The organism is Psychrobacter sp. PAMC 21119 (assembly GCF_000247495.1).
Lineage (GTDB): Bacteria > Pseudomonadota > Gammaproteobacteria > Pseudomonadales > Moraxellaceae > Psychrobacter > Psychrobacter glaciei.
Genome location: NZ_AHVZ01000005.1, coordinates 1 through 57671 on the forward strand (window position 1 = coordinate 1; position 57671 = coordinate 57671).

48 protein-coding genes (1 of these 48 running past the window's edge) are annotated in these 57671 nt (G+C 43.2%); 19 read left to right on the top strand and 29 right to left on the bottom strand.

Translation table 11 applies throughout. The features are described 5' to 3' along the window. Window positions 1–191: 191 nt before the first annotated feature. Complete coding sequence (locus RH96_RS00890) at window positions 192–497, bottom strand: hypothetical protein (protein WP_010196130.1); 306 nt, start codon at window positions 495–497, stop codon at window positions 192–194. A gap of 98 nt (window positions 498–595) precedes the next feature. Beyond that, window positions 596–1150 carry a hypothetical protein gene (locus tag RH96_RS00895; RefSeq protein ID WP_010196135.1) on the bottom strand — a complete coding sequence of 185 codons (555 nt, stop codon included), beginning with the start codon at window positions 1148–1150 and terminating at the stop codon, window positions 596–598. A gap of 394 nt (window positions 1151–1544) precedes the next feature. On the opposite strand from RH96_RS00895, the gene dnaQ reads away from it, so the two are divergent. The 8 genes from dnaQ to RH96_RS00935 all read left to right on the top strand — a co-directional run bounded on the left by dnaQ (window position 1545) and on the right by RH96_RS00935 (window position 10284). Beyond that, window positions 1545–3146, top strand: coding sequence for a DNA polymerase III subunit epsilon (gene dnaQ, locus RH96_RS00900; protein WP_010196136.1), 1602 nt, complete (start codon window positions 1545–1547; stop codon window positions 3144–3146). 148 nt (window positions 3147–3294) lie between these two features. Beyond that, window positions 3295–4977 carry a hypothetical protein gene (locus tag RH96_RS00905; RefSeq protein WP_010196139.1) on the top strand — a complete coding sequence of 561 codons (1683 nt, stop codon included), beginning with the start codon at window positions 3295–3297 and terminating at the stop codon, window positions 4975–4977. Window positions 4978–5083: 106 nt separating this feature from the next. Continuing rightward, a complete protein-coding gene (gene nudC / locus RH96_RS00910) occupies window positions 5084–6079 on the top strand; it encodes an NAD(+) diphosphatase (protein ID WP_010196142.1) in 996 nt (331 codons plus the stop codon). Between the two features lie 99 nt (window positions 6080–6178). Next, on the top strand, window positions 6179–7012 hold the full coding sequence (locus RH96_RS00915; RefSeq protein ID WP_010196144.1) for an RnfABCDGE type electron transport complex subunit B: 834 nt from the start codon (window positions 6179–6181) through the stop codon (window positions 7010–7012). A gap of 84 nt (window positions 7013–7096) precedes the next feature. Next, complete coding sequence (gene nth, locus RH96_RS00920; protein ID WP_010196146.1) at window positions 7097–7792, top strand: endonuclease III; 696 nt, start codon at window positions 7097–7099, stop codon at window positions 7790–7792. Between the two features lie 90 nt (window positions 7793–7882). Continuing rightward, window positions 7883–8479: a DJ-1/PfpI family protein gene (locus RH96_RS00925; protein ID WP_010196150.1), complete on the top strand. Its 597-nt coding sequence runs from the start codon at window positions 7883–7885 to the stop codon at window positions 8477–8479. Window positions 8480–8646: 167 nt separating this feature from the next. Then, window positions 8647–9813: a methionine adenosyltransferase gene (gene metK / locus RH96_RS00930; protein WP_010196152.1), complete on the top strand. Its 1167-nt coding sequence runs from the start codon at window positions 8647–8649 to the stop codon at window positions 9811–9813. A gap of 84 nt (window positions 9814–9897) precedes the next feature. Continuing rightward, complete coding sequence (locus RH96_RS00935; protein ID WP_010196153.1) at window positions 9898–10284, top strand: DUF3144 domain-containing protein; 387 nt, start codon at window positions 9898–9900, stop codon at window positions 10282–10284. A 496-nt stretch (window positions 10285–10780) separates the two neighbouring features. On the opposite strand, the gene RH96_RS00940 is transcribed toward RH96_RS00935, so the two are convergent. Then, a complete protein-coding gene (locus RH96_RS00940; RefSeq protein WP_026037053.1) occupies window positions 10781–11119 on the bottom strand; it encodes a RidA family protein in 339 nt (112 codons plus the stop codon). Between the two features lie 59 nt (window positions 11120–11178). Continuing rightward, entirely contained in the window at window positions 11179–12426 is a 1248-nt protein-coding gene (locus RH96_RS00945; protein ID WP_010196161.1) for an NAD(P)/FAD-dependent oxidoreductase, read from the bottom strand. Window positions 12427–12912: 486 nt separating this feature from the next. Between RH96_RS00945 and RH96_RS00950 the strand changes: the two genes are divergently transcribed. Next, window positions 12913–17610 carry an AAA domain-containing protein gene (locus RH96_RS00950; RefSeq protein WP_010196164.1) on the top strand — a complete coding sequence of 1566 codons (4698 nt, stop codon included), beginning with the start codon at window positions 12913–12915 and terminating at the stop codon, window positions 17608–17610. Between the two features lie 113 nt (window positions 17611–17723). On the opposite strand, the gene thrH is transcribed toward RH96_RS00950, so the two are convergent. Both thrH and RH96_RS00960 read right to left on the bottom strand, forming a co-directional pair. Continuing rightward, the gene (thrH, locus tag RH96_RS00955; RefSeq protein ID WP_010196166.1) at window positions 17724–18395 is read right to left on the bottom strand and encodes a bifunctional phosphoserine phosphatase/homoserine phosphotransferase ThrH; all 672 of its coding nucleotides are present in this window, start codon (window positions 18393–18395) and stop codon (window positions 17724–17726) included. An 11-nt stretch (window positions 18396–18406) separates the two neighbouring features. Continuing rightward, window positions 18407–19015 carry a LysE family translocator gene (locus RH96_RS00960; RefSeq protein WP_010196169.1) on the bottom strand — a complete coding sequence of 203 codons (609 nt, stop codon included), beginning with the start codon at window positions 19013–19015 and terminating at the stop codon, window positions 18407–18409. 144 nt (window positions 19016–19159) lie between these two features. Here RH96_RS00960 and RH96_RS00965 point away from each other — a divergent pair, with 144 nt between their 5' ends. Beyond that, complete coding sequence (locus RH96_RS00965; RefSeq protein WP_010196172.1) at window positions 19160–20044, top strand: LysR family transcriptional regulator; 885 nt, start codon at window positions 19160–19162, stop codon at window positions 20042–20044. Between the two features lie 366 nt (window positions 20045–20410). Here RH96_RS00965 and RH96_RS00970 read toward each other — a convergent pair whose 3' ends face one another. Further along, window positions 20411–22597: an ATP-dependent helicase gene (locus RH96_RS00970; RefSeq protein ID WP_010196174.1), complete on the bottom strand. Its 2187-nt coding sequence runs from the start codon at window positions 22595–22597 to the stop codon at window positions 20411–20413. Between the two features lie 445 nt (window positions 22598–23042). Between RH96_RS00970 and ychF the strand changes: the two genes are divergently transcribed. From ychF to RH96_RS00985, 3 genes are all read left to right on the top strand, one after another. Continuing rightward, window positions 23043–24134: a redox-regulated ATPase YchF gene (gene ychF, locus RH96_RS00975; RefSeq protein WP_010196176.1), complete on the top strand. Its 1092-nt coding sequence runs from the start codon at window positions 23043–23045 to the stop codon at window positions 24132–24134. Window positions 24135–24307: 173 nt separating this feature from the next. After that, a complete protein-coding gene (locus tag RH96_RS00980) occupies window positions 24308–25729 on the top strand; it encodes a deoxyguanosinetriphosphate triphosphohydrolase (protein ID WP_010196179.1) in 1422 nt (473 codons plus the stop codon). A 191-nt stretch (window positions 25730–25920) separates the two neighbouring features. After that, window positions 25921–26604: a TetR family transcriptional regulator gene (locus RH96_RS00985; protein ID WP_026037055.1), complete on the top strand. Its 684-nt coding sequence runs from the start codon at window positions 25921–25923 to the stop codon at window positions 26602–26604. A gap of 27 nt (window positions 26605–26631) precedes the next feature. Here RH96_RS00985 and gspK read toward each other — a convergent pair whose 3' ends face one another. The 6 genes from gspK to RH96_RS01015 all read right to left on the bottom strand — a co-directional run bounded on the left by gspK (window position 26632) and on the right by RH96_RS01015 (window position 31826). Next, window positions 26632–27729, bottom strand: a complete 1098-nt coding sequence (gene gspK, locus RH96_RS00990) for a type II secretion system minor pseudopilin GspK (RefSeq protein ID WP_141629672.1) — start codon at window positions 27727–27729, stop codon at window positions 26632–26634. A 42-nt stretch (window positions 27730–27771) separates the two neighbouring features. Then, window positions 27772–28623, bottom strand: coding sequence for a type II secretion system minor pseudopilin GspJ (gspJ, locus tag RH96_RS00995; RefSeq protein ID WP_010196187.1), 852 nt, complete (start codon window positions 28621–28623; stop codon window positions 27772–27774). Then, complete coding sequence (gene gspI, locus RH96_RS01000; protein ID WP_010196190.1) at window positions 28620–29111, bottom strand: type II secretion system minor pseudopilin GspI; 492 nt, start codon at window positions 29109–29111, stop codon at window positions 28620–28622. The genes gspJ and gspI overlap by 4 nt, the downstream gene beginning before the upstream one ends. Window positions 29112–29114: 3 nt before the next feature. After that, on the bottom strand, window positions 29115–29927 hold the full coding sequence (locus RH96_RS01005; RefSeq protein WP_010196192.1) for a prepilin-type N-terminal cleavage/methylation domain-containing protein: 813 nt from the start codon (window positions 29925–29927) through the stop codon (window positions 29115–29117). Window positions 29928–30120: 193 nt separating this feature from the next. Further along, window positions 30121–30804 carry a TetR/AcrR family transcriptional regulator gene (locus RH96_RS01010; protein ID WP_010196194.1) on the bottom strand — a complete coding sequence of 228 codons (684 nt, stop codon included), beginning with the start codon at window positions 30802–30804 and terminating at the stop codon, window positions 30121–30123. A 233-nt stretch (window positions 30805–31037) separates the two neighbouring features. Continuing rightward, window positions 31038–31826, bottom strand: coding sequence for a TatD family hydrolase (locus tag RH96_RS01015; protein ID WP_010196197.1), 789 nt, complete (start codon window positions 31824–31826; stop codon window positions 31038–31040). A gap of 311 nt (window positions 31827–32137) precedes the next feature. Between RH96_RS01015 and RH96_RS01020 the strand changes: the two genes are divergently transcribed. After that, on the top strand, window positions 32138–32803 hold the full coding sequence (locus RH96_RS01020) for an acyltransferase (RefSeq protein WP_010196198.1): 666 nt from the start codon (window positions 32138–32140) through the stop codon (window positions 32801–32803). A 53-nt stretch (window positions 32804–32856) separates the two neighbouring features. Here the strand turns inward: RH96_RS01020 and RH96_RS01025 are convergent, their stop codons facing one another. The 3 genes from RH96_RS01025 to RH96_RS01040 form a co-directional block, all read right to left on the bottom strand. After that, window positions 32857–34644: a GspE/PulE family protein gene (locus RH96_RS01025; protein WP_010196200.1), complete on the bottom strand. Its 1788-nt coding sequence runs from the start codon at window positions 34642–34644 to the stop codon at window positions 32857–32859. Window positions 34645–34746: 102 nt separating this feature from the next. Further along, complete coding sequence (tsaA, locus tag RH96_RS01030) at window positions 34747–35598, bottom strand: tRNA (N6-threonylcarbamoyladenosine(37)-N6)-methyltransferase TrmO (protein WP_010196202.1); 852 nt, start codon at window positions 35596–35598, stop codon at window positions 34747–34749. Between the two features lie 441 nt (window positions 35599–36039). Continuing rightward, on the bottom strand, window positions 36040–36453 hold the full coding sequence (locus tag RH96_RS01040) for an organic hydroperoxide resistance protein (RefSeq protein ID WP_010196208.1): 414 nt from the start codon (window positions 36451–36453) through the stop codon (window positions 36040–36042). A gap of 233 nt (window positions 36454–36686) precedes the next feature. Here RH96_RS01040 and RH96_RS01045 point away from each other — a divergent pair, with 233 nt between their 5' ends. Together RH96_RS01045 and RH96_RS01050 are read left to right on the top strand one after the other, a co-directional pair. After that, window positions 36687–37544: an AraC family transcriptional regulator gene (locus RH96_RS01045; protein WP_264623033.1), complete on the top strand. Its 858-nt coding sequence runs from the start codon at window positions 36687–36689 to the stop codon at window positions 37542–37544. A 289-nt stretch (window positions 37545–37833) separates the two neighbouring features. Next, complete coding sequence (locus RH96_RS01050) at window positions 37834–38169, top strand: hypothetical protein (RefSeq protein WP_010196212.1); 336 nt, start codon at window positions 37834–37836, stop codon at window positions 38167–38169. A gap of 399 nt (window positions 38170–38568) precedes the next feature. Here the strand turns inward: RH96_RS01050 and hrpA are convergent, their stop codons facing one another. Continuing rightward, the gene (gene hrpA, locus RH96_RS01055) at window positions 38569–42720 is read right to left on the bottom strand and encodes an ATP-dependent RNA helicase HrpA (protein WP_026037058.1); all 4152 of its coding nucleotides are present in this window, start codon (window positions 42718–42720) and stop codon (window positions 38569–38571) included. A gap of 310 nt (window positions 42721–43030) precedes the next feature. Here hrpA and RH96_RS01060 point away from each other — a divergent pair, with 310 nt between their 5' ends. After that, on the top strand, window positions 43031–43633 hold the full coding sequence (locus RH96_RS01060) for a hypothetical protein (RefSeq protein ID WP_010196216.1): 603 nt from the start codon (window positions 43031–43033) through the stop codon (window positions 43631–43633). 39 nt (window positions 43634–43672) lie between these two features. Here RH96_RS01060 and RH96_RS01065 read toward each other — a convergent pair whose 3' ends face one another. The 5 genes from RH96_RS01065 to RH96_RS01085 form a co-directional block, all read right to left on the bottom strand. Further along, complete coding sequence (locus RH96_RS01065; protein ID WP_010196219.1) at window positions 43673–43993, bottom strand: hypothetical protein; 321 nt, start codon at window positions 43991–43993, stop codon at window positions 43673–43675. 1 nt (window position 43994) lies between these two features. Further along, entirely contained in the window at window positions 43995–44585 is a 591-nt protein-coding gene (locus tag RH96_RS01070; protein WP_010196221.1) for a DUF1543 domain-containing protein, read from the bottom strand. A gap of 91 nt (window positions 44586–44676) precedes the next feature. After that, entirely contained in the window at window positions 44677–45501 is an 825-nt protein-coding gene (locus RH96_RS01075; RefSeq protein WP_010196222.1) for a metallophosphoesterase family protein, read from the bottom strand. Beyond that, a complete protein-coding gene (locus RH96_RS01080) occupies window positions 45494–46531 on the bottom strand; it encodes an alpha/beta fold hydrolase (protein WP_010196223.1) in 1038 nt (345 codons plus the stop codon). The genes RH96_RS01075 and RH96_RS01080 overlap by 8 nt, the downstream gene beginning before the upstream one ends. A gap of 229 nt (window positions 46532–46760) precedes the next feature. Beyond that, the gene (locus RH96_RS01085) at window positions 46761–48182 is read right to left on the bottom strand and encodes an SLC13 family permease (RefSeq protein ID WP_010196224.1); all 1422 of its coding nucleotides are present in this window, start codon (window positions 48180–48182) and stop codon (window positions 46761–46763) included. Window positions 48183–48486: 304 nt separating this feature from the next. Between RH96_RS01085 and RH96_RS15090 the strand changes: the two genes are divergently transcribed. Beyond that, complete coding sequence (locus RH96_RS15090; protein ID WP_010196225.1) at window positions 48487–48651, top strand: hypothetical protein; 165 nt, start codon at window positions 48487–48489, stop codon at window positions 48649–48651. Between the two features lie 28 nt (window positions 48652–48679). Here RH96_RS15090 and RH96_RS01090 read toward each other — a convergent pair whose 3' ends face one another. Together RH96_RS01090 and RH96_RS01095 are read right to left on the bottom strand one after the other, a co-directional pair. Then, entirely contained in the window at window positions 48680–49390 is a 711-nt protein-coding gene (locus RH96_RS01090; protein ID WP_010196226.1) for a YoaK family protein, read from the bottom strand. Between the two features lie 187 nt (window positions 49391–49577). Beyond that, entirely contained in the window at window positions 49578–50387 is an 810-nt protein-coding gene (locus RH96_RS01095; protein ID WP_010196229.1) for an enoyl-ACP reductase, read from the bottom strand. 492 nt (window positions 50388–50879) lie between these two features. Here RH96_RS01095 and folE point away from each other — a divergent pair, with 492 nt between their 5' ends. After that, on the top strand, window positions 50880–51476 hold the full coding sequence (gene folE, locus RH96_RS01100) for a GTP cyclohydrolase I FolE (RefSeq protein WP_010196233.1): 597 nt from the start codon (window positions 50880–50882) through the stop codon (window positions 51474–51476). Window positions 51477–51590: 114 nt separating this feature from the next. On the opposite strand, the gene msrB is transcribed toward folE, so the two are convergent. The 5 genes from msrB to yejB form a co-directional block, all read right to left on the bottom strand. Beyond that, window positions 51591–52805, bottom strand: a complete 1215-nt coding sequence (msrB, locus tag RH96_RS01105; protein WP_010196234.1) for a peptide-methionine (R)-S-oxide reductase MsrB — start codon at window positions 52803–52805, stop codon at window positions 51591–51593. 182 nt (window positions 52806–52987) lie between these two features. Beyond that, window positions 52988–54304 (bottom strand): iron-containing alcohol dehydrogenase, encoded by a 1317-nt coding sequence (locus tag RH96_RS01110; protein ID WP_010196236.1) that lies wholly within the window; start codon window positions 54302–54304, stop codon window positions 52988–52990. Window positions 54305–54516: 212 nt separating this feature from the next. Further along, the gene (locus tag RH96_RS01115) at window positions 54517–56181 is read right to left on the bottom strand and encodes an ABC transporter ATP-binding protein (RefSeq protein ID WP_051000699.1); all 1665 of its coding nucleotides are present in this window, start codon (window positions 56179–56181) and stop codon (window positions 54517–54519) included. Between the two features lie 7 nt (window positions 56182–56188). Continuing rightward, entirely contained in the window at window positions 56189–57220 is a 1032-nt protein-coding gene (locus RH96_RS01120) for an ABC transporter permease (RefSeq protein ID WP_413540218.1), read from the bottom strand. A 50-nt stretch (window positions 57221–57270) separates the two neighbouring features. Further along, on the bottom strand, window positions 57271–57671 hold the 3' portion of the coding sequence (yejB, locus tag RH96_RS01125; protein WP_010196243.1) for a microcin C ABC transporter permease YejB. The gene runs 670 nt beyond the window's last position; the window shows 401 of its 1071 coding nt (coding positions 671–1071); its start codon lies beyond the right edge, outside the window — the gene reads right to left on this strand; it ends in the stop codon at window positions 57271–57273.

Here is a 57671-nt window from a genome sequence, read left to right on the forward strand (position 1 = left end):
ATTGTATCTAAATGGGCTAAAAATGGCTAAATTTTGTCAAACATCGTCAAATAGCTGATTAATATCACGATATTATTTGCGCTATTTTCCTCGTTTGACTGCAATTTATCTCATTTTTATGACCATTTTTAAAATGAGAACACGCCCTAGATTAACGACATTTTTATCTATTTTACTTTTTCAAAATTTTATCAATCCGGCACATCATAACGGGCTTTTTCGGGATTAAGACCGAATGAATACACAAAGGTCGCAACGAGGCTGTTTATAATGATGAACGGGAAATCGATAGCGGTATGTCCAAGCACGTAGCGACCGATGAGCCATGAGACAATCAGCATAACAATAAAGAACCCGCCCAAATACGCCAAGATAGCTGGATGCTTAAGATTGTAAGGCTGCTCAGGTTCAGGTTTTTTGTTTAATACATAGGTTCTTATCGCCCAACCAGCCGCATAAGAAAATCCACCCAACACCACATAACTAAAAAAATTCATATTACCTGACTCTAATGACTTAACTACTTATGAGAAAAGACTACTTATAAGAATAGACTGCTTATAACAAAAGATTGTTTATAATCGATGACCTATGCTTAGCTGCCTGTACCGACATTATCAATAATAATATTGGCATGCGGATTGGCTAAAATATCAGTATTAACGTCATCACACTCTACGCGATAGATAGTATTGGCACCGCGATAAATATACGACAAATACTCACTGTCCAGTAGCGGATCGATATTGGCATAGACAGGCTTCACATGAGCCAGTACCAGCACTCTATCGGGACGGCCAATGACAGCGTCAACATTATCAGGATCTATAGAGAAAAACGTGGGTATCTCGCTACTTTCGAGCACTTCTAACGGCTCGGCGTCATCCCAGACGCGCCCGCTACTTGCCGGCTCTTTCATTTGCATCATCCATGTGCCACCCTGCTGACTGACTTTTATTTGCGCAGGCTCATCATGACTGACCGTATAGCAGCCTTCAAAGACAGACAGATCTGCTGCCGCTTCAACTACGTCGGTATCGGCTTGGGTGCTAGTATCATTGCAAGCGCTCAACAGTAACGCGCTACTCGCAGTGATACTGACCATCAACAGCGTCAATCTTTTATAAAAAACGTTTGAGCGTAAGGACATAATAGGGTTATCCTGCATTCGTGCATTAAAACTTTTAGGAAGATAAGAAGAAAGCTGTCGTTAATCAGTGCCGTTCGTGAGTTATGAGGAAAAAGTAGCCACTGAAACTGCCCTTTAAATGACTATTCACGCTACTTTAGGATGTTAGTAGTCTGATACTCATGCCGTCAGGGGCTCGTTTCCTTATAACAATTCTGCCTATTTTAACAGAAAACGGAAGGCGTACTATTATGATATGTGGTTTTGCGATTTTGTGCATTACGATTGCCCATATCAACGATAGATTTGTTATACTCAAACGCATTTGAATGATGCGCCACCACTGTTTTGATGGCGCTCGAAAAACCGCTTAATTCTATTCTACGTTAATCACTTATTAGGTCATACATTTTTTATGTCAGACAATCGCACTTCTACGCCACATAGCCATAAAGACCACGCGATTGATCCGTTGGCCGCCAAAACAAATACCACGGTGGCCTACACTGATGGCGCCTGTAAAGGCAATCCGGGTGCTGGTGGTTGGGGCGCACACTTGATATTTAGTGATGGGCACACGCAGGATTTATATGGCGGCACGAAAGAAACCACCAATAATCGCATGGAGTTAATGGGTGCGATACAAGCATTGACCCATAGCCCGCATGAGCACAATCTCGAGATTTGGACAGACTCCAGCTATGTCAAAAAAGGCATTACTGAATGGATTGAAGGCTGGAAAAAACGAGGCTGGAAAACAGCCAGTAAAAAACCCGTTGCCAATCAAGACCTTTGGCAACAATTAGACGCGTTATGCCAACAGCGCGACGTTGACTGGCATTGGGTGAAGGGTCACGCTGGACATGCAGGTAATGAAAAAGCGGACGAGCTGGCAAACTTAGGCGTGACGTCCAGCAGTGAAGGTTTATCGACAAGAGATGCGCAAGAAATGGCTAAAAAAAAAGAGCCAATAATGCCTAATGAATCGCAAAACACCTCTAATCAAAGCGCCTCTAATAATGATGACTGGCTAAAATATGATCCGTTAGGTCTTGATATGGATGACGAGCTTGACGAAGAAGTGCTCGATTATGAGGCCCTCGATGATGAAGCATTCGACAACCCTCTATTAGACGAACAAAGCCATGACAATGCTAGCAAACCAATGAGTACCACAGACATGCCAGAAGCCCAGACGATGACGACTGACACCATAATGAATAATGACAATCCAGATACGCCGACTGATGAGCCAAAATTTGACGGTGACACCAGCCGTGCCAATCCATATTTTAAGCCATTGCTACCCAAGCCAGTAAACCGTCACCAATCTGATCGTCAGCTGATTATGGATACCGAGACCACAGGACTTGATGCCCTAAAAGGCGATCGTATCGTCGAAGTCGGTATCGTTGAGATGGTTGGGCGTAAATTTACCGGTGAAAAGCTACACGTCTATATCAATCCGCAGCGCGGTATGGATGAGGAAGTTATTCGTATTCATGGTATCTCAGAAGCGTTTTTGGCTGATAAACCGACCTTTGATCAAGTTGCTCAGTCCTTGTACGACTTTATGGATGGTGCCGAAATCATCGCTCATAATGCCACCTTTGATATGAACTTCTTAAATATGGAGTTTGCTAAAGTTGGGATGAATGACTTTGCACAACGGGTAAAAGTCACTGACTCGCTAGTCATGGCCAAGCAACAATATCCAGGGCAAAAAAACACCCTAGATGCCCTCGTGCGCCGCTTAGATGTCGGTAAACAAGACCGTACATTCCATGGAGCATTATTGGACTCCGAGATTTTAGCCGAAGTCTATCTGGCGATGACTGGTGGACAAGTCACCCTCGCTATCGAAGAAGACTCTCAAGCAGACGGTGGACAGACAGCGCATGCTCACTTTGCCAATTTGGCCTCTTTATTACTAGCATCACCCACTGATGAGACGGCCAATCAGAGTTGGTATAGCGAGTTAGCCGAAGAATATTCTGAATTAAAAGCCAACATATAGCATGTGATTAAAATAACCTTTTATACTGACATTTGGATACTGTATAGTTTTGATTATCATCATGAGCGTTATCGGTTACTCATAAACGCCTGTTAAATCATCGTCTAAATGATCGCTATTTTCATCAGTACGTTATGGAAAAATAACTATGAACCAGTCTACACAAATGAAATTAACTGCCCCAACGCTTAGTGTTACTGACTTTAACCTGCCATCGCTACATCTGTTGCATGATGAAATTATCGTCACCCTTAAAGACACTGAGATTCATCTGAGCGAATTTAACGATGACAATAGTCAATCTCCTTTATTATTAGACTCTATTACTGTGCTAAAGCAGCTGTCTTGTATTTTTGAATTGATTTCTTTGGTTGGTGCAGAAGTGTTAAATACCGCCATCGTCAATGGCTTACAGCGCCTTTATAACAGTGGTGATAATAACGATACTGCGTTGATTATGGATCTGTCAGAAGCCATCATGACTCTGGATCGTTATGTGGAATTTGTGCTATTGACTGAGTCAGTAGAGCCAACTTTGCTATTACCTATCATTAATAAGCTTAATGCTCATGGACAGCTCGCGCCTATCGAAGCAGACTATTTTGCGACATTTGGTAGTAGCAGTGTCATTATTGCCAACCCTGAAAAAAACTTTCAGCCCTTGCACGAGCTTAACCTCGACAGTGAGCTGCTGACCTATGCCTATCGTAGTGGTCTTGGGATTGCACTGCTCAATCAAGATGGCGTAGTGAGCCAAGATGCTCAACAAAATCTAGATGCCATGAGTGCTGCATGTGCGTTGATAGCCGCTCATAGCAACAGTCTATTCTGGCAAGCCGCTACTGCTGCGGTCACTGATCTTGCGACCATTTTGCCACTTAACCTCAGCCAGAAGCATACGCTCATTTATCTAGAGCAGCAGTTCCAAAGCTATCTACCCATCATGGACACGCGTTTTGCTGATTTAGTCAGTTTTGCTTGTCAGCGCGATAACGAAGCAGCAAAACTGCTGCGTGAACAATATGCGTCCAATCAATTAGAAGGCCCACAGCGCGAGCAAATGAAGCGCTTTTTATTCGGTCCTAATCGTGCGCTAACGGATACGTTGAACGCTATTATTCAAACGCAAATCAATACGATTAAAGAAGATGTCGATAGCTATGCACGCGGTGATTCACTCAATCCTGCTGATATGCAAACAGCACAAATTATCGAGCAGTTGACGGTACTGGGTTCAGCATTACGCTTGTTGGGACTGTCAAATGCGGCGACCAGCCTGAATGCAGCAGCAGATGCAGTAAGCAAATGGCGCACACCCTCACCTGAAGATTTTGATTATCTACTATTGGCATTAATGCATGCTGAAAACGCTACTATCGCCATGGCTGAGATGCATACCCCAGGGGCGATCTACTTGCCACTCAATAACCCCCATATCTCGTTGCATCAGCTCAATACAGCTTATGATACTTTAATACAAGAAAGTCGTACTGCCATTGCTAGTGCCGAGCAAGCGATTAACGATTACTTATCTGAGCCTGAGCGCGATATGCTCAACATTCAAAACATACCTGAAATGCTACGTCAAGTAGCAGGCGCGGTACGCTTTTTACAACTGCTAACACCGGCCAGTATGCTGAGTCAATTGGCCAACTATATACAGCAACGTATCGAAAGTGGCAATCGCATCGATGACAGCACCTTAGCTTATATCGCTGACGTTATTATGGCTGTTGATCATCATTTAGATGGTTTTGAGCACAACCGTCCAGTGAGTAAACAAGCGCTTAATGTCGGTCAAAGAAGCTTAAGCCAATTACTTGCCGCTTAATGATTTTAGCGGTATCTGTGCTGACGAGTGATTTAAAACTTTTATTTTAAACAAGTTCGTATCTCATTTGCTACGTACTTGATTTAGACCGTTTGGAAACCTGCTTATGACTCGCGCTTTTGTATTTAGTGATGATACCTTACTCTGCCATCAAACGATCAATGGCTGGTGGCCATTGCACATCCAACTACCACCGTTCAATATCAGTAAAAATAACAGTGACAGTAACAGTGACAAAGAGCTACAGCCTACCTATCAGATAGGCAACGTAGCACTACTCGAAAGCCTAGCACCAAGTCACTGGCAGTCTGAGGCTAATGATAGTATCAATGATGGTACAGAGAGTTTGGTTGCGACTGAGTCTAATTCTAGAACTACCGAGGACGCTGCCACTTTCACTGCGCAAGCAGCCAATGCCATCACGTATGATTATGCAGTAGCGCATGATATCGCATTGCCTATTATTGCAGAGGGCAGCGGGAACGCTTTTGTGCCGTATCGACAGCTTATCACGCAGTTACCTGCCGCCTTATCAGCTCAGATTAGCCAAGCCATACAGCTGTTACGCTGGCAGACAGATACGCAGTTTTGTAGTCGCTGCGCATCCCCAGTCGTTCATGCCACAGCAGATGAGCGCGCCATGGTCTGTCCAGTATGCCGATTACGCCAATACCCCCGTGTCCAGCCTTGCGTCATCACGGCTATCACTCGACCGAACCCTCAAACCGGTGAAATGCAAATTCTGCTCGCCCATCATCACCGCTATGGAGAACAAAAGCGCCCCCTAATGTACGGCTTGATTGCAGGTTTTGTAGAAGTGGGTGAAAGTCTAGAGCATGCGGTAGTGCGAGAAGTAGCAGAAGAGGTGAATATTAGCCTATCAGATATTCGCTATGTCAGCAGTCAGCCATGGCCATTTCCTTCTAATTTAATGCTTGGCTTTCGCGCTTCTTATGCGGCTGGCGATATTGTAATACAAGAAGATGAGCTGTCACACGCCGATTTTTTTGACCTCTCTAATCTGCCCAAAATACCGTTTAAGGGCAGCATTGCCTACGAGCTGATCGCCCAGATTGCCCATGAACAAGGCATCGCACTATAGTAGATTGGTTATCTACTATAATACAAGCGCCTCACTTTAATGTCTCTATCCATGTTAATAACGCCAGTCTTGATGACCGATGTTAAGGTTTTTAATTAAATGCAAAGCAGTAGTAATATTCGTCTAATCAATCTACCCATACTGTTCGATACCTTGAATATCGAAACATTGCCTGCTGATATGCAAGCAAAAATTGCCCTTATTGATGCCTGTCTGCCGCAGACGCAGTGCGGTCTGTGTGAACATCCAGACGGTTGCCTGCCTTATGCTACCGCTATTGTAGTAGATAACGAGCCGTATAATAAATGTGTGCCGGGCGGTCAACCTGTTACCGATGCTATTGCGCAAATCGTGACTCTTGACAGTGATGAAACAACCTTCAAAGCCGCGCCATCTCAGTGGCCGATAGACGCCACATCGACGCGACCGACCGAGGTACGCGCCGTCATCCGTGAAGATGACTGTATCGGCTGTACTAAATGTATACCCGCCTGCCCCGTCGATGCTATCGTTGGTACTGGCAAGCACATGCACACTATCTTTACGGACTTGTGCACGGGCTGTGAGCTTTGTATCGCACCTTGCCCAGTTGATTGCATTGATTTGGTCACGATTGAGCGCGAGCTGTCTATCTCTGAGCGCGAGGCAGAACAAGAAGACTTAAGGCAGCGCTATCATACTCATCTTAGACGCGTCACCGAGCAGCTTGCTGATAGCAGCAATAGTAGACCGGTGGTCAGCATGGTAGAAGCAAAGCTGAATAATGCCGCCAGTCAATCGCTGAATATCAGCGAAGCACAAGCAAAAAACACCATTGCAGCAGCCAAGCTACGCAGTAAAATCAAAAAGCTAGAAAAACAATTAAGTGCTCGTCCAAATGAGAGCAAACAAACGGATCTTGACGCATTGCAAGCCGAACTTGCGCAGCTATGACCATTTTATAAATACGTGCGTTATATAGTGGCTTCACGTTAAAAATGTTCAACAGACCCTAGACTAATTAATGGTAAAAATACCATGAGTAAAACCGTCAAGCACAAAACTGCCGATACCCCACCATCGCGGCGCATGCCCAATCGTGACGTCCGTCCATTCTTTGAAAAGTTGGCAGCGACGATTGATGAGCCAGTGACGGAATTACATTATAAAAGTAATTTTGAGCTATTGATTGCAGTCATCTTATCTGCGCAAGCGACGGATGTGAGTGTCAATATTGCCACCCAGAAATTATATCCAGTGGCGAATACCCCTGAAGCAATCTTGGCATTGGGTGAAGAGGGTTTAAAGTCCTATATAAAAAATATTGGCTTATATAATGCCAAAGCTAAAAACGTCATTAAAACCTGCCAAGATTTGATTGAGAAGTTTGATAGTACCGTCCCTGATAATCGTAAGGACTTAGAATCGCTCGCTGGCGTTGGACGCAAAACCGCCAATGTGGTCTTAAATACTGCTTTTGGGCAGCCAACTATGGCAGTCGATACGCATATCTTTCGCGTGGGCAATCGTACTGGCCTTGCCACGGGCAAAAACGTGTTAATCGTTGAAAAAAAGCTGGTCGAACGTATCCCAGACGACTTTATCGTAGATGCGCATCATTATCTGATTTTGCATGGCCGCTATACCTGCCAAGCTCGTACACCCAAATGCGGTGCTTGTCCTGTCTATGACGAATGTATGTTTAAGGACAAAGCCAAGTTTTTGGAATTGTAGTTTTAAGGATTATAGTTTTAAGGACTGTAGCTTTCAGAATTACAGCTTTCAGAATTACAAGCACTCTTTATTTAGAATTGAGGAAGCCCAATGCATACGCTAACCGCCCTACTATTTGACGATTTTGAGACCTTGGATCTGTTTGGACCTATCGAGATGTTTGGCTGCTTGCCTGAGCATTATCGTCTGCAATTTGCCTCGCTGAGTGGTGGTATCATTCACAGTAAACATGGCGTTGCGATGCAAACGGTCGCTGTCACAGAATTGGCGTATCAGACTGATATTGTATTGATGGTTGGCGGAATGGGTACTCGCCAGCAGATCAATCATAGACCGTTTTTGCAGGCGCTTACCACACTGGTTGAACACGCTGATTGGGCGCTTAGCGTTTGTACGGGTAGTGCATTATTGGCTAAAGCTGGTGTTTTGGATGGTAAGCGTGCAACGTCTAATAAGCTCTCATGGCAATGGGTAATAACGCAGTCTGATAAAGTTGATTGGGTAGAGCAAGCGCGCTGGGTCATCGATGGCAAGTTTTATACTTCTTCAGGGGTTAGTGCTGGCATGGATATGGCGCTTGGCTTTATCGCTGACAGACATGACATAGAGACGGCTCGTCAGATCGCTAACTATACTGAATATCGCTGGCAAGAAAATAGCGATATTGATGACTTTTACCATGGTTAATCCAATCCATGCCCAGTTACTTCATAATACTATCCATCGCTAGAGTTTTAACTCGATTCACGGTAAAATGTCATAATTTTTTGATTCAATTTTGCCTTATTTTTCCGTTAACATTTAATCCTGACTGAGTTTATAGATTACAGTCCTTGCCATTAAGCGATCCAACTATGCGTGAATACAACTTATTTACCTCAGAATCTGTGAGCGAAGGCCATCCTGATAAAATGGCTGACCAAATCTCAGATGCTATTCTTGATGCCATCTTACGTGAAGATCTCCATGCCCGCGTTGCCTGCGAAACCTTGGTTAAAACAGGTGCCGTGATATTGGCTGGTGAAGTGACCACAACGGCAAATATCGACGTCGAACGTATCGTGCGTGATACTGTCAACGGTATCGGTTATCATCATTCTGACTTGGGTTTTGATGGCGAGACGTGTGCGGTTATTAACATGCTGGGTAAGCAATCTCCAGAAATTGCCCAAGGTGTCGATCGTAGCGATCCTGAAGAGCAAGGTGCAGGCGATCAAGGCTTGATGTTTGGCTACGCCAGCAACGAGACTGAAGTATTGATGCCAGCCGCTATTGAATATGCTCATCGCTTGATGGAGCGTCAGTCTGAGCTACGCCGCGCTGGCGATCTGCCATGGTTGCGTCCCGATGCCAAGGCGCAAGTTACCCTAAAATATGATGGCACTCGTCCCGTTGCTATCGATGCTGTCGTCCTATCGACCCAGCATGATCCCAGTATCTCGCAAGCAGATTTGCAAGAAGCGATTATGGAATCTATCATCAAGCAAGTATTGCCAGCAGACCTACTGCATGCTGGCACACGCTACCACATCAATCCCACGGGCAAATTTGTCATTGGTGGGCCGGTTGGTGACGCTGGATTGACGGGTCGTAAAATCATCGTTGATACTTATGGCGGCATGGCACGTCATGGCGGCGGTGCCTTTAGTGGCAAAGACCCTTCAAAAGTAGATCGCAGCGCTGCTTATGCTGTGCGTTATGTTGCCAAAAACATCGTCGCTGCTGGGCTGGCTGACCGCTGTGAAGTGCAAGTGAGCTATGCCATTGGGGTCGCTGAACCGACATCTATCTCGGTCAACACCTTTGGTACCAGCAACATCAGCCATGACGAGATCATTCGCCTGATTCGTACCCATTTTGATCTGCGCCCTTATGGCATTACCCGTATGCTGAACTTATTGCAACCTATGTATCAGCAGACTGCGACGTTTGGGCATTTTGGTCGTCCTGGCTCTGAAACTGCCTTTACGTGGGAAAAAACGGACAAAGCTGAAATCTTAAAAGCAGACGCAGGCTTGTAAAAATACCACGTTATGTCCCTTAGTCTCTTACAAACAGACCGTCTCTATAAATCCAAAATTACCGATACTTATTAGGAATCGCTTATGTCTCAAGACAATATTCAAGACAGCAACACTCAAGACAGCAACATTCAAGACAACAATGTTGATGCTAGCGTTGAAATCACCCCTGAAATGCAGGCGTTTTATCAACGTGCCGATGCCATCATTGGTATCGCCAACAGTCAGTTGGGTTCTGATGCTCATTCAGGTCAAGTAGGCGCGTCTTTGTTGTATGCTGCCGCACGTTATAGCGCGTCAGTTGCTTCTATTGGCTTTGTAAAGGGTGATGATTTTGCCAAAGAAAAAGACGATATCGTTGAGTTCTACGTCAAACAGTATCGCCAAATGCTAAGCGACAACTTAACCGATTATGCACAAAACTTTGATAAATACGTACAATTGAACCAAGATGATAAAGTCGCTAAATAAGTCTTTTTAAACACTTAAAGCATAGCAATTATGCTTTATGGCAGGCTTAAAGATCATTAGACATTAAACCCAAGCCTAATTGTAGGCTTGGGTTTTTTATTAACCCTGAATAGTTAAGCATGCAGTCCATTCAATTTAAAAGAAATACAAGGCGACCGAGTGTAGATGTAATTACTTCAAGCGAGGTTAATACTATCACTCTTTTATATAGTCAAAATACCCCAAAAACGCTGCGATACTGCTGATATTAATTTTTTGTAGCTTCTGCCTGCACAGGCACAGCAAGCAAGCAAGCAAGCAAGCAAAAAAATTGATATCAGCATTGCGTGATGTATCGATATTACTTTTCACTGACTATAGTGGATTGACTATAGTCTTGGATGCTGGTTATCGACCATAGCATTAAAGCCTGTGCATATATTGAGCACAACATAAAAAAGGACATGATATCGCTATCATGTCCTTTTCGTTTAATACAAATATTACGTTCAGTCTACTACTCAGCAGCGATAGCGATCATCTCAACTAATAGCTCAGGACGTGCTAGTGCTGACTCGCCACAAGCACGGGCTGGAGGCTGAATGCCTTCAAACCATTTATCATAGACTTCATTCATAGCAGCAAAATCTGCCATGTCTTTGATCCAAACCGTCACTGATAGTAATTTTGATTTATCGCTACCGACTTCTTCTAGCAGCGTTTGGATCTTTTCTAAACACGTCAAAGTTTGTGCTTTGATATCGTCTTCTGTATTGCCCACTTGACCACATAAATATACGGTCTGGTTGTGGACGACAATTCTGCTCATGCGTTGAGTGCTGTGTAGTTTTTTGATCATTTTATATCCCTTCAAATTATTGATTTAAGTCTGTGCTAAATCTATCAAATGCACTTTTATTTCGAAAAACGCTGGGCGCTAAATGGCGCAACATCTACCAATAATGGCTTGTCATGAATCATCTCTTCAACGAGACGCCCTGTCATAGGCCCTAAAGTAAAACCTTGATGACTGTGACCAAACGCAAACCATAATTTGTCATGCTTATCCGCAGGACCAATAACTGGCTTCATATCTGGCATACAAGGACGTGATCCTGCCCAAGCTTCAGATTCTACCGCGTCTTCTAATGGTAAGATTTTGCGAGCTAGCTTCAATACGGTTTTTAATTGGCCAAAATTCTTTGGCGCATCCATAGTGGTCATCTCAGCACCAGTCGTGATACGGATACCTTGCTGCATTGGACCCATCACAAAGCCTTTGTCCATATCGAACATGCTGTGATTGATGGTGTTTTTTTCCGTCACTTTGAAATGCTGATGATAACCACGCATTGGGAACAATGGCAGATTATAACCAAGCGGTTTAATCAAGTCGTTCGACCAAGGACCCGCGGCGATGACCAATTTATCACTATAATACGTATCGTTATCAGTGATAACTTTCCAACCTTCGCCGTCTTGTACGATTTCTTTGACATCGCTTTCTTTGATCGTGCCGCCCATCTCTTGGAAATTTTTCGCATACGCTTTGACCAGCGAGCTTGGGTTCGATACTTGCCAAGAGTTTTTCCAATGAATCGCCCCAACGAAACCTTCAAAATTGGCGCTAGGTTCCATTGCTTTTAGCTCTTCAAGGTTTAGGACATTATGTTCAACACCTTGGTTGCGAGCATCAATGGCTGACGCTTGTGCTTCTTTAAACGTCTCTTCAGAACGATGCAACTGTAACCAGCCATCACGCGTGATAAGCTCGTCAGCACCAGATGCTGAAATCATTGTCTGATGCTCACTGGTACAATGCGCGATCAGCGTCTGCCACTCTGATTCGATTTGTTTGACAGTCGCAGGTACAGAATATTTCCAGTACTGTAATAGCGCTTGATGGTAACGCAGAATCGCTGGTATGCGATAGCGAATGTCAGTACCTTGGTTCGGTAATACTCTGATCATTTCAGTCAATTGACGAGGAAAAGGATGGGTATGAATGGCTTCACGCTGAATCAATCCAGCATTACCATACGAGGTCTCTGAACCTGGTAATTTCTTATCTAACATCAGTACTTGTGAACTATTTTTTTGTAGATGCCACGCAACTGAGGTGCCAACCATACCTGCACCGATAACGATCACTTCATAGCGCATAACCTATCCTTTTCTTAGGGTGTTAATACAGAGTATCAAATATGAGGGTCTAACAGAATTAGGTGGTAATAGTAACGCATTAGAACAAATTTTAAACCCTTATCTGACGGACTTTTTTGTTATCTAATACTTTTAGTTATATATTCGCTAGATAAGTATTTTTAAATGGAATAATGTGGCAATTAAGTGGTCATTGACGGGTTATACGAAAATATATCTAATGAATTAAGGCATCTTTAAAGTCATGAGTAGCAAGTTGCTTAGAAAGTTTAGTCAGTGGAAATTGCATCTATTATTAATCTATCATTACCACACCGGCTCGTCACTTTCCTTAATCAACTTTAATCAACTTTTTAACTATCTTTTTGGACAACTTTTCTATGAATACCTTCTAAGTAGTGACATTAATTTCTGTGCTATAGTTTGGTCTTTGTGTTTTCAGTGAAGTAATCGCTAATATTTTTGATGATTTGGAAGATTTAATAAATGAGTATTTACGCACAAAGATTGGCCTCTCAAATTGAATTCATTAAACAGTGTGCTTTGATGAAAAAAGCGCCTACTCAAGACTTTACGAAGCACAGTGACTTCACTTGTACAGAAGAGCAAGTATTAAATCTGCCTGGTATCAGCCTAAATATCATAGATGGTAGCTCTGAAGAGGTTTGGCTACGTCTAGAACGTTTACGTGAAAACTCAGCACCTAAACCTAGCAGCTCACTGTTAGCAAATTGGTTAATATTTCCAATAAAATGCGGCGATCAGCCTTTATTGCAAGAAAAAATCAATGTACAAAATTTAATAGACGATGGTGCTATCGCTCATGAAGAAGCATTCACACCATTTGAAGTCGAGGATAACCATCAGGATGAGACATTAGAGTTAGATGAACCATTACAGGCAAATATTTATTTAAGAGATTTTCCTGCAAGGGACGCTGTACGAGATGAATTCAATACGTACCTCAAAGATATTTGGCAACCTTGGCTAGCAAAAGAGAAACTCGTTCGCCAAAGTATTGCTCTGTATTCCAGCCTATTCATGCTGAATCAACAGCTTCAGGGCAATCTCGCTGATGCACAGCTAGAGCTAGTATGGGGTGTTGGTATTGCCCTACGAAAAAGCACTGACAATGAGCAAAGTAGCAAACAAATAAAGTATCCCCTATTGACACAATCTGTTGAAATCACCTTAGATCAGAAAACGATGGCGTTACTCATCAAGCCTACCCTATCTGTGCCTACGCTTGAAACTGAGCCTTTCTCCATGGATGAGAATCAAGGTTTAGCCAAGTTATTGAAAAACAGCAAAGCGTTTTATGATTCAGAGGATGTGTCATTAAGTCCTTTTTTACCAAGTAGCTATGAGCCTATCTTAAAATCAGCCGTTACTTTGCTTGACTCGTCTGGCGTTTATCAGCCAGACCATACTGGTGCAGATGATCGAAAAATACCTAAAGCGAAGAACAACCTAATCGTCACTGATACTTGGGTCATTATGGCGCGTCCTAGAAGCAATAATATATTTTTGCAAGATTTAGACAAGTTCGCTATTCAGCTTGAAAATAGCGATGACCTTCATTTACCAAGTGCGCTTATAGCAATGCTGACCGAGCCTGCTACAGAAAATAAAGAAATCATACTACCCGCTTATCGTGGTTTATCTATGGTCAGCGGCAGTGAAAATTATACAGACATGCCAGCTGAGCTATATTTCCCTAAAGCATTCAATGATGAACAAGTACAAATCATACAGCAGTTGGATGTTCACGATGGTGTGGTCGTTCAAGGCCCACCTGGTACAGGCAAAACCCATACTATTACCAATGTCATTTGTCATTACTTAGCACTTGGCAAGCGGGTACTGGTCACGTCGATGAAAGACCCAGCGCTAAAGGTACTACAAGGACAACTGCCTGAATCTATTCGCCCGCTCGCCGTTAGCCTGCTGACCAGTGAAAACGAAGGTCTAAAGCAGTTTGAACATACCATCAAAAAAATATCGAGCGAAGTATCTAGTATCAATCGCGAGGCCTACAAAAAAGACATCCTCATGTTTGATAATCAAATCGATACCATCCATGCACAGTTGGCCAGCACTGATCATAAAATTACGGCTTGGGCACGGTTAAACCTTGATGATATCACCATCGATAATGAAACTATTAAGCCCATAGATGCCGCGACTGAGGTTGCTCAAAACCGGCAGATTATCGAAAGTTTTCCCGATAAGTTGGGTATAGAAGAGAACTTTAAGCCTCGATTTACTCATGCTGATATCACAGCGCTAAAAGACGCAAGAGTAAACCTCGGCAATGACTTGAGTTATTTTAATAAAAAGATTCCTGCTATTGCAGACATACCGCCTACCAATGTTATAAAGCAACTTCATAAGGATTTAAGTTACCTCAATGAATCGCAAACAGCTGAGCAACAAGGAGAATTGCCAAGCTTAATCAATGACAGTGCTAGCACGCTAGATATTGCTCAGGAAACCACTGCTAATACATCTCGTTTAATTGATTTACTGCAAAAAATTGGAGCGGCTAGTCAGAATTGGACCACAGATATTCAGCAGCATTTAGCTAATGAGACTAAGCAAGATATTATCGGCCATCTCACTATACTAAACGATGAAATCAAAGCGCTTTTTGACGAGAGAACTATTTATTTAACCAAACCTATTACGATGACTGATGATTTTGATAAAAATCCAGAGCTCGTTGACGCGGTGAAAAATTTATCTGAAGGCAAAAAACCATTTGGTCTCGCTGGTATTTTTGGTAAGTCTGCTGAAAAGAAAAGCCTTGAGTCTATTACGATAGTCTCGTCAGCACCATCAAGTACAGAAGACTGGCAATATATATCCAGCTTTATAGCGTTTAGAAAAAAAGCTCAAGCGCTTATCCTTCGCTGGAATGCCTTATCAAATGAGCTGTCCTTACCAATATTTGAAGTGTCGTCTAATAATCTGGCTGCGTTACATTCAGCCGTTCATCTATATGATGAGATCATTGCTAGTAAAAACTTGCAGCACAGTATCAAGCAAGCGTTAAGCACTATATTCATAGATTGGGATGTTATTTCTGCAGCATCGTATGACACGGATATTTTGGCTGAGATTGAAAGTGTTCTTAAACAACATTTAAAGAGACATAATCTGGCTGAAAGTCTCACACTAAAAGAGACATTACTTAATAACCTCGCTGACGGTGAAGGCAATATTAGTGAAAAAATAATCGCCTTTTTCACTCAAAATATTGGTGACCCGCATTTATCTGATGAACAATTACAAACAGACTATCAAGAGCTGTTAAATGAGCTGCAACGCGTGAATAACCTTGCAACAGACTTACAGACAGTCGCTGACGTTACCCAACTCATTGAAGATAACGGTGCACCACTTTGGGCAAAAAAATTACGTTTTGAACTTCATAATAATTCTCAAGACACCTTGGCATCAGATAACTTGCAACCTGACGACTTACTGCCTGATAACTGGCAGCAGATTTGGCGAATTGGTAGACTGACAAGCTTTATCGACAGTATCGATGGTCGCAAGGAGTTAGTTCAACTGGCAAAAACTCGTGGCAATTTAGAAGTAAATCTGGCACGACTCTATCAAGAAGCCATCACCAAAAGAGCATGGCTAAAAGTTGCAGAAAATGCGACACCAAACGTTAGAGCGTCTTTAGAAAAATACCGCTCTGCCATTATGCGTATCGGTAAAGGAACAGGTAAAGGCGCGCATTATTATCGCCGAGAAGCGCGCGAAGCCTCTGCGGGAGCAAGTGCTGCTATCCCGTGTTGGATTATGCCGCATTATCGTATTTCTGAATCCTTGCCAGCAGAGTTTGGCAGTTTTGACTTGGTTATCATCGATGAAGCATCTCAATCTGATTTAACGGCGTTGCCAGCAATCATGAGAGCAAAGAAGGTTTTAATCGTTGGTGACGATAAGCAAGTGTCACCAGAAGGCGTTGGTCTCGATATCGAAAAAATTCGCAATTTGATGGCTCAATACTTGAGTAATCAAGTCCCTGTCTATCGCTCACAGATGTCACCTGATCGTTCAATATATGACTTATTCAAAGTCGTTTTTGCCGATAGCAGCGTCATGCTAAAAGAACATTTCCGTAGTGTGGCACCTATCATTGAATTCTCAAAACGTGAGTTTTACAACCATGAGCTGATACCTTTGCGTAAAGCCAAGCCTTCAGAGCGCTTAGACCCTCCATTGATTGATATTTATATCACCGATGGCTATCGGTTAAAAGGCTCTGATATTAACCCGTCAGAAGTCAGATTTATTGTCGATGAAATCAAGTTCATCGTTTCTGACCCAGTCTACAAAGGTAAAACCATCGGTGTTGTCTCATTGCTAGGTAATAAGCAAGCGCATAGCATTATGGAGATACTCAACAAAGAACTAGATGAGGCGGTAATGACTGCTTTCGATATTGCTTGCGGTGATGCCCGAACCTTTCAAGGTAAAGAGCGCGATATCATGTTTTTGTCATTGGTAGTAGTACCCGGAGCGGCTCATGCACAAACGAGAGACACTTTCGCCCAGCGTATGAATGTCGCTGCTTCAAGAGCGCGCGATAGAATGTATTTAGTACGTAGTATTGAGCTAGACGAGCTTAGCCAAGCTGACCATTATCGAGCAGAACTCATCAAACACTTTCAAGGACCATTCATGCAAGACGAAGAAGAAGTCTCTGATTTGCGTCAAAAATGTGAGTCTCCCTTTGAAACGGAAGTCTTTGATCTTCTGGTGGAGAGAGGCTATCGAGTGGTTCCACAGGTTAAAGCAGGTGCCTACCGAATCGATATGGTAGTCGAAGGTGAAAACGACAACAGCCTAGCCATTGAATGTGACGGTGATAGATATCATGGGCCTGACAAATGGGACAGCGATATGCAACGTCAGCGTATTTTGGAGCGTGCTGGCTGGAAATTCTGGCGCTGCTTTGCGTCCACATTTGTCACTCGTAAAAAAGAAGTTATCCAAGGTTTATTAGCAGAATTGGAACGTTTAGAGATTTATCCAATCACTATCGACACAGCATATAGCAGCCCGTATGTTGAATCTAGAGTCGTCACGACTGTTGATGCACCACAGATCGATATTGAAGCTAACATTGATGCCAATATAGATAGTGAAACGGAGACTGACGCTTAAATATATAAGAGTCGGTCAATACTATGGCGTGTCACCATTTAAACTGTAAGGCTTAAAATTAGATAAATTGCAGCCAAACAAGGAAAGTAGCTCAGATGATATCGAGATCTTGACTAGCTGTCTGACGCAGTTTGGCAAGATCTAGCCATTTTTAGGCTCTTTCGTTCAGATTGAGGACACACCTTAATAGAATCAATAATCTCCTGATAGCTATTTACGATATTAAACATAGGTAAGGCTTTCTCTACAACTTCTTTTGAAGGTGAGAATAAGTATCCATGAGTGGCTGCGCTTAGCATCGTAAAATCATTAAACGCGTCGCCAATCGCTATACTATTTCCCAATGATAAAGGATATTTTTCTATAATCTCATGTTTACCATGTTGGCGACTGTATAGTGCTTTATTAACATAGCCTGCACTATCAATCTGCAAACGATGACAATATACGGTATCCATTGGAACTTCGAGCTGCTGCAAGAATCCTTCAAGTAATTCATGAAAGCAGTCTGACACGATTTTAATCTCAAAACCTTTCATCTTTAATGCTTGTAGAAACTCTTTTGCTCCTTCAATTGGATTAAGTTGCCCGATAATACTTTGTATTTTTGGTAGCGTGATCTGATATTTTTCTAGAACAGCTATGCGATATAGCATCAGTTTTTCATAATCCTCTACTTCCCTTGTTGTGATGCTAAGCTCAGATATATCTAGGCGTATAGCCAAAAATTTCCATATTTCTGGGACTAAGACACCTTCCATATCGATAAAGGCTATTTTATTCATTTTGACTATCCTTAGTTTAAGTTTGTAAAGAGCAAGAACATACCTAATAAGGCTAATATGAAACCAATCACTCGATTGATTGCTACTTGTCTATTCAACATTTTTTCTCTTAAAGTACGCTGAGAGAACAATAAAGCCACTAGAGCAAACCATATGAAATGAGCTACCGACATGAACAGTCCGTAACCGATTAAAATGGATTTTGGGGTGATAGCGCTAACAATTTGTGTATAAGTGCTAATAACAAACAATGTAGTCTTAGGATTCAGGGCGTTCGTAAAGAAACCATATCGTAACGCTTGTGCAGAACTGATGCAGGTAGAAGAACCCACGTCCTTTACAGGTTTTTGTATAAATGTTTTATACCCAATATAAATGAGATAAAACGCACCAAGATATTTTATGATAGTCAAAAAATTGGGCGCAAACTCCATTACAATGGCAACGGCCAATAAGGTATAGGCGACATGTACTAATACTCCTAACGCTATACCAATAGAAGTTAATACACCAATAGAGCGCCCATATAAGTAGCTATTTTTGGTCACAATAGCAAAATCAGCGCCTGGACTGATGACAGCAAGAATAGTAATCATAATAACGGCTAAAAATTCTGTCATTTGTCTATCTCTATGCTTCTATTAGCTATATTTCCTGTATTTTTCACACTTACCTCGTGTAGTTATTCAATTCAGTTGTATCTTCCTATATTTATTAGTAAACTAAAATTGATTTATTTACATGAGTATTTATGAGTTTTTGGCATGATAGAAAAGATATCATTAAATTCGCTGAAGTTTTTTTATTACGTTGCACAGCATGGTAGCGTGACGTTAGCATCTCAAAAATTGTTTGTGACACAGAGCGCAGTGAGCAAACAGATTAAAAATCTAGAAGATGCTTTAGGTCTTATTTTATTTGATAGAGTGAACAAGAAGCTTGTACTTACCCCAAATGGCAGCTTACTTTTCGCCTGCTGCCAGCAAGTTTTTGCAAAATTAGACGATTGCCTTGTCGATTTAAAAAATCAGCAATATGAAAAGAAACAATTGGTACTATCCTGCGAACCTACAATTTCTATGAAATGGTTGATACCGCGTTTAGCTGAATTTAACTCACTAAACTATGGCTTTGAAATTGTGTTACTGACGGGCGGTGGAATCGTAGACTTTCAAGGGAAATCTATCGATATTGCTTTGCGCAGAAACGATTTTGAATGGGACAAGAATATATTTCATGAGAAAATTATTGAAGAATACATAGTTGCTGTTCGCAACACTAGAACCGAACAGACAAATACGCTTTTACTTACTTCTTCTCGACCAAATTTATGGCAACACATAAACAAGTCTAAGTTAGTGAGTAGTGACATTTTATCGTACGAACACATGGTGTTAGAACATTTCTATTTGTGTATTGAGGGATGTTTAGCTGGTTTAGGAACAGCTATTGTTTCAATATTTATGGTGGAAAAAGAAATCTCACATGAATTTTTAGCATTGGTACATCCTCCCGTAGCGGACAGTTCTTCATATAATTTATTATCCTATTACCCTTTTTACGAAGATGAAAGAAAGGTGATATTCAAAAACTGGCTGAAAACAGAGATGCTGATTAGCAAGGTACAGTTTATGGGAAATTTGAAGTAGATCTGGAGCTTACTTAAATTCTATGTATTTGCTTATACTTCAATAACAAGCAATGGATAACCAATATTATATCAATGAACTGCTGAGAAAATTTCCAGTAATATGAATCGCTTTGAGGACATCAACTGCTCCCAAAAGCAGCTCATGCTGTCATTTATTAAAACCACCTTTTAGGCTGAGACAAAAGCTCATCTATACGATAAGTATCAAAAGAGCATGACTAAAAGTCGCCGAAAATGTAACGCCAAACGTTAGAGCATATTTAGAGAAATATCGCTCTGCCATTATGCGTATCAGTAAGGGAACAGGCAATGTATCAATGTGCTAATTGATGGCACGCCCTGTAGCGTTAATACACTTCAAACATCACCACCACACTGGATCATCACTCGCCAGCGTCTCTAACAGTTTTTTAGAGCTTTTAACCTCAACTTCATCGGCAGAGAGCTCCGCGATAAAGCGTGAGGGCTTATCGAAATACCCTGAATAACTGGCGAAGTAATCAGGTGCGGTTAGATACAATCTGGTCTTGGCTCGACTACAGGCGACATAAAATAATTTTCGCTCCTCTTCCAACTCTTCAAAGTCATCCAACGAGCGATGATGTGGCGTGATGCCATCGACCAATGAATTGACAAACACCACTGGCCACTCCAACCCTTTGGCACTATGAATAGTCGAGATAGTGACTTTGTCACTGCCATTTTCATCCGGCTGACTGGTTGTCGCTACCGAATCATTGGGCGGATCGAGTGCCAAATTTTCTAAGAAATCATCAAGGCTACTGTGCTCTGTTGCCAAATTTTTGAGCACCCGAAAATCCTCACTACGCTCACGCCAATTCTCTTCAATCATCTTTAGGATAGGAATGTAAAAATCAAGTACCAGCTCAATGATAGCCTCAACCGACTCCGCTTGTTGCGCTTTGGTCAAAGTCGTATGAAGCGATTCTAACTGCGGACTTTTTTTGCTAAATTTCGGTAGTAATAATGGCTCAAAGGAATTGTTATCAGCATTAATCGCTTGAGTCAAACGCGTCGCGGTAACTGTCCCAACGCCTTGGAACAAGGTCAAAATTCGATGCCAAGCGATGGTGTCATTAGGATTATAAAGAATTTTTATAAAGGCTAAGACATCCTTGATATGGCGGCGCTCAACGAACTTAATACCCCCTACCACGATAAATGGAATATGGCGCTCCATAAATTCTAACTGTACATAATTAGACTGAAAAGACGTGCGGCACAGTACTGCAAAATCGTTGTAATCGTAGTCTGTCTTGTGCTCGATAATCTTATCGGCTATATATTTGGCCTCTTTTGTTTCATCGCTTAAACGGCTAAAGGTTGGTTTGTTGCCCGTTATGCTCGCGTTTGAATAGAGCTGCTTTTGATACCCTAGCGTGATTTGCGCGGACAAAGCATTGATATAATTTAAAACAGCAGGCGTACTACGATAGTTTTGCTCAAGCTTAATGAGACTCGCCTCAGGATAGGTCTCACCGAAGAGCAAGATATTCTCGTAATTAGCACCGCGAAACGCATAAATACTTTGATTGTCATCACCGACCACCATCAGCGAGACCGAGACTGGTGCACAGATAAGATCAATCAGCTGCTTTTGCGGAATATTCGTATCTTGATATTCATCAACCATAATATAGCGGTAGTTTTCTTGTAGCAGCTGACGGAATTTGTCGTTAGACTTTAGATGACGCACCACTTGGCTGATAATATCGTCAAAATCATACAAATGATTGGCGCGTTTATACTCATGAAAGTCGACAGCCAATTGCTCAATGATAGGAATATGAATAGCAATATCAGGATAATTATCTTCGATCAAGTTACGAATAGGAATGCGCCGATTTCTAGAGGTTGAGAAAATATTCTGTAAGGTTTTCTTGCGTGGAAATGCTTGTTTCTTAGTTTGCGCTGGGTACTTCTTTTCTTTATAAATCAAGTCAATCGCGTCCTCAGCATCCCCCGTATCTAGAATCGTGAAGCGCGGATTGATACCCAGTAGCCCTGAATATTGACGCAGCAGCCTATTGCAAAACGAGTGAAAGGTGCCACTGGTGATATCATTTAGCGCTTTACTGGTCGGCAAAATATCCTCGGATAACTGCTCGTCAGATAGGGTGTTAGTGAGCAAGGTTTTCGCGCGACTCTTAATCTCATTGGCGGCTTTTCGAGTAAAGGTCAGTAGCAATATTTGCTTAGGAGGCACACCATTCTCTAATAGATAACTGGTGCGATACGTCAAGGTTTTGGTCTTACCAGAGCCAGCACCAGCGATGACCAATACCTTGCCATCGATAGTAGTGGCTGCTAACAATTGATCCGGATTGAGCTCACTAGCGTAGTCTACTTTTAAGCCTAAATCACTATTCAACCTTTGCTTCAGCAGCGCAACATTGGCAGCATCATCGGCGTCGATTAGATTTGCCTCTAGCTTTTTAATTGCTTTTTCAAGACGCGCAAGCTTGGGTTTAATCTCCATAAAGTTCTGCGGATAGTGATAGCGGTGCGTGTCAAAAATAGTGGATGTCATTATAGGATATTGCCTTTCATTTTATTTTAGCCGCCTTTATCTGTATAAAGCACCTAATACGTAGCAGTTCAGAGATTTAGCTAAGAGGTTTTGATGTTAATGATTTTTGCTGTTAATGATTAAGATTGTTAGTAAAGTTTAGCGAGTTATAGGTACTCACCTTTAATGCGCTTGTCAGCCAAATTATTATTTTATAGTACAGCTTACCATAATTGATAAAACAGCAAAATTGCCAGCGATGACTAGGACAGACTCGGACAAAATCTTAGTATACCGCACAACAACCTCACCCCTATTCCGGTAAATTTGCTACAATATGCCCAATTTTGATTTACCATTTAACTAAGTTTTATAATGACTAATTACTGAGTTCTATGGGGACTAAGTAGCAAGTCTTATATTGACTAAGTACCAACTGATTTTATTCATATATTGAGAGCATGTTATGGGTTTTAATTGCGGCATCGTCGGCCTACCAAACGTGGGTAAATCTACCTTGTTTAACGCCTTGACCAAAGCGGGTATCGCCGCTGAAAACTTTCCGTTTTGTACCAAAGATCCCAACACGGGTATTGTACCAGTACCAGACCTACGCCTAAAGAAACTGGCTGATATCGTCAATCCTGAACGTGTACTACCGACGACGATGGAGTTTGTGGATATCGCAGGTCTAGTCGCAGGCGCGTCAAAAGGCGAAGGTATGGGCAACCAGTTCCTAGCCAACATCCGTGAGACTGATGCGATTGCCCACGTGGTACGCTGCTTCGATGATGACAACGTCGTCCACGTCGATGGTCGCGTTAGCCCTATTGATGACATCGAAACCATCAATACTGAATTGGCATTGGCCGATTTAGAAGCGGTTGAGCGCGCTGTGTTTAACTTAACCAAAAAAGCCAAAGGCGGCGATAAAGACGCTAGTGCCATGCTTGATGTGTTCAAAAAAATCGAACCATTGTTAGCAGACGGTCAAGCAGCTCGCGCGGCAAACCTTGATAGCGATGAGAAAAAACTCATCAGAAGCTATGGTTTGATTACCCTAAAGCCAACCATGTATATCGCTAACGTCTCTGAGGACGGCTTTGAAAACAACCCTTATCTAGATGCGGTACGCAATTATGCGACTGGTGAAGATTCTATCGTCATCGCGCTATGCAACCAAATCGAATCTGAAATCGCTCAGCTTGATGAAGACGACAAAAAAGACTTCCTAGCTGAGATGGACATGGAAGAAGCCGGTCTTGATCAAGTAATCCGTGGTGGTTATGACTTACTGGATATGCAGACTTACTTCACTGCTGGTGTCAAAGAAGTTCGTGCTTGGACTGTCGCTATTGGCGCAACCGCACCGCAAGCTGCTGGTGTAATTCATACCGATTTTGAGCGCGGTTTCATTCGTGCCGAAGTCATTGCTTATGATGACTTCATCGAGCACAACGGTGAAAAAGGCGCAGCGGCCGCTGGTAAATCACGTTTGGAAGGCAAAACTTACATCGTGCAAGATGGCGATGTGATGCATTTCCGCTTTAACGTTTAACGTTCAAAGTTTAATAAAGCGAATTGCGTGTTTACACAGTCTTAGTAGAGAACAACCAAAAGTCAGCCTTTGTGCTGGCTTTTTTTATTATAATAACGTCTGTTATTTTCAAAAACAGCAAATCCGCTGAAAATAATTATTAAAATAATGATAAAAATAACGGGTTATAAACTATGACGGCTCATATTTATCAATCGCTTAACAGCAGTGCACATTGGGCACAACTATTTAGTGCGCAGCGCTTGGGCAGCCACAAAAAAGCTCCAGCGCAAGACAGCGCGCGCTCATCCTTTCATAAAGATTACGACAGACTGGTGTTTTCGCACTCTTTTCGGCAGCTCAATCAAAAAACCCAAGTCCATCCATTGACCAACCAATTGGGCATTCATACGCGCTTGACGCATTCGCTTGAGGTCTCTTGTATTGGACGCTCATTAGGGATAATGGCGGCAGAAAAACTGCATGATAAATTAGCCAGCGGTCTACCAGCAGGCGTCTCGCCAGCCGATGTCGGTGTGATTGTTCAAGCAGCTTGCCTCGCTCACGATATTGGTAATCCGCCTTTTGGTCATGCAGGAGAATACGCCATTCGCGATTGGTTTATGCATCCTGATCGTCAGGCTATTTTGCAAAATCTGAGTAATAATGAGCAATTAGACTTACTGGCATACGAAGGCAATGCGCAAGGATTTCGGCTACTCGCCCGTAATGAGCATCATCCTGATAAGGGCGGTATGCGCCTCACTTGCGCGACGTTGGGTGCCTTTATGAAATACCCTTGGCTAGCGACGCATAGCAATCATGTTTCTGAAAGCACTTCTCCAAGTAATTCGCTCACCAATGTACAAAAATTTGGCTGCTTTTATAGTGAAGCCTCTCAGTTAGAAGAATTGGCAGCGTGCTTGAGTCTACCGCGCTCGCCGCAACATGATGGTTTTGCGCGCCATCCCCTCGCCTATCTATTGGAGGCCGCAGATGATATCTGCTACGCGCTGATAGATTTAGAAGATGGTATCAATCTGAATATGCTAACCTATAGCGAGGTCGCCACGATATTTTATGAGTTGATTGGTGAGCGTCCTAGTAGCGTGAGCTTGCCAGCGCATATGTCTGTCAGGCAAAGCCTAGCATCATTGCGAGCACGTGCTATGATGCGCTTGGTCAACACCGTCACCGACGCTTTTGTCGCTAATAGCGAGCCCTTGCTGGCTGGTACACTGCAAGGCAGTCTATTTGCACATTGTGATGCAAATGTGCAAAATGGTATTAATCAAGCCAAACAATTGGCGCATGAGCAAATATTCAATCACCCAAGCAAAGTGCGGATGGAATTGATGGCGAACCAATGCTTGCATCGCCTCTTAGATGCCTTTATACCATTGGCTTGGACAAACGCAAAAACTGCCCCGATGTCATTTGAGCAGCAGCGACTGCAAAAACTCCTCCAACCGCACCTCGATGAGCATCGACGGGTACTATCCGATAATATCTATCACAATATTTTAAATATATTGGACTTTATTACTGGGATGAATGATCATGAGGCATATAGATTGGCGCAGGAGCTACAAGGTCATTGGGGTACGATGGTCTAGGGCGCGTCCTCATTTTAGAAACGGTCACAGCGTCCATCTCACCCAATGTACTCAGTGTAATATTTGTGCTTAATTGCCCGATACTCACTATAAATGGCTTTGACTATAAATTAACACAAGTTGCGTATTTCAGTCGTATTTCTACGCTGAAGTGAGTATGATAAACCTCTATCGGATAATTTTGAAATATTATGAGCAGTCGCGAACAAAAGAAACTTCAAACCCGGCACGCCTTCTTTAATGCCGTGCTCGATCTCTGTATGACAGGACAGTCTTTTAGCTCCATCAGTCTCAGGCAGGTGACACGTGAGGTTGGTGTCGTGCCAACGGCATTTTATCGCCATTTCGATGATATGGAATCGCTTGGGCGGGCGCTGGTGGTTGAAGAATTGGGCGGGACACTCGCCATATTAAGCGACAGTTTACAAATTGGCCGTAGGCGCAGCTTTGATCGCCAAATCGCCAAGAGTATTCAGCTGTTTTTATATATGGTCAGCGAGCAGCCTTGTTATTGGCAGTTTTTGGTCAGCGAACGCTATGGTGGTTCAGAGGCCGTGCGCAAGGCCATTAATGAATTGATCAAAAAGCATGGACAAAGCTTAGCAGAAGATTTGGCCTTACAGCCCGCCTTTACTCATATTGATGCCTATGATTTACGCTTACTGGCTGAAGCAGGGGTTAATATGTTTTTTTCTTGGATTATCGACTGGTTAGAGCTGACGTATACTGAAGATCATGATGACGAAGCTGATTTGTCTGAAATTGAAAAAAAGAAACAGCTGATGCTGCATAACTGTACTCGTCAAGCACAAATGTTGTTTTATGGCGCATACAACTGGAAGTCTACTGAAGAGACTCGCCTTAGCGATGACTAAGTAATCTCCAAAACCTTTGAGTGCGGATTAAAAACTCGGCCGAAATACCCATAGACGCTGTGTAACAACCTTAATTGACTTCGCTGTTTTTCTCTTATCGTTATTACCCGTACTGTTGGCATCATTGCCATTTTTATCATTGCTATTAGCATCGTTGTTATTAGCAGCACTACTATTCTCGGTCTCACCATCATCAGTGGCAGCTTTGCTAATCAAGACAGTAGCAAAACGTTGCCGTGTTTGACCTGTATTCGCACTATCTGTCGCTGTGATAAGCGCCTTAAAGGCTTGACTGTCAACGGCTAATAATGGCGTTAATGCTGCCCGCTGCTCTGCATTAATGCCTCCCAATTGTGGCAATTGCCATAATTCATCAATAGATGGCAAGACCTGCTTGCGCCTCATCTCGGTCAACCCACGCATCTGCTCGCTAGTCACACCGTCCACCAAAGACGCCAGCAATTCAGGGCTGGCGGTATTGACATTGATAGGCACATAATAAGGGACGGCAGTAATGTAAGGGCGTAGCGCCGCCAGTACTTCAGCGCCTACTCCTCGAACGTCTGGTAGCTGATCGATGCTAAGAAATGGCTGGTTCGGTAAGGTCCCATCTACTGCCCCGCTGCGCTGCTGCGAATATACCACGCTCTCATCACCCCCATCTTGATAGACCTCACCATCTGCATCTTGATAATCCAGTACTGCAATAGCGATATCGGGCTCTAGGTTTAATTGTGTTAAGAGTCTTTGAAAGACAGCCAAGGCTGCCGTATTAACCGCACCATTCTGATATAAGTTATTGATATTAAAACGACTGGCCTCGTCACGCAGTTCGATGCTAATGCTATGATTATCTAAGGCATAAGGCGGTATTGGCTGCGCCCAAATATCTTGCTCGCTATCCGTATCATTGAGCTTATTATCCGCACGAATCAAGGTCACTGCCAACTGCTGACCGGCGTTAATATCTTGTAATAACTGATTCTGATCAAACAATAAGCCACTACGCCTGATAGCAATTTTTTGACTGGCAAGCATCGCCCCTGCGACCACCGTAATACTAACCACCAGTAGCAATATAGTCAGCAGCGCTACCCCGCGCTGAGAATGCGCTGTCATTGACATAAGCGACCTCTCTGATTGGTACAAGGGCACATTTTCAATACCTTATAAATTAGCATTGCCCACACCAGCGTTAGCAGTATTGCTACCATTAGTATTATCGTTATTACTGTTGTTACCGTCATTACTGCCATTATCGTTGCTGTTATCATTTTTACTATTAGGTGTATGTTGCATACTACTACGAGGGAATGGCTGCGGCGCAAGTGCCCATTGCCAAGTGATAGGCATATCTTGATAAGTGAAGCTGACGGCAATACCTTTTGGTAATAACTCAGCCTCAGCTTGGCTACTCGCTGTATTAGTCGCTTGCCCAGACGCTCTATTCACATTGCTGTTATTGCCACTGTTTTCGTCAGGGAACTTCGTCGCTATCTCTGGTAAATAGGCCTGCCAGCGTGCTGCTGTCACCCCTTCCAACAATACACTATCCAAACTAACGCTATCAGGCCCCGTTGCGAGGCTGGTATATTGACGGCGAATCAAGCGCTCATCGGCAAAAATATATTCGACGTGCTGCATACTGGTACTGCTTTGGTAGCGTGGGTCAGGATCTGCAAAGCGTACGAAGCTGACACGCTCGCCATCTAGGCTCATAAAAGGCTCAGGCTCTATCGCATTGTCTTGGCTGCTTTCGTTGCCACTATTTGCGACACTAATATCTTGAGTACGGGCATCTTGCGTCGTGGGTAACTGATAAGGAATGATTTGCCCCATATCTTGTTGTAGCTGCAAATAGGCATATTGCAAGACAGCCAGATTATCAGCATGAAATTGTGCGCGCTCACGGGCGCGGTTCACACTATCAAACACTTGCCAACCAGCCACTGCCAACATCGCAAATATTGCCATAGCGACCATCAGCTCAAGTAAGGTAAAGCCGCGTTGCTGTCTCACGGGTTACCTCCACTTGAATTTGGGTTCGCTAAATCCAAACTACCCACATCTTGTTCTGGATTACTCAAAACCACCTTAATATCCGTCACTGTGTTGCCTGTCTGTCCATCGATAATAGGCGCGACAGCGATAGTAACTTGTTTCAACGCTGGGGTAATGGTGTCACCGACTGTCATCACTACTTGCCAATCCCGACCTTGCGCATTAAGCGTTTGGCTGCGATTGGCGGTCAGCCATGTATCTTGAATCTGTAGATCAGCCGCCGCATTTTGGGCAACGAAATGAGCCAGCGTACGGGTACGCAACACATCAACCGAGCTGAGATACGCACTGCTGGCACGGCTAGCAGCGACGGCGACGACAGCTAAAATCGCTAATGCGACCATCACTTCAATCAAGGTAAAACCGCTTTCGCGTGTCGACTTTAAAAAGGTATCTTCGCTAGGCCTAGTAGCCGAATTGATAGGCAATTTTGATAACTTAACCATCAGCTACAGTCCTTGTCCTAACGACATACTACCGTCCGGCATGATGGTAATTACCTCACCCACCAAACGCGAATTATGACGTACTTCGATCGTTACAGGCGTTGCTTGCCCGGTGCCAAACCAGAGTATTTGAGGTACCGTCTGATCGGTAAACCAAGGCTGTAGCGTCTGATTCTGTCCTGCATTTACAGCGTTGCCAGCATCTAAGCTTTGCACACTCAAACTAACCCCATCAGGCATTTCAGGCAACGTGACTTCTGGTTCAATCTCCCAACTTGGCGTTGGTGTTTCGCCATTCGTACCCGACAAATCTGTAGACAATTCCATAGCATTTTTGGGACGGCTGTCCGTACCGTCTGAGATGATATCAGCGGTTTGATAGGCAATATAAGGATTCGATAAGGTGACGATAACCGGATTTACTTGACTTTGTTTATTTGCTTGTAAGCTTAAGCCCATCGGCTGCATACGCTCAGCTGATAACAGCCGAACGTAACTCAATGAATCGGTAAGGTGTTCATAAAAGGCACGGTTTTTTCGGGACTCACTACTACCAACTGACAAGCTCATCATGCCAGCAAAGATAGATAGAATCACCACCACTACCACGATTTCAACGAGGGTAAAACCAGCTTGCGCATGGGTGCTTTTTGATATTTTAGAGGATAAAACGGGAGGAGTTTTTACTATAGCGACATTGCAGCCGGTACGAGCGACCGAACTATTAGCCTTTTCAGTATATAGTAAGTGTTGACTTGCTAAGCCTAAATGGCAAGCGACCACTGAACTGGACTGAGTCTTAGCAGTGACCGGCATATTGCACCTATTGGCCTATGATTAGGGTTTGTTATATAAAGTGGTAAACATAGCAGAGTGATAGATATAGTAGGCTCACACAGAGCGTAATTTCTTGAGAGTTCTCATCACTCAAACCTTGGCAACTTTGGCGTGTTGCAATAAGAATATTACAACACGGATGCTTTTAAATTTATCTAAACGCCTACAGGCCCTAGTAATTGGTATTGCGATGTTCTTCTGACTCAGTATCAATTTGCTCTACCAGCTCTTGCATATCTTCATCCATGACTTCTTCATCGTCGGCAGGATAATGACTAGGCAACTCAAGCATTTGCTGGACAAAAGCATAACGCAGGGTATCACGGCGACCCAAATAACGCTGATAAAAGCTTGAGTTTAATAGTCCCGCACCGCCTTGACCCATCGCCCAAATAGAGGACAAATAGTCACGCGTACTCAAGTTACTGTGCTCATCCTTTAGATAAGCACTGATGATATCAATCAGACGCTTCATACGCTGACGGCGAATATCATACAGCTCACCAAATAAGCGATTGAGACCCGTCACCGATGCTGCCAAACGCTCTTCAATTTGATTGAGTAGCATGGCTTTTTGTGGATTAAACAGTTGCTGAAAAATCATACGAGCAACGCCTGCCGAAGGACAATCATCAATTCGATTAATCTCAAACAACTGCTCTTCATAGCGGATAATAATACGCAAATAGAGCTCATCTTTACTGGAGAAATGCTTATATAGCGTCCCTTTAGCTAAGTCCAGCTGATCCGCCAAACTGTCTAAAGTGATATCACCATCGCCTGACTCAAGTAGCAATTGCTCTGCCATCGCTAAGATATTTTCTTCTCGTGCCTTGAACTGATGCTGACGACTCATAATCTCTCCTAAAACCTGACAAGATTAAACATATGACCCTCGAATGGATTAGTGCGTCGGCGACAAGCGTATGAGGTCATACAAAGTCTACTCGAAAACCACCAAAGAAGATATGCTTATGTTTGCTAAATAGTCATTAATAATCATATGCTTACGCTCGGGATAATAAGTAAAAATAGCGTAAAGTAATAAGACTATCTAATAAATGACTGAGTGGTCATAGCATAACGATTTTAATGGTACTGTGCCAGTAAATTTTCAAAGTTTTTTGCGGTCAATGCCCCAACCTCATCACTACTACAACCATACATATCTGCCAAACAACTTGCCACGTAGGGTACATAGGCTGGCTCATTGGGTTTACCACGCTTAGGTACAGGTGCTAGATAAGGACTGTCGGTTTCGATAAGCAGTCGGTCTCTAGGCATGTTTTTTGCGGCATCTTTGATGGTTTGTGCGCTTTTGAAACTGACAATACCTGAGAACGAGATATAAAACCCTAAATCTAGCGCCCGCTTGGCCGTCTCCCAATCTTCAGTAAAGCAATGAATAATACCGTGCTCAGCGCCTTCCGCCTTTAAGATATCAATCGTATCTTCTTTGGCATCGCGCATATGTATGACGAGTGGTTTTTTTAAACTTTGACTGGCATGAATGTGACGTGCAAGGCTGGCTTGCTGCTCTTTTTTATTTTCAGTTGACCAATAATAATCCAGCCCCGTTTCCCCAATCGCCCATACATGGTCGGCATCAGCCGTTTCGATCAAACGCTCGACCGTCGCTGATTGCAAGATACTGATATCTTCACAAGGATGGATACCGACGCTCATGCCAAGATTTAGCGTCTCATCGCCATAGGAGCTAACGATATGGGCAATCTCGTCATATTCAGCAAAATCACACATAATCGCCATTGCCCGAGTGACATTGGCGGCTTTCATTGCGTCAATCGCACCAGACAATTGACCATCATACTTGGTTAAATCTAGACGATTAAGATGGCAATGGCTATCAGTAAACATAAATACTCTCGTTAATAAAAATGAATAAATAAAAAATATTAGGAATAAGTCTTCAAAGTGACAGTCGTATTGGTAACAATCATATTAGTAACAGTCGTATTGATTGCCCCAAAGGCAGCTGTTTTCAAGTAAAGTTTAGCGGTACACTATCAGAGGTATGGTTAACCGTGTCTGAAACGGTATCAAAACTGACTATATTCTTGACATGAGTTTTGACATGAGCCTTGATATAAAGACAGCTAACCAACCATAAAAGCCATGCGCTAGCGAAAACATTACGCCTTCTACTCACTTCTCATAAGCCCTTTATTATGAACCACAAAAAAACCATCAGTCTTTCTCCGATCATAAAAGCATTGTTACCCAAACGGTTATACAAAAAGCGGTTTTTATTACAAGATAAAGGGCATGATAATCATATTAGTATTGCTAAAGACGCGCGCATCATTGGTAATTCAACCATTACCATTCGCAAAGGTCATGACAATCAAATCACTATCGGTCAGGGTGGCAAATTTAATCAGTTAAAAATTGACATCAATGGTAATCATAATCAAGTCACGATTGGAGAGCACGTTAAGTTTTCGGGGCAATTATTGGTTGTCGGTAATCATCTGCATATTTATATCGGCAATCATACCACCGCCATCGATTGCTATATTTTGGCTCGCGATAAAAGTGTGACCATTGGTCAATCATGCATGATATCACGTGGTATCGAAATTCGAGCGACTGACGTCCACAAGGTCTATGATATAGACACTAACGCGCGAGTGAATAAGGCACATACAGACGTCATTTTAGGAGACCATATTTGGATCGCCGCCAATGTGACCATCTCTAAAAACGTCTCTATCGCCAGCGGTTGTATCATTGCAGCAGGGGCATTTGTCAATAAACCAGTCGAGACGCCCAACTGCATGATTGCTGGTACACCAGCCAAAATTATTCGCCAAAATGTACGATGGGAGCGTTAAATAATCAAGTCATAAAGCGACGTTTTACCATAGCGAGCATTGGCTATTTAAGGTCAATGCAATGGCACCACACGCATCACCTCTTCTAAGGTCGTCACGCCTTCACTGATGCGCTTTGCGCCCGATAAGCGCAACGGCTGCACACCTTCGCGATACGCTTGCTGCTTTAGCACGTCCAAATTGGCATCAGCAGCAACCAGTTTTTTGAGCTCATTCGATAGCGGCATAATTTCATACAGACCGATGCGACCTTGATAGCCCGTATGACGGCAATGCTCGCAGCCCTGCGCTATATAAATTTGTGCTGGCACGGGCGCACGCCAAGGCTGAACCAATTCCTGCCATTGAATTGCAATTTCACTATCTGCAGTCACATCCAGCGGTTTTTTGCAGTGCGGACATAATGTCCGTAGTAGACGCTGTGCCATGACCCCTAATATAGTCGCTGAAGTTAAAAACGGCTGAATACCCAAATCATGTAAGCGAGTGAGTGAACTTGGCGCATCATTGGTATGCAACGTCGAGAGCACCAAATGCCCAGTCAGCGATGCTTGCACCGCCATATTGGCAGTCTCAGCATCGCGAATCTCCCCAACCATAATAATGTCAGGATCCTGACGCATTAACGAGCGGATACCATCAGCGAAGTGCAGATCAACCCCTGGATTCACCTGCATTTGATTAAAGGCTGGCTCAATCATCTCGATCGGGTCTTCAATCGTGCAGACGTTGACCTGCTCAGTGGCGAGCTGCTTAAGCGTACTGTACAACGTTGTGGTTTTACCTGAGCCAGTCGGACCCGTGACCAAGATAATGCCGTTTGGATGCGCAGTCAGCTCATGCCAAGTATCAAGCTGCTTACCTGACAAACCAAGCTGAGCAAACGAGCGCACCAGCACTTCTGGGTCAAATACCCGCATGACCAGCTTTTCACCAAAGGCAGTCGGCATCGTCGATAGACGCAGCTCAGTTTCTAGACCTTTTGGCGTACGGGTTTTTAAGCGGCCATCTTGAGGTTTGCGCTTTTCTGCGACATTGAGTCGTCCTAAAATTTTAATCCGCGCCGTCACCGCGACGATAATCGCCAGCGGCATCTCGTAGACGGTATGCAGCACGCCATCAATACGAAAACGCACTTTTCCGGTCTCACGGCGAGGCTCTAAGTGGATATCACTGGCGCGCTGCTCAAAGGCATATTGCAACAACCAATCGACGACTTTGACAATATGTTGGTCATTGGCATCAGGATTGGTATTGTCACCCAATTGCAATAATGCCTCGACATTGGTGACATCCGCCGCCGCCCGCTTGTGGATGCTATTTGCTCCTGCAATCGCTTGCGTGACTTGATAGAACTCTTGCCGATAACGGTTGATCTGTTCAGGATTGATAAATACCGTACGAAAGCTTTTAGACTTAATGAGCTTTTCAATATTGCCATGCCAATCACTATAAAAAGGCTGGTCGGTGCCGATGACGACTTCATCAATTGTCACCTCAATCGGCAAAATATGCTGTGAGCGCGCATACTCAAAAGACATCAACTGCGTGACGGCTGGCACATCAACTTTTAAAGGATCAATACGTACGAGCGGCATATCTGCTTTGACAGCCAGCCATTCATTGAGCCATGGCAGTGTCAATTTCTGTTGTTGCTCATTATCCAAAGCATGTCCATTGGGTAAGCCAAATTCACTAATCGTGAGGAGCGGATGCTGCGCCTTATCACGGCGACTGGTAATCACCAAATTGTAGCCACGCTGATCAATCACCTTATCCGCCAATAATTCATCTAGGCACCAACGCAAATCAATCACGATCGAATACTTTTGAGCAGACATATTTTTCTTCTTTTATTAGAATTTTTTGCAAACCAACTGTTTTATGATGTCGATAAATTGGTATAAATAAAAACGACATAAAGAACGCGCTACTCTCTCACGCTACAAAACCACTGCTACAACGTCCGTTATCTGCAACTGTCCCGATTCTATCAACTGAAAACTGACATCGACAGACTTATAGCGCATAACAAACTGTTTATTTACTTCCTCACGGCGATAGGCAGGACGCGGATCTTGTGCAATCAATGCTTTGATAGCATCGAGGTCAGATCGTATGAGTTGCGTTCTTACCTTGTCAATGACTGCCGCTACTATACATAGTTCATTAGGTTCTTTATGAGGCTGTTTATTGACCACCATTTGTGTAAATTGATGGTAAGCAAACTCCGTTATAGTCACATCCAATGACATGGGTGCAGAAGGCGCAAAGCCACTTTTTGCATGCACTAATGCATCACTATAAGCCACATAAGGTTTGATATCGATAATGGGCGTGCCATCTATCATATCAGCACCGCTGATAATAAGTAACACTCGACCTTGTACTATTTCAATACGCTCAAACTTGACCACAGACAATCCCAAAGCGGATGGTCGATACATACTGCGACTGGCAAATACCCCTATTTTCTGATTACCCCCAAGCCTTGGTGGTCGAACTTGCGGGCGAAAGCGGCTGTCTGCTTTATTTACCTGCTTATCTTTACTCGCTTGATTGGTTTTATCCACATAATTATGATGAAACTGCCAACTGATCCAAATATGACTAAATGCTTCCAAACCAATGAATGCCGCTGGCGTATCATAAGGCGCTAGCATCTCAATCACACTGGTCAAGGCCACCAAATTCGGTTGCCTTGGCGCACCAAACTTCTGTGAAAGCGGCGCACGATGATAGCCAATAATAGGTGCTCGATGATGGTCATCCAAAGATGCATTATGGTCAGACATATATCCACTCCAATGATCGCAAACGGCCCCTATTAAGACAGCTGGCCCAATCATACACACTCACTCACTAACGACATTCCATTTTATCATGCTACATAGCGGCTGCTAGACAGATTTTTATTTTAAAGTTTGGTATTATGATCGAGAAATTTATTGAGAATGGCTTGCATTCATACGACAGCGGTATTGCTCATGGGGATAAAAACCCTCGCTATTACTCTACAATTGCTAGGGCGTGTCCTCATTTTAAAAATGAGAATAAAAGTGAGATAAATTGCAGTCAAACAAGGAAAATAGCGCAGATAATATCGAGATATGACCTAGCTAATTGACGACGTTTGGCAAGATTTAACCACTTTTAGCCCCTTTAGAGCGCTATCGGTTGAATTGAGGACACGCCCTAGCATAAAACTATAATCGCTTTACTGCACAGAACTTATATTAGACAACGGTCACGTGTAAGCGTGCATCAACATTACCACGCGTGGCATTGGAGTACGGGCAAACTTGATGGGCCGCTTCAATCAATGTTTGCGCTTGTGCTTCGTCAATGCCAGACACTTCAACGTATAAATCTATATCTAAGTTATAGCTGCCATCTTGCTTCATACCAATACCAACTTGGGTAGAGGTTTTCGAAGCCGTGATCGGCAGTTTCATTTGTTGCGCCGTCAGGTTCAAGGCACTATCAAAACAGGCCGCGTAGCCCATCGCAAAAAGCTGCTCTGGATTAACACCCTCTTTGTCTTGCTCTTGAAAAGAGACCAAATCAAAGCCTAATGAGCCATCATCTAAGCCTGTATGTCCAGAACGACCACCGGTTGCTGTTGCGCGAGTTTTATAGAAAATTTTCATAATATATTCCTTTTTTGATGTTATTAGAAGTCATGCTTGTTTTGTTTCAATGGAGTTATTATAGGCACTCTCAGCTTAAAGCGTTAGAATAGTCCTCCAAAATTCTTGCCTAATTCTATAAATATATGTACGATTAAGCCATTCATTAAATCAAAGATGTACTATAAAAACATCAAACCGAGAAACACCAAGCTTATAAACTTTCAATCAACACCCCTTTATCTAAGATAACTATGATGCAGCCAACAACGATTGCGCAACTACTTAACATACTGCCCAAGAATCAGACCATCGAGTCTGCTATTCCGGGTTTATTTTTCTACTGTGCAGATAAACCCAATAGAACCGTCAGCTATATTCAAGAGCCTAGTATTTGTATTGTACTGCAAGGTGAGCGAGAGATTTATTTAGGCAATGACTGCCAAAATTTTGATAACAGCAACTTGATGTTTTGCCCTGTAAACATTCCCCTGAGCATGCATGTTAAACATGCCTCAGTAGACAAGCCTGTTATTGTGCTGTCTATGAAGTTAGACCTTGCTATGATTAGAGAAATATTGGCCCAGATACCGCCCGCACGAAATACAGAAGAAAAGCATCTGGGTATAAAATGGCATCTGGATAGCACCATACTTGCCGCCTTTGAACGACTCATCAACTTGCTCGATTATCCAAACGATATAGAGTTTTTATCTAAATTAATTCAACAAGAAATCTACTACCGACTGCTCTCAGCACAGCAAGGCAATAAATTGCGGCAGCTCGTCGTCCATGGCAGTCATACGCATCGTATCAGCCAAGCGACAGATTGGCTCAAAGCGCATTTGAGTGAACCTGTCATCATCGAAGAGTTGGCCAGTAAATGTGGCATGAGTGTTTCAGGGTTTCATCAACATTTCAAAGAGATCACCCAATTAAGTCCGCTGCAATACCAAAAAAGCCTACGCTTGATGGCAGCGAGGCAGCTTATTCAACTTGGTGAATTACAAATTTCGCAAGTCGCCATGCAGGTAGGCTATGAAAGCCCCAGTCAATTTAGCCGTGAATATAAGCGCTTGTTTGGGGTTAGTCCGAGCAGTGAGCTTAATTGATACATCTAATAATCTGGCGCACACGTTATGAAATAACACTCAGACCTTGATGACTTTGGTCTTCTAGGTCAGCGTAGCTTTTGACTTCGTTTTATTACTCTACGTATTCATATCAAGGAGACACTTAGACGTCCCAATCGAATTATTTACGAAATGTTTTAATCCAGAAAATAACAGTTGACTTACCCTATATATTCATAATATAACATATATATAATTTATGCATTTAGGGCTATTAAAACACCGTTATTCCTAGGTTAATCACAAGCATATTTCGTGAGGAGGTACTATGATTCGTTTCAGTTACACACTCAAATGCTGGACACTAAGTACTGTCTTTTACTCGGTCTTTTACTTTTCCGTATTAATGACAGATCCTGATTTTGGTAAATATAACCATATGTTAGCGCTAAGCACATTGCTCTTCCCGATTTCGAAGCGGGCAATTGATGTATTGAGTGACTCTTTAAAGCTCGATTTCGATATGTTTGATGGCTTCTTATCACCCTTACTCATCAATATTACGATATGGCTGCTTACCCCTTTTATCGTCTTTTTAACATTTATTGCTTTTTTGGCTTATAGCATGGGCGTGGTAAAAAGAAATCTGAATGGTCGAAACTAATACAGCGTCAACTTCGCTAACCATACTCATGTATCGCTTACATTCAATTTCTTATATCTATATTGTTTTGGATTAATTAGTGAGTCTGGATTGACTAGAGCAAAGGTGAATTAATGCTACCTTTACTGTCTCAGTATAAGACGTGTCCTCATTTTGAACATGGTGATAAGAATAAGATAAGTGGTAGCCAAACAAGGAAAATAGCGGGGACAATAACCAGCTGTTTGGCAAAATTTAGCCATTTTTAGCCCATTTAGATACAATCGCTTGAATTTAGGACACGCCCTAATGTAAAAGAATAATAGCCCTTTAATTTAATCAAATATTATCGACTAAATTAAAGGGCTATACAATTGTCATATATTGTCAATTAGCAAGCTTTAACACTCATATCGAGCCTTAACTCACTTTATCCCACATCTTGCTCAGACGCTTCGGTGATACCGCCATACGGGTTTTCATGGGCTGGGCGAACAGTTGAATACGATATTCCTCCACCATCCAGCGGTACTCGCTGATAGACTCATTGTTGGCGCGACCTGCCAGCCGCTCCATGTGCAAGTCCAGCGCATAGACACCATCTAGGTCGGCTTCGATATTATGCTCAAGGCGCTCAATGCGAACCTCCAGCGCCTCTAGATAGCGCGGATACTGCTGCCATTGACTGTAATCCATATGATAAACAAAGTTGGCAAGTTGCAAGTCTTGCAACTGATCCTCGATGTCTTCGATAGACTCACCAAAGATCTCTCGATCGAGCATGAGCAAACTCTGACGAATGCGTTGCCAGCGAGTGTAGACGTTTTTGAGAGTTTTTATGACAGCTTGACCAGTCAATAAGAAGTTGCTCAACACAACCTCAAGTGTTTGCCCATACTCCTCTGGCGTGAACGGCAGCTCCTCGCTTAAGCCAACAGCGATATCATCAGCGCTCTCTGGCAAATCTTCACTATGATCAAATAAAATATAGTGCTCTTCCAAAGCGGCATCTAGCGTCGCATCAATGACAATGGTTTTTAAGGCTTCCATGTCGCCAAGGGGAGCAAATGCCAGTTTGAATATTTTATCAATTTGGCTGGTCAGCTGTTTTTTCTTGGCGCCAAGCTTGCCTTTGATCAAGGTTAATACCCCGATACGGTGCGCCTGCAATGCGGCATTGACATCGGTATACTGATGGATCGATACCGCCTCACCTGCCTCGTCAGCGACCAAAGCAGCAAACTGCTTCATCACCACGCCTGCGCTATGATGATTTTTGCTAAAGGCAAAATGCTCAGGGAATTCGGTATGCGCGCCTTGCTGCTCATTCACAGCCTGTCTGGTCTCAGAGGCGTGGCGAATCTGTAGCGTCTGGAGGTCGCGACCTTTTTCTATAATGTGATTTTTATCATCGACCACACAGATTTGTGGCTGCAGATAGCGATCAATGGCAGAGGGATTAAAATTGTCTGCTGTAACCGACATAATGCCGCGACGGTTTAAGGCTTGGCAAAGCTGCTTGAGCAATCCTTGTCCACCAGCGGGTTGCAATTCATCAAACAAACTATCGGCAGTATCGGGAATCGGCACAATTTGACGGCGAATATCTTTTGGTAGTGACTTAAGTAATTGCAAGACCAACTCAAAGCGCCAACCGGGTACGCCCCATAACAGCTCAATAGCATCTAGCTGCGGTAGCGCCACAAGTGGCACGCGAATAGTTACCCCATCGTCATCGCTCGCAGGATCAAAAATATAGCGTAATGGTAATTTCAAATCACCCAGCTGCCACACTTCTGGGAAGTCACCTGTAGTCGGTGCTTGGCTATTGAGTACGTCGTCATCGGTAAAGAAAAGATGCTTGGTATCAGTTTTTTCAACCTCGGCACGCCAATCTTCAAAAGCCTTACGACTGGCGACATGCTCAGGGATTTTCTTGTCGTAGAACTGGTACAGCGTTTCTTCATCGACCAATAAATCACGACGGCGCAGTTTGTCTTCGATGCGCTCAACATGAGCGATTTTGTCCATATTATGCTGCAAGAATGGTGCTTGGCGACCTAAGTTACCCGTTACCAAACCATCTCGGATAAAGATTTCTCGCGACTCAACCATGTTGACTTGCTCATAATTGGTCAGCTGCTTACTGATAATAATTAGACCAAATAAACTAATCTGCGCGTAGGCTTTGACACGTCCCGTTTTCTTCGACCAATGCGGCTCAAAGTAGTGATACTTTAATAAATCACCTGCCGCTGAGATAATCCATTCTGGTTCAATTTTGGCAACGGTACGCATAAAGACTTGCGAGGTTTCTACAACTTCAAACGCCATGACCCACGGTGGTATCTGTTTAAATACCGTACTCGCTGGGAAGATTTTGGTTTTTTGCTGGCGCGCCGCTAGATATTCACCACGACTTTCAGTCTTGTGGGCGATGGTAGACAACAGGCCTGTTAATAATGCGCGATGTAAATTGGCATATTTGACCGCCTTGATTTCTTCATCATCAATCGCTGTTGGATCGTTAGTCACGTTTTCTAACGTATCCGTAGTTTTTGCCTCTTTAACATCCGTAAGCTTAAGGTCGGTGACCATTTGCACCAACTGGCGATGAGTCTGACTCCATTCACGCACTCGTGGAAAACTCAGATAGTTTTTCTTGGTAAATTGCTTACGTTGATTACCAGAGAGCTTGTTGCCATCTTCATCGGTTTCAAACAAGGCTTTCCACAGACTTAGATAAAATAAGAAATCTGAGTCATCTTGGCGAAATTCCGCATGCTTTTGATCCGCTTGTTGACGTTTATTGGCAGGACGCTCGCGTGGATCTTGTACGGCAAGCGCGGCAACCACGATAAGCATTTCACGAATACAGTCAAAATCAGAACCAGCAACCAGCATACGTGCCAGCCTTGGATCAATTGGCATACGTGCCATCTTTTGACCAGTAGGCGTCAGGCTTAAATGATCGAGTCCTTTTTTTGCTTTTGGCTTGTTGGTCTGAGAAGAGGCGACAGCTTCGCTTTTAGCCGTAATTGCCCCTAGCTCATCGAGTAATTTATGACCGTCAGTAACTAGACGACTATCGGGTGGCTCAATAAACTCAAAATCATCAACGCTACCTAAACGCAGATTGGCCATCTGTAAAATAACGGAAGCTAAGTTAGTACGCAGAATCTCAGGCTCAGTAAACTCAGGGCGACCAGTAAAGTCCTCCTCGCTATAAAGACGAATACAAACACCCGGCGCGACACGACCACAGCGACCTTTGCGCTGATTGGCAGCCGCTTGTGAAATCGCCTCAATCGGTAAACGCTGCACGCGTGAACGGTATGAATAGCGTGAAATCCGCGCAAAGCCCAGATCGATAACATAGCGAATACCGGGTACGGTTAGCGCTGTCTCAGCCACGTTGGTCGCGATAACGATACGTCTGCCACGACCGGACGGCTGAAAAATACGCTGCTGCTCTTCATACGTCTGTCGCGCAAATAAAGGCAACACTTCAGTGTGCTTCGGGCCATGACGCTCTAGCACCTCTTGTGTCTCACGAATCTCTGCTTCGGTCGCGGCAAATATCAAGATGTCTGCTTGATCAGCATGACCTTTGCTTTGGGCATCGCTAAAGCATTCCTCTACCGCAGCCACAACCGCCCGTGGCAGATTCTCTTCAAAATCATCGTAGCTGTCATCATCCGAGCTGGTCACCGGCTCATCGGTCAGCGGACGATAGCGAACTTCAACGGGGAAGCTGCGCCCTTCGACATTAAAAATCGGCGCGGCTACGTTACGTTTTAGCTTGTTATCATAACGACTGAAATATTCACTAAACCGCTTAGTATCGAGCGTTGCAGAAGTGATAATGACTTTTAGATCAGGACGCTTGGGCAATAGTTTTTTCAAATAACCCATAATAAAATCGATATTTAGACTACGCTCATGGGCTTCATCAATGATAATGGTGTCGTACTTACTTAAAAATCGATCATGTCCTAATTCAGCCAGCAAGATACCATCGGTCATGAGCTTAACGACCGATTGCGCTGTACCCTGCTCATTAAAGCGAATCTTAAAGCTAACCGTATTACCTAACTGCTCGCCTAACTCCTCAGCGATACGATTCGACACACTCCGTGCTGCCAATCTTCTTGGCTGCGTATGCCCTATTTGCCCAGTAATACCGCGACCTGCCAACATTGCCAGCTTCGGTAACTGGGTCGTCTTACCCGAGCCTGTCTCACCAGCAATGATAATGACTTGGTTATCAATAATGGCTTGGATTAAATCTTCTGCTCGCTGACTGACAGGTAAATCAAGGTTTAATTTAGCTGGCAAGTCCTGAGGAATGCTATTGATACGCGCTTGCACTGCTTGCTGCGAGCGAGTTTTTATTTTGTCGTACTGCGCGCGTTTTTTGGCAAGAATATCTTCTGCTTTATCGTTTTTCTCGTTCGCGTTATTGTTGGATTTCTTATTCTTAGCAACAACAGCACGCGCCAGCTCACGTTCTAAGCGGTTTATATAATAGCTGTCTTTTGCCAGTACAGGCAGTTCTGCAAAGTTATTTATATCATTTGTTTCAGCTAAATCACTAGTTGCGTTATTTAAATTCTCAGAAAAATCATCGCTTGCTAAATTTGAATCATCATTAAAAGTATTAGACATATTTACTTAGGCTATTTATTGTTTATAAGTGGTTTGATTATGGGGATATTTCCAGTGCGATTCAAGAAGGGTTTGTATGGATTACATTTGCATTTATGATAATTGTTGGCGAGACATAAAATTCATATTGTAAATTTAAGTTTAGTAATTCAGATAAATGTCATTTAAAATAATGGTCCCTGATTACTCTACAACCTTCAACTATGGACATATTATGTCAATTTTCTTATATAAAAAGATTACTTTATTATCTGTGTTAGCCATTACTCTTACAGGGTGTTTGAGCACAAAACCTTATGAGCCTCCTAGAAACGCTGATACAGCAACACTGGCTTACGAGATTGACCCAGCATCATTTTATAGCCCTACTCGATTCATTGACAAAGGTTATGCTGAAAGAGTTGACATCCAATTAGTACCAAGCCCTCTCTCTATTGCCCTTGCAATTAATGGTCAGGCTGAAACTGTTTACATGAATTTGGGTAAGCGAGGTACTTTCAACGAAATAAATACTTTTGAGGCTAGTAAAAAATTAAGATTCTCTTATCAGCATAAAATGGTCAAAGGTCTAGGCGATTGGCCAATATTATGCGTTGTTAACGTAGAGGCTACCCTAGTACCCAATGGAAGTTACTTACTAAAAGGTAATACAACCAGCGAAAACTTTAGAAGTAAAACGAATTTTATGGGTGAAAAGATAGAAGCTGAAGATACTGGATGTCAAATTCAAATTATCGACACTAAATCAAATAAGGTTGTAGCAGAAAACCGTACATCAGTATTTGAAAAAATGATTCCCTTTTATAATCGATTTTAAATACTCTAACGTGATTCTCAAATGAAAACAGTACAGCCATTACAACGTGCTACTCGTATGAATAACCTGTTGACTAGCAGCCGCTTGCATAAAGAAGTTCTGCATCTTTTGTAGTGGCACCCTAGGGAAAGGTAAGTGTAGCGAGAGTATTAACTTTTCAAACCCTACCATCTCATCAGCCAATGCTTGAGCAATGTCGGGTTGAATTTGCGGATTGTCATAGAGATTATCAATCAGCCATGTCAACTGTGGAAAACTAGCATCGTCATGAATCTGATAAAGCGTAGGCAATAGCTCATCAGAGATTTGGCAGCGCGTTTTGCGAATTATGCCGTTCTTAAAGTACATATTTAAAGCCATATTATGTCAACTTCCTTAAATTCTTAATACTGAGGTAACCGACATACTCTTTATCATCATCGGTATTTGCAAGTGCATGACTATCATGAGGAATAGGTTCGATTAAAATCTGTACGTTTGAGATAAGATCATTAACGTTATAAATATCATCAATATCCACCGCAAATTTATCATCAATATGCGACGCGGCGTCGAAAGGTGAATCTTTATCTTTAAAAGTAAATTCTTTATAAAATGCACTCTGTTTGGCTTGTTTGACAGCATCAGCTTGAGTAGCAGCAACGATCAGTAGTTTGTAATGAAATTCTTCAAAACTGCCCTGCTGATAGCCGCCTAAATTAATAAAAAACAGTTTTAAACCATTATTACCATCACTAGTTGCTGATTCGACTAATTTTATCGAGTGATTACCAACCTTAGTAATAGCGCGATACGAGTCGATGTGCCATTTATTTTTGACTTCAGGCCAATGATGATTAATATCGTCTATCAACTCGCTCACCTGATTGGCCACGCCAAAAAACATGTCATGCTGCTCAATCAAACGACCTTTTGGGCGACCACCAAGTTGCACCATAAATAGTGTTGGCATCTTATGCAGTCCTTATTAAATATATAAAATCCATCGTTAGTCTACTCAATGTTATCAGGTTGGTCTAAAGGCAGTTTGACCCTTCCTATAGTTATAATACTCGCCCTGTTCTTAGCGCAAACGCCCAATCTTCACGACCGTTCATTGCAGCCAATTTAGCCGCAGCTTCATAATCATAAGGTACTTTGATATGCTCAACTTGCCAGCTTGTATCTTGCTTAGTACTTTGTATAGTATCTTGCTTAGTACTTTGCTTAGCATCAATGCATTTAATAAGCGCGTAACTGGCATGTGGCGAATAGGTTTGCATTTTATGAGCGATAGGCAAATCATCTTCATAGGCTGGATAACCAACGCTACCTGTATTGACTATCATTTGCCCTGTCGATAGCATAACGGTACGTGGGATATGAGTATGACCACAGATGATAACGGCGCTCTCAATACTGTTAAGCAGTGCCAAAATGTCTGCGTCATCACGTACTATCGGCTGCCCTGTTTCGATATTCTCAAGCATATATACCATGTCATCGGTTGGTGACCCATGGCATAGATATATATCTTCACTGACATGATAATCAAACGGCAAAGCCTGCATCCATTCAACCGCTGCTTTAGGTAAGTTCTCAAAAATAAAAGCCATGGTTGCGTTATCAGCAATATCCGCCGCTGTCGCTTCATAAATCTGTCTATCCTGATTACCTCGAATCGTAATGATATCGTTCTGATGCGCCATCAAAAGCGCATAGGTATCTTTAGGCGCAATCGGTCCGTATAAAATATCACCTAGATTGACAATTTGATCGATATCGCGATGTTTGATATCAGCCAACACAGCTTCAAGTGCGAAGACATTGCTATGAATGTCGGAAATAGCGGCTATTGTCGTTATTTGATTATTTTTTGAATTACTCATCTATTCGCTCACCAACCAAGAACTGCTTTACTACTTTAACCGTCGCTACGGGACCCTCTTCGTGTGGTACATGTCCCAAATTATCAAATATTTTTAGCTGGCTATTAGCGATATCTCGATGAAACAGTTTGGCATTTTCTACTGGAATTAGGTCATCTTGCGCACCCCATAAGATGAGGGTTGGTAAATTTAATTGTTTGATTTGTGCTTGATTTGCCGTGTTATCCATCTCCAGCAAGCGTCGGTTTAGTGCCAGACGGTTGCCTTGACGCAAGGTCAAATCATAATAACGATCCACTAAAGCCTCATCGACTTTGCTGTCGTCTGCATAGACGCTTAAGATACTTTTTTTCACAACATCACGCGGTAGCACACGGCTAAGCAGTGGGGTCAGTATGGGATATTTCGCCAGTTTAAAACCAATAGGTACCTGCTTTGGTGTTGCAGGGTAGCCAACTGCATCGACCAATATAAGCTGATTAACCCGCTCAGGATATAATGCCGCAGTACGCCACGCTATTTTACCACCCAGCGAGTTTCCTGCTAACGTCACGCGACCTACTTCTAAATGATCAAGCACATCAATGACGAATTTAGCATAATTGGCACTGTCATATTGAGTAGATTCATCGGTATAAGGGCCGGTCAAGCCAAACCCCGGCAGATCCATGCTGATGACACAATAGTCATCACTTAACTCACGCGTCCAGCCTTCCCATGTATGCAAACTTGCTGAAGTGCCATGTAGCAATACAATAGTTTTGGGCTGTTCAAAGGTTTTATCACTATTAAGATCAGATTTCATCTCATTTTTTATGGCGCTTTTGCTCGGATAAGCAGTGCATTTTGGCGACCTGATCACATGCGCCTGCATCCCTTGCACGTCTACAAACTCACTGTTGGGTAGTTGCCAGCGCTCTAGGTCGGCGACGCTTCTGTCGGCCGCCCAATAGACTACGATTAAGGCTATCAATACAACAATCAGTCCCAAAACAATAAAGACCATGATTTTCGTTAGACGTTTTGCCATTTTTATTAAATCCGTTTAATGAGATGACGTTATTAATTATTGTTAGAAAATGTCCTCATTTTAAATCAAGATGATAAAAATCAGACAGATTGTCGTTAAAAAAGAGAAATCTTATACCGTTATTAGTTATGTTATACAGTCATTAAACCTAAAAAGAAATAAAAAACCCGATGCTTGAGAGTAACTCAAACATCGGGTGTCATGGATTTAGAGTCAGTTTGTTATAAGACTAAATTAAAAAGAAATAAGCCCAAAATCCGACGACAAAGGTAGCAATGATATTAAGAATGACACCCGTACGGATCATTTCGCTCTGTTTAATCAACCCCGTACCAAAGACAATCGCATTTGGCGGCGTCGCAACTGGTAGCATAAAGGCACAAGAAGCACCAATACCGATGACCAATACCAACACTTCATGTGGCAGACCCATCTGTTCAGCAATAGCAGCGAATACCGGTACTAATAATGCGGCAGAGGCAGTATTAGATGCGAACTCTGTCAAGAAGATAATAAATGCAGATATCGCAATCATCACGATAATAAGTGGTGCCGAAGACAGCGCATTGGCGACCGTCTCGCCCAGCACCAACGAGGCACCAGAAACTTTCAAAATTGTTGATAGTGCGATACCACCACCGAACAACAGGAGCACACCCCAATCAGTATTGTCAGAGACTTGTTTCCACGATACAAGCCCCAAACTCACCACCGCTGCAGCTGCTGACAAAGCAATGACCGCATCGGTATCAGTGATATCAAGTGCGGCACCGATTTTTTTGGAGAATATCCAGCTGAGTGCTGTCACGATAAAGACAATAATCGTCACTACCCGAGGTTTATTCCACTCAATAGGCTCCTCTTCGACAAGGACGACCATACGATTAAGATTGGGCTTAAGGAACAAATACATTGCGCCTAACAACAACGGCAATAGCACTAACATCATTGGAATACCGAATTTCATCCAATCGATAAACGCAATATCAAGCGCTTTTGCCGCGATGGCGTTGGGCGGTGAACCAACAATCGTACCCAGACCACCCAAACTGGCAGAATAAGCGATACCCAATAATACAAATACAAACGTACCGCGATCTTTTTCGCGGTCAACCTGCGTCAGGATACCAAGTGCAAGGGGCAGCATCATCGCAGCCGTGGCAGTGTTCGATATCCACATCGATAAAAACGCGGTAACCCCAAAGATCAAAAATACAGCCGTACCAAGCTTGCCACCTGACATAGACAGAATTTTTAGCGCAATCTTTTTGTCCAATTGCTGTACATGCAAGGCGGCAGCCAAAGCAAAACCACCAAAAAATAAGTAAATCGTTGGGTTAGCAAAACTCTGCAAACCGATTTCGGCATCGAACTCTGGGATGCCAATCAGTGCGCCAACCACCACCACTAATAATGCAGTAATGGTCACATGTAGCGCTTCCGTCAGCCATAACACACCGATGAAAAACAGCATAGCCAAGCCTTTATTGGCATTGATATCGAACGGCAATACATTGTAAATAATCATACTGACAATGGCAGCGATGATGACCACTATCAGCCCTTTGCCAGTTCCTTTTGGAAAGGTATCGGTAAACAAATACTCATTGCCATCATCAGGAAGATGGCTGTCTAACTTTTGCTCTGACATAACATATCCTTATTGTTCACACAGACGCTATAAAAAAACTAAAATATAAAGATGATTTTGAATCGTGACTGTTTTTTAACGATAACCTTTTAACAGTAACGTTATCCTACTAAGAAATTTGTGTGGTTGAATGGCAACCCCAATGAGCTTCCGTTACATATCGTCACTAAACAAGCGCACATCGCATATGTACAACGAGGTAGCGCTATCACATACTTGATGGGTAAAATAAAAATGAAACGCCAATGAATATTTACTATTCACCTCTTCGTTGGCAGTTAATAAAAATAAACAGGAGCACGTTATGACAGACTCAAATAAAATAGACGCAACCACGAAGATGGCACCAACAGATATCAACCAAGATGGTCTCGATAAAAAAGACCAACAGCGCACGGATGATTCTGCCCTAGATATGATGCAAGGTATGCACGAACATGAAGACCATAACTCAGAAGACGACAAATAGTTCGGTATAAATAGCTATAAAAAATAGTCTAAAAGCGCTTATCTGATGATGAGCGCTTTTTTGGTTGTGGTGGTCTCTGTTCTGGCAGATGATCTGAGGCATAGTTATAGACGAATGCCGCTGTCAGTACGATAGTGATCGGTACAAACAATGCGCCATAGCCAATCTTGGCATATAAAAATGCGCCCACTACCCCGCCACCGCAAAAGCAATACCAAATAATCGCTTGAAAGCCCAATGTCGGTTTGCTAATCGAGCGTCCTGCTAGCCAATTACCGATAGCAGCACCCATGTCTGACGTTAGACCCGTTAAATGGGTGGTACGAATGACAGCGCCGCTATAGGTCGCCACCATCGCATTCTGTAATCCACACGCCATTGCCGCTGCCAATTGTCCAAAGTAATCATGTTCTTTATACAGCAGATAGCTGATCAGCAGTAACGCCGCTTCAATATACAGCGCAGTGCCATAGCGCCGTCCTAACTTCAATGAGGTTTGCCCAATGACAAAACCGCTCAATACTGCCCCTGCCAAAAATGACAATAACGACGCGCCAATATATAAAATACTGCGGGCATCAAAATGAGCAATAGCAGCAGCAAACAGACTCACGTTACCTGTGACATGCGACACAGACAAGTTGGTAAATCCCATCAACGCTGCCGTATTGAGGCAGCCCGCACTGAATGCCAGTACAGCCCCGCCCCACAGTATCCACCTTGGTAATTTGGTTATCATATCCACCACCTAAAGGCTTGTTACTAAAAAGCCCGTAGTATAACCAAAAAAGACAGCCGGTTGGCTGCCTTCTCTGTCATTACGCTAAGGGTTTATTATAACCAGTGGCTCTCATGGCTCTTATGGCTTTTATAGTTCTAAAGAATTCATAAAACATAATAAATGCCAATTAAGACTTTTTGAATAATTACTGCTGTGGCTCATCAAGCATCATGAGCTGCTCACTGATGGCGACAGTATTAAATCCAGCATCAACGAACATAATCTCACCAGTGATACCTGATGCCCAAGGCGATAGTAAAAACAAGGCCGCGTTGCCTACTTCTGTTTGACTGACGTTACGCTGCAGTGGTGCGATTTTTTCGCTGATATCGAGCATCTTGCGGAAAGACTTAATACCGCTGGCAGCAAGCGTGCGAATAGGTCCTGCAGATATAGCATTAACACGTATGCCTTCGCCACCCATAGAAGTTGCCAAATAACGCACACTGGCTTCAAGACTGGCCTTTGCCATACCCATGACATTGTAGTTTGGCAATACTGAAATACTGCCTTCGTAAGTCAATGTCAACATAGAGCCATGGCGCATTGCCAATAATTCACGAGCTTCTTTAGCCAAAGCAACAAAACTGTAGCTCGATATATCATGGGCGATATGACTGCCTTCACGCGTCGTGGCGCTAACAAAATCCCCGTTCAGCTGATCCATCGGGGCAAAGCCAATCGCATGCACCACACCATCAATACCATCACCCCAATGGGCAGTCACTTGCTCAAAGCAAGCAGCAATAGACTCATCAGAGGCAACATCACACTCCAGTACCAAATCTGCTTCGAATTTTTCAGCCGCCATATCGACGCGCTTCTTAATTTTGTCATTTGGATACGTTAGGATTAGCGAAGCCCCTTCGCGGTGTAACGCTTCTGCGATAGCCCAGGCGATAGAGAGCTTACTTGCGATGCCAGTGACGACGAATCTTTGTCCTTGAAGTAGCATAATATTTCCTTTTTGAATCGATAGAAATTATTTAGAATCGATATTTATTTAGAGTTTTTAAGTGAGAAGTAGCAAGTGATAAAAAATGTAAACCAGAAGATGGCCCATTATACATGAATTGATTTAAGTAAACAGTCGTAAACTGTACTTGAATGCCGTTATTCAAATACACTCATATCAAAATATGATGCTGACAATGATGGTCAGTATATTTTAACAGGCAACATTGATAATAAAACCCATATACCTTTATCTTTTTACTGCTTATTTTCAAAAATTCAGCCATTAAACACAATTGCCCTAGTGGCTTCGATGGCACAATCGGCACCCCTCTTGCGATTAAACGCTTAACTGCTCGCCACAGCAGTATGAAGTTAAGCAGATTTCGAGTATAATCACAGCCCTTCCCAGCTTGCATAATTTTTATAAGAATCCTTACATGATAGGATTCAACGTTAAGCTACACCCACATTTTGGATGGCTGCCAAACCTATGAGTAACACTCCCATCATAACCCCAGATTATAAAGAAAGTACCGAATCTTATCGCCAACTGATTGAATCAACTGGCGAAGACTTAGATCGCCCTGGATTGCAAGATACGCCTATTCGGGCGGCAAAAGCCTTTGCTCATTTAACCCAAGGCTATCATCAAAGCTTAGATGAAGTGGTCAATGACGCAGTATTCCCATCGACCAACCGCGAGCTGGTGTTGGTGCAAAACATTGAGTTTTATTCGTTATGTGAGCATCATATGCTTCCTTTTCATGGGGTTGCACATATTGGCTATCTACCGAATGGACAAGTATTAGGACTGTCAAAGTTTGCGCGTATCGTAGATATGTTTGCCCGTCGTTTACAAATTCAAGAGAACTTGAGTGAACAAGTGGCACAAACCATTATGGACGTGACGGGCTGCCGCGGTGTAGCCGTGGTGATGGATGCATCGCATATGTGTATGATGATGCGCGGTGTTAATAAGCAGCATTCAACCACACGAAGCACAGCGATGCTGGGCGAATATGTTCATGATAATCAAGCACGAAATGAGTTTTTGGGTGCTGTACCTAAGCGCCAACCGGCATTTTAAAGTGGTGTTTTAGAATATTAAAAATAAAAAAAGGACACTTATCAAGTGTCCTTTTTTTTATGCAATTTAGATGTTTTTAAAACAGAGATACTGTTAGCGCGTAGTAAACCAGTCTTAGCTAACTGGTTTTACATCGTCTACCCAGTTGCCATAACCAGCGGCTTCCATCTCGGCTAGTGGAATAAAGCGCATTGCCGCTGAGTTCATGCAATAGCGTTTACCCGTTGGGGCTGGACCATCGTCAAATACATGACCCACGTGCGAGTCAGCGTAGCGACTGCGAATTTCGGTACGGGTTGAAAAAATACCGCGGTCTTCTTTTTCGACGACCACGTCAGCGCTCAACGGACGGATAAAACTAGGCCAGCCTGTGCCAGACTTAAACTGATCACGAGAAGAATACAGTGGCTCGCCCGATATCACATCGACGTATAGCCCTGGTGCTTTATTGTCCCAATATTCGTTATCAAATGCGCGCTCGGTACCCTCTTTCTGAGTGACTTTGTACTGAATGTCACTGAGCGAGTTTTTCAGCGTTTCCTGTGTTGGCTTCACAAATGTCTTTGGATTGAAGCCAGCACTTGCTTTAGTGGTTGATGACTTATTTGATGTTAGTTGCTGTACGCTACTAGCAGTGGGTTTGAACTGGTTAAAATCTAGCTCATAATCTTTGCCATAGACGCTTTCGATAAACTGATATCGACCAGAATTAAAAGTATAAGCCTTATAGCGTAGCGGATTCTTTTTGTAATAGTCCTGATGATACTCTTCTGCCGGATAAAAGGTGCTGGCAGGAACAATCTCAATCACTACTGGTTTTTCATATACACCAGAGTCTTGCAATGATTGCTTGGCAGCTTCTGCTATCTGTTTTTCTTGGGCATTATTATAGAAAATAGCGGGGCGATATTGTGTGCCTCGGTCGACATACTGACCTTTATTATCAGTTGGATCAGCGATTCTCCATAGCGCCTGTACTATACCGTTATAAGTAATCTTCTTAGGATCATAGTATACTTGCGCCGCTTCCGTATGACCTGTGCCACCTGCTGATACCTCTTTATAGGTTGGGTTTTCAGCACTGCCACCTGTATAGCCAGACACTACTTCTACCACACCAGGTATTTTCTCATAGCCTGCTTCCACACACCAAAAGCACCCACCAGCAACCGTAGCCACTGCCAATCCTGGGGTTGTCGGTGCATAAGGGTTGGCAGCAGTAGTGTCTTTCATAGTAGGGCTGGTTTCAGTCGAGGCACAGCCTGCATAAAAAGCACTGCTCGCCATGATTACTAACCCAATGACTTTAGACGGTAATATACGATTCATAACTATCTCCTAAAAGGATTTCATTTAACTATCATAACCTCTAGGTCTCACCGAAGTATTCCTATATTGTTATATATATATGTACAGCACGTCCAATTATTTTTCAAAAAAAAGTCTACTACCTTATGGTAATAGACTTTTTTTAATTTATCAGTCAATGATTATAAGCAGACTACAATAGTCTATGCTGCTTTATCGCTACTTTTATTTTCACCAGAACGACCTTCACTGGCTTGCATAATCTTGGTCAAGATTTCCTTGATACCAGACGCTGGCATATAAGTCGGAACTGCATAAGTATCGCTGACTTCTTTTGCAGCGGCTTTAGCAATACTGTCAAAATCACTGGTTTTCATGCCTTTAACCGTTGGATCAATGTTTAAACTTTTGATCAACTCTCGTACTTGGGCAATTAAGTTATCTGCTATCGCACCGTTGCCACTGCTGGCTTGACCATGTTTGACCATGCCTGTCTTCTTTGCCAATGCTGCCAGTCGTTTTTCACTCGCTTTACGATTTAGATCCAGCACATAAGGCAAAACGATGGCATTCGCGCGACCATGAGGAATACTATAATATGCCCCTAATTGGTGAGCAATAGCATGAACATAACCTAGGCCTGCTTTGTTAAAGGCAATACCACCGTAGTGAGCTGCGATACCCATCTCTTCTCGTGCTTTTAGATCGCCGCCATCTTTATAGGCCAGCGGTAGATACTGCATGACTGATTTGACAGCTGAGGCCGCATAGTAATCAGTTTCTACACTTGCATTTACGCTCATCCACGCTTCAAGCGCGTGTGTCAACACATCGATACCAGTATCCGCTGTGATGTGCGCGGGCATACCTTTCATAATAACTGGGTCTATAGCTGCAGCTAATGGCACCATTCTTGGGTCGATAGACAAGGCTTTCTGATGGGTTTTATCGTCTGATACCACTGCACCAAGCGTTGCCTCTGAGCCTGTACCCGCGGTAGTAGGAATGCAATACAATGGCATAGAGGGTTTTCTTGCTTTGAGAATACCGATAAGTTGTCTAGGTTTACAGTTATTACCCTGCGACATCGCAATCATTTTAGCCGCATCAATGACTGAACCGCCACCGATGGCCAGTATCGAGTCACACTTAGCGTCAACTGATTTGCGCAGTCCTTCTTCGACGACCTTAAAAGTAGGGTCTGGCGTGATACCATCATAGAGCTGGTAGCTGATGTTTTTACTATCTAAATAATCGGTGACTTTGGCAGGTATACCAAGCTTATTTAACACTGCATCAGTGACGATAAATACATTGGTACTGCCTTCGTTAATGAGCATATCACATATCTCATCACAGGCAGTCTCACCGACGAATAGCATCGGTCTTCTTATCGGTATCACATAAGAAAAGGCCTTTAGCACTTTGGCACGCGTTTTGGCAACCGCCAAGTAACCAGCGTGCTGTAATGGATTGTTATTTACTAATTTAGAAAGACTGCTTTGCTTTTTACTGGGCATAAAAAATCCTTTTTTAATAATGCTCTAATGGCAATGATGACCATTTTGATCCGCTAACAATAAGCGATGCCAAAATAGGTAAATATATGGGTCACGAAAATATATCGATAGAGCAAACGAGTGTCTAAACTTATTGTACCACTGCATTTTTTAGGATGTCGCTATTATTATGAACTGGTATGTTCTGATTTTTGAGCCGTTTTTAGTTCCTGTTAAGTGGTACTCGCTTTTAATAACTGCTGAGCATATGGATGCTGTGGGTCATTAAATATATTTTCGGTGTGACCATACTCCACGCATGTGCCTTCTTTTAATACCATAATGTGCTGACACAGTGCGCGTACTACTTTTAAATCATGACTGATAAAAACATAGCTGATTTGCAGCTTTTCTTGGATTTCACGTAGCAAGCTGACCACTGTTACCTGCGTGGTACTGTCCAGCGCCGAGGTAGGCTCATCTAATATGAGTAGACTCGGCTTCATAATCAATGCGCGCGCCAATGCCACGCGTTGACGTTGTCCACCTGACAGCTCATGCGGATAACGCTGCACAAAATCCGCCGGCAAATGCACAGTAGCCAGACTCTCCATGACTGCCTGCTGACGCGCGACCTTGTCCACGCCTTGTACCAATAGCCCTTCTTCAATAATTTGCATAACCGTCATGCGCGGGTTGATACTGGCAAATGGGTCTTGAAACACCATCTGAATCTGTGAGCGGAACTTACGCAGCTCGCTCTTGGACAATGCTGAGAGGTCTTGCCCATTGACGACTATCTGCCCATCCACACGTGCTTGGTTGCTCAGTAATTGACTGAGTGCGAGTGCGATGGTGGTTTTGCCAGAGCCAGACTCACCGACGATGCCCAGCGCCTGTCCTTTTTGTAACGTCATATCGACATTTTTTACCGCATCAAACCAGCGTTTTGTACCACCGAATAGGCTTTTTTCAATCGGGAACTGTACTTTTAAATTCTTCACTTCTAGTACGCTTGATTGCTTATCTGCATTATCATCGACTAAAGTTAAGGCTTGACCAAAGTCTTGCTGAATAAGCGTACGGGTATAGTCGGCTTTAGGCTGACTAAATACCGCTGATGTTTGCCCCTGTTCAATCGTTTGGCCTTGGCGCATGACGACGACCTCATCACTGTAACGCCTGACCAGATTGAGATCATGACTGATTAATATCATTGCCATATTATGCTGGCGCTTAAGATCATCTAATAGTGCCAAAATCTCGTGCTGCAAAGTGACATCAAGCGCGGTAGTCGGCTCATCGGCAATTAAGATATCAGGCTGCTGAGCTAATGCCATGGCAATCATCACTCGCTGACGTTGACCACCTGATAGCTCATGTGGATAACGGTTCAACTTGTCAGCAGGATCCGTAATATTGACATCATCTAGCAAAGCGATGCTGGTTGCTCGCCATTGCTTTTTTGGCACGCCGCTTAGACGCAGTGATTCGGCGATTTGTTTGGCGACCGTATGTAATGGATTCAATGCGGTCATCGGTTCTTGAAACACCATGCCAATACGCTGTCCACGAATAGGCCGTAGTGCAGCATTACGCCCTTTGTCATTGGCTACTGGTAATTTAGACATGCCTGCTGTGCCTGCCAGCTGAACCGCACCCGTGATGGTTAAATTATCTAGTAGCAGACCTAATAGCGCAAGACTGGCAATCGACTTGCCAGAGCCAGACTCACCAACGATGGCCAAGGTTTGCCCTTGCCGCAGCTCATAAGACAGCTCGTTGACCAGTTGGACGCCTGTAGCATTTGTGATACTTAGCTTATCTACTGTCAACATGAGCTTATCTTGTACACGGTCGAGCTTTTCATTCGACGTGCTATTTTTTTTATTAATCATGGTCATATTAAGAGCGCCTCGGATCAAACGCATCACGCAGCGCTTCGCCTACAAAGATGAGCAATGACAAAATAAAAGTCAAACTAAAGAAGCCTGACAAAGCCAGCCAAGGCGCATCGAGGTTGTTTTTCCCTTGCACCATCAGCTCACCTAGCGACGGCGAGCCGGGCGGTAATCCATATCCCAAAAAGTCCAGCGCGGTCAGAGCAATAATATTGGCCGTTAAGATAAACGGTAGTTGCGACAAGCTTGACGCTAAGGCATTGGGCAAGATATGTCTTAGCATAATCTGACTGTCCGACACCCCCAAATTGCGCGCGGCTCGCACATAGTCAAAGTTGCGGGCGCGCAAGAACTCTGCCCGCACCAAACCAACCAGACCCATCCAGCCAAATAACAGCATTAACCCAAATAACATCGTAATACTGGGGCTGAATAAGCTAACCAAAATAATAATCATAAACAGTTGAGGCATACCGCCCCACACTTCCATGAAGCGCTGCCCTGCTAGATCCACCCAGCCACCATAATAGCCTTGTATTGCACCGACGATAATACCAATTAATGCGCCCGCGAGCGTCAGTGCCAGACCGAACAATAACGATACCCGCATACCATAAAGTATCCGCGCCAGCACATCACGCCCCATGTCATCAGTGCCAAGCCAATTCTGAGCGTTTGGTGCTGCTGGATAAGGCAGACCCAACTCAACATTCGGCGTCTGATCGGCAAACGGAATAAGCGGCATAATATAAAAGCCCTGCTCATCAATCAGCGTTTGCACCGCAGGATCTTTGTAATTGGTTTCGGTCTCGAACACACCGCCAAACGTCGTTTCAGGATAGGCCTTTAATACAGGAAAGTAGTAGTCGCCTTGATATTGCACCAGCAGCGGCTTGTCATTGGCAATGACATTAGCCGCCATACAAATGACAAATATCACCGCAAAAACAAACAGTGATATCACCCCAAGCCTATTTTGACGAAAGCGGTTTAGGCGTGCCTGCCAGATAGGATTCAGCCGACGTTTTTTTGGCATAGAGACAGGAGATGCAGATGAAGGCGTTGAAGGTAATGGATGACTTGACATTAGCGCCCCTCAAAATCGATACGGGGATCAATTAAGTGATAACTTAAATCACTGATTAACTGTAATAACAGTCCGACCAAAGTAAAAATAAATAGCGTGCCGAATATCACTGGATAATCGCGCTGTTGAATGGCTTCGAAACCTAACAGTCCCAAACCATCAAGCTTAAAGATAATCTCGATCAAAAAGTTACCTGCAAAGAAAATCCCAACGATAGCAGCTGGAATACCTGCGATGATAATTAACATGGCATTGCGAAACACATGCCCATACAACACTTGCCGCTCTCCTAAACCTTTGGCACGTGCAGTGAGCACGTATTGCTTGCCCAACTCCTCTAAAAAACTGAATTTGGTCAGATATGTTAAACCAGCAAACCCACCAACCGTACTTGCCAACA

Excerpts from the sequence above, each read along its gene's own strand:
- RH96_RS00890 (WP_010196130.1), bottom strand. The coding sequence starts at position 497 with ATGAATTTTTTTAGTTATGTGGTGTTGGGTGGATTTTCTTATGCGGCT.
- RH96_RS00895 (WP_010196135.1), bottom strand. The coding sequence starts at position 1,150 with ATGTCCTTACGCTCAAACGTTTTTTATAAAAGATTGACGCTGTTGATG.
- dnaQ (WP_010196136.1), top strand. The coding sequence starts at position 1,545 with ATGTCAGACAATCGCACTTCTACGCCACATAGCCATAAAGACCACGCG.
- RH96_RS00905 (WP_010196139.1), top strand. The coding sequence starts at position 3,295 with ATGAACCAGTCTACACAAATGAAATTAACTGCCCCAACGCTTAGTGTT.
- nudC (WP_010196142.1), top strand. The coding sequence starts at position 5,084 with ATGACTCGCGCTTTTGTATTTAGTGATGATACCTTACTCTGCCATCAA.
- RH96_RS00915 (WP_010196144.1), top strand. The coding sequence starts at position 6,179 with ATGCAAAGCAGTAGTAATATTCGTCTAATCAATCTACCCATACTGTTC.
- nth (WP_010196146.1), top strand. The coding sequence starts at position 7,097 with ATGAGTAAAACCGTCAAGCACAAAACTGCCGATACCCCACCATCGCGG.
- RH96_RS00925 (WP_010196150.1), top strand. The coding sequence starts at position 7,883 with ATGCATACGCTAACCGCCCTACTATTTGACGATTTTGAGACCTTGGAT.
- metK (WP_010196152.1), top strand. The coding sequence starts at position 8,647 with ATGCGTGAATACAACTTATTTACCTCAGAATCTGTGAGCGAAGGCCAT.
- RH96_RS00935 (WP_010196153.1), top strand. The coding sequence starts at position 9,898 with ATGTCTCAAGACAATATTCAAGACAGCAACACTCAAGACAGCAACATT.
- RH96_RS00945 (WP_010196161.1), bottom strand. The coding sequence starts at position 12,426 with ATGCGCTATGAAGTGATCGTTATCGGTGCAGGTATGGTTGGCACCTCA.
- RH96_RS00950 (WP_010196164.1), top strand. The coding sequence starts at position 12,913 with ATGAGTATTTACGCACAAAGATTGGCCTCTCAAATTGAATTCATTAAA.
- thrH (WP_010196166.1), bottom strand. The coding sequence starts at position 18,395 with ATGAATAAAATAGCCTTTATCGATATGGAAGGTGTCTTAGTCCCAGAA.
- RH96_RS00960 (WP_010196169.1), bottom strand. The coding sequence starts at position 19,015 with ATGACAGAATTTTTAGCCGTTATTATGATTACTATTCTTGCTGTCATC.
- RH96_RS00965 (WP_010196172.1), top strand. The coding sequence starts at position 19,160 with ATGATAGAAAAGATATCATTAAATTCGCTGAAGTTTTTTTATTACGTT.
- RH96_RS00970 (WP_010196174.1), bottom strand. The coding sequence starts at position 22,597 with ATGACATCCACTATTTTTGACACGCACCGCTATCACTATCCGCAGAAC.
- ychF (WP_010196176.1), top strand. The coding sequence starts at position 23,043 with ATGGGTTTTAATTGCGGCATCGTCGGCCTACCAAACGTGGGTAAATCT.
- RH96_RS00980 (WP_010196179.1), top strand. The coding sequence starts at position 24,308 with ATGACGGCTCATATTTATCAATCGCTTAACAGCAGTGCACATTGGGCA.
- RH96_RS00985 (WP_026037055.1), top strand. The coding sequence starts at position 25,921 with ATGAGCAGTCGCGAACAAAAGAAACTTCAAACCCGGCACGCCTTCTTT.
- gspK (WP_141629672.1), bottom strand. The coding sequence starts at position 27,729 with ATGTCAATGACAGCGCATTCTCAGCGCGGGGTAGCGCTGCTGACTATA.
- gspI (WP_010196190.1), bottom strand. The coding sequence starts at position 29,111 with ATGGTTAAGTTATCAAAATTGCCTATCAATTCGGCTACTAGGCCTAGC.
- RH96_RS01005 (WP_010196192.1), bottom strand. The coding sequence starts at position 29,927 with ATGCCGGTCACTGCTAAGACTCAGTCCAGTTCAGTGGTCGCTTGCCAT.
- RH96_RS01010 (WP_010196194.1), bottom strand. The coding sequence starts at position 30,804 with ATGAGTCGTCAGCATCAGTTCAAGGCACGAGAAGAAAATATCTTAGCG.
- RH96_RS01015 (WP_010196197.1), bottom strand. The coding sequence starts at position 31,826 with ATGTTTACTGATAGCCATTGCCATCTTAATCGTCTAGATTTAACCAAG.
- RH96_RS01020 (WP_010196198.1), top strand. The coding sequence starts at position 32,138 with ATGAACCACAAAAAAACCATCAGTCTTTCTCCGATCATAAAAGCATTG.
- RH96_RS01025 (WP_010196200.1), bottom strand. The coding sequence starts at position 34,644 with ATGTCTGCTCAAAAGTATTCGATCGTGATTGATTTGCGTTGGTGCCTA.
- tsaA (WP_010196202.1), bottom strand. The coding sequence starts at position 35,598 with ATGTCTGACCATAATGCATCTTTGGATGACCATCATCGAGCACCTATT.
- RH96_RS01040 (WP_010196208.1), bottom strand. The coding sequence starts at position 36,453 with ATGAAAATTTTCTATAAAACTCGCGCAACAGCAACCGGTGGTCGTTCT.
- RH96_RS01045 (WP_264623033.1), top strand. The coding sequence starts at position 36,687 with ATGATGCAGCCAACAACGATTGCGCAACTACTTAACATACTGCCCAAG.
- RH96_RS01050 (WP_010196212.1), top strand. The coding sequence starts at position 37,834 with ATGATTCGTTTCAGTTACACACTCAAATGCTGGACACTAAGTACTGTC.
- RH96_RS01060 (WP_010196216.1), top strand. The coding sequence starts at position 43,031 with ATGTCAATTTTCTTATATAAAAAGATTACTTTATTATCTGTGTTAGCC.
- RH96_RS01065 (WP_010196219.1), bottom strand. The coding sequence starts at position 43,993 with ATGGCTTTAAATATGTACTTTAAGAACGGCATAATTCGCAAAACGCGC.
- RH96_RS01070 (WP_010196221.1), bottom strand. The coding sequence starts at position 44,585 with ATGCCAACACTATTTATGGTGCAACTTGGTGGTCGCCCAAAAGGTCGT.
- RH96_RS01075 (WP_010196222.1), bottom strand. The coding sequence starts at position 45,501 with ATGAGTAATTCAAAAAATAATCAAATAACGACAATAGCCGCTATTTCC.
- RH96_RS01080 (WP_010196223.1), bottom strand. The coding sequence starts at position 46,531 with ATGGCAAAACGTCTAACGAAAATCATGGTCTTTATTGTTTTGGGACTG.
- RH96_RS01085 (WP_010196224.1), bottom strand. The coding sequence starts at position 48,182 with ATGTCAGAGCAAAAGTTAGACAGCCATCTTCCTGATGATGGCAATGAG.
- RH96_RS15090 (WP_010196225.1), top strand. The coding sequence starts at position 48,487 with ATGACAGACTCAAATAAAATAGACGCAACCACGAAGATGGCACCAACA.
- RH96_RS01090 (WP_010196226.1), bottom strand. The coding sequence starts at position 49,390 with ATGATAACCAAATTACCAAGGTGGATACTGTGGGGCGGGGCTGTACTG.
- RH96_RS01095 (WP_010196229.1), bottom strand. The coding sequence starts at position 50,387 with ATGCTACTTCAAGGACAAAGATTCGTCGTCACTGGCATCGCAAGTAAG.
- folE (WP_010196233.1), top strand. The coding sequence starts at position 50,880 with ATGAGTAACACTCCCATCATAACCCCAGATTATAAAGAAAGTACCGAA.
- msrB (WP_010196234.1), bottom strand. The coding sequence starts at position 52,805 with ATGAATCGTATATTACCGTCTAAAGTCATTGGGTTAGTAATCATGGCG.
- RH96_RS01110 (WP_010196236.1), bottom strand. The coding sequence starts at position 54,304 with ATGCCCAGTAAAAAGCAAAGCAGTCTTTCTAAATTAGTAAATAACAAT.
- RH96_RS01115 (WP_051000699.1), bottom strand. The coding sequence starts at position 56,181 with ATGATTAATAAAAAAAATAGCACGTCGAATGAAAAGCTCGACCGTGTA.
- RH96_RS01120 (WP_413540218.1), bottom strand. The coding sequence starts at position 57,220 with ATGCCAAAAAAACGTCGGCTGAATCCTATCTGGCAGGCACGCCTAAAC.